The organism is Rhodococcus sp. P14 (assembly GCF_000256505.1).
GTDB classification, from domain to species: Bacteria; Actinomycetota; Actinomycetes; order Mycobacteriales; family Mycobacteriaceae; genus Rhodococcus; species Rhodococcus ruber.
Map to the genome: position 1 here is coordinate 1 of NZ_AJFC01000125.1, position 41,709 is coordinate 41,709.

Here is a 41,709-nt window from a genome sequence, read left to right on the forward strand (position 1 = left end):
GACAACAGCGCGGTGACGGTGTGCTTCATCAGCTCGGTGGCTTCGGCGACCGGCAGGCCGAGCACGTCGCGCAGCGCCACCCACGATCCCCAGGTGCTCGCCACCGCCACGGACCGCACCAGCCGGCCCCGGTGCGACGGGTCGAGCGCGGTCAGCTCCGCCGCGAACAGCGCGTCGACCTCTTCGACCACCCGGGCGATGTGCCGCAACTTGTTTCGCCGGATCCGTTCGGACTGCGGCGCTCTCATCGCGGACGAGCGCGCGAACGGCGCCATCAGTTCGAGCAGTTCGGCGCGCTGCCGGCAGAACGCGTCGATCCGCTCGCCGAGCGGCAGGTCGACGGGGACCGGGGCGAACGCGGAGTCCTGTCGCCGCAGCAACTCCGCCCCGGTCTCCGCGAACAGCGTCTCCAGATCGTTGAAGTTCGCCCACAGCGCCCGGAGCGAGACCCCGGCCCGGGCGGCGATCTGCGCCCCCGTCGGTTTCAGCTCCCCGGCCTCGATCAGGGCGATGTGTGCCTCTATCACTGCGTGGCGGGTCCGTTCGGCCCGCGCGACGCGTCCGTCGGTGACGGTCACGTGTCTCTCCTCCCGTGTCGCCGACCGGCTCCTCCCAACCGGTGCGGCGAACCCAATTGTGCCAGGGCCTGTGTCACCGAGGAGCGCGGCGCCGCGCGGGGAGCGGTTCAGTCGGGATCGAGAACGGGGGTGCGGGCCGTGGCCCGGACGATCGCGTCGCACAGCGCGCGAGTGGCACGGGCGCCGGCATCCCGGGCGAGGAGGGATCCGGGGAACGCGCCGCGGTGGCAGTGCAGTTCGACGGGCACGCCGGCCTGCAGGAGCCGTCGGGCGTAGTCGGTTGCCGCGTCCCGGAAGGGGCCGTGCTCGTCGACGGCGAGGTAGGTCGACGGCAGTCCGGTCAGGTCGATCCGGTGCGCGGGCCCGGACTGCTCGGTGGCCTCCCGGCCGCCGAGGTGGTGCCGCCGGTCCCGGGTGGCGTCGAGGTCGTCCCGTCCGGCGGCACCGTCGCGCACGGAGCCGGTCCGGTCGTCGAGTCCGGGTTCGAGCAGGGCCTGCAGCGCGATGTGCGGGCCGTCCTCGTCCCGTGCCCGCAGGGCGACGGCCGCGGCGAGGGCGCCGCCTGCGGCGTCGCCGAGGACGACGATGCGGTCCGGATCCATGTCCAGGCAGGCCGCGCCGGAGGCAACCCACTCGAGGACCGCGTAGCAGTCGTCCGCCGCAGAAGGAGGGTCCTCGGGCGCGAGCCGGTAGTCGACGGAGACGACGATCGCGCCGGTCGCGCGGGCGACGGCGGCGGCGAAGGCCTCGTCGGGGGCGGCGCTGCCGGGGCCCGACCCGCGGCCGGGGATCTCGAGCACGACGGGCCGCGCCGCGGGGTTGCCGTCCGGGCAGGTGTCGGGCGTGTGTATCCGCACGGGCACCTCGGGGTCGCCGAGCGCGCCGGGAACGAGCCATTCCTCGACGGTGACACCGGTGGTGTGGGGGGCCGCGAGGACCGGGTCGGGGAAGGGTGTCGCGTCGGCCGGTACGGGGTCGACGTCGGGCGAGTCCGGCATGAGCTCGGGCATGGCGACACGATAGTGGAACCTGCAGCCCGAGTGCAGATACCTGTCCCGGGTACCGGGACCGCACGGCGCGGCCCGGACCGCGGTCACCCGGAGAGCAGACCCTTGGCGATGTGCGTCACCTGGATCTCGTTGCTGCCCGCGTAGATCATCAGCGACTTCGCGTCCCGCGCGAGCTGCTCGACGCGGTACTCGGCCATGTAGCCGTTGCCGCCGAAGAGCTGCACCGCCTCCATCGCGACCTCGGTGGCCGCACGCGAGGAGTACAGCTTCATCGCCGACGCCTCGGCGAGAGCGACGGGCTTACCGGCCTCGGCACGCTCGATGGCGCTGAACACCATGTTGCGGACGTTGATGCGGGCGATCTCCATCTCGGCGAGCTTGAGCTGGATCAGCTGGAACTGCGCGATCTCGCGGCCCCACAGGGTGCGGCTGCGCGCGTAGTCCTTGCACAGGCGCAGGCACTCCTCGATGATGCCGAGGGCCAGGTAGGCGATGCCGATCCGCTCGGCGGCGAACGACTCCCGCGCGCTCTCCTTGCCGTCGCTGCGGCCACCCTCCTCGGTCTCACCGAGCAGCCGGTCGCGCGTGAGGCGCACGTTGTCGAAGAACAGCTCGCCGGTGGGTGAGGAGTTCATGCCCATCTTCTTGAACGGCGGACTCTGGGTGAGCCCCTCCATGCCCTTCTCGAGCACGAAGGCCAGCACCTTGCGGTCGCGCCGGTCGACGCTCGGGTCACCCTCGTCGAGCTTGGCGTACACGACGACGACGTCGGCGTAGGGACCGTTGGTGATGAACGTCTTCTGCCCGTTGAGGATGTAGTCCTCGCCGTCGCGCCGGACCGTGGACTTCATCCCCCCGAAGGCGTCCGACCCGGAGTCGGGTTCGGTGATGGCCCAGGCGCCGACCTTCTCGAACGTCACGAGTTCGGGCAGCCACCGCTTCTTTTGGGCGAGGGTGCCGCGGCTGCGGATGGTGCCGGCGGTGAGGCCGAGGCTGACGCCCATCGAGGCGACGAGCCCGAGGCTGACGCCGGCGATCTCGCTGTTGAGCAGGGCCGCCATGCCGCCCGAGCCCATGCCGCCACCCGACTTTGCCGACGGCACCTCACCGGCCTCCTCCCGGGCGAGGGCCTTGTTCAGGCCGTCGCGGGCGAGCTCGTCGATGCCGAAGGTGGCGAACATCTTGCGGATGATGTCGTAGGGCGGCAGCTCACCGCTCTCGAGCCGATCCACGTGCGGGCGGATCTCCTTGTCGATGAATCCGCGCAGGGCGTCACGGAACATGAGATCGGTGTCGGACCACTCGTACATGAACGAAATATAGAACACGTTCTCGAAAAGGTACACAGGCCGGCGCGGCGCGATCGTGACGTCGGACATATTTAGCCTGCTATTAGTTAACGCACTATCTAAATGTCTAGACTCCGAGGTGCCACTCCCGTACGAAAGGCCCGAGAGAATGCACACCCGCCCCGGACCGTTCCAATGGCTCGCCTACGCCTTCGGCCGTCCCCTCCCGGCCTCGATGCGCGAATGGGTGCGCAACGACCTGGTCGGCGACCACGCCGTCGCCCGCCACATGATCCGCAGCCAGATCCCGTTCCTCCCGCTGTACGCCGCCTTCCTGCTGCTACCCGGCCCGGTGTGGCTGCGCCTGTCGACGATGGGGCTCGGCGTCGCGCTCGCCCTGTTCTTCTCCGCCGCCTACATGGCACAGAACCGTCGTCGCCGGCTCGAGCGCAACGGCCTGCCGGGCGACCTCGAGAACCCCCGGCGCGTCCGGCAGCGCGACGCCGAGAAGGCCGCCTACGAGGCGATGCATTCCGCGATGCGCGCCGGCTGACGGCCCCGACGCACGGCCGTCCGGGTACCGGGCTGCAGGAGCCGTTCCGGATCTGCTCGCCGATCCGGAATCCGCTCGCGCCGCGGCGGGGGCGAATTCCGGTTCGGCGCAGGAATTTCCGTGGACCCCGAGGGCGGTGAGTCCCTCAGTCCTTCGGTGTCAACAGGTAGACCGGGATCTCCCGCTCGGTGCGCCGGGCGTACAGCTCGTAATTGGGCCACACCTGCACCAGCACCCCCCAGTGCACGTCGCGCTCGACGCCGCGCGCGCGGCGCGGCACGACCACGGTGTCCTCCCCCCGGTAGGTCACCAGTGCCTCGTCGGCGGCCTCGAGGTTGTGCGCCCAGCCCGGCAGTTCGGGCATCCCCCAGTTGCTTCCGGCGACGAGCCAGCCGTCGTCGCGCGGGGCGCACAGCAGGGGGGTGCGGCGCTCCACCCCGCTCTTGCGGCCGCGGACCGTGAGCACCAGTTCCGGCAGCCCGGCGAGCGTCAACAGCGTGACCCGGCCGGACGTCACCCGCTGGAGGGTGTGGTCGACGGTGACGATCTGCGGGGTGAACCGCGGCAGCCACGGTTGCCGGCCGAGCTGCACCGCGACGGGACGCAGCGGGTTCACGGCGCCGCCCATCCGGCCAGGACCGTCCGCACGGCGGTCACCACCGCGAGCGGCTGGTCGATCATCGGATGGTGCCCCGCGGCGGGCAGTTCGGCCACGAGCGCACCCGGACCGAACTGCGGCCGCATGCGACCGAGCAGATCGAGGGCGACGATCCCGTTCTCGGAACGGAAATAGGCGACGCGGCACTTCGCCTCGAAGCTCTCGAGGCTGGTGCGCCGGTCCTTCGTCATCCGCAGGGCGTCGAACTTCCAGCTCCAGCCGCCGGGCACCTGCCGCATGGACTGACGGGCGATGTGCTCGAGCACGTACGGCTCGGCGGTGTCCTGCGGCGGGACGAGCCGGAAACGGGCCATCGCCTCCTCCGCCGTCGGATACACCTTCGTGCCGCTGCGCTCGCGGGCCACCTGAGCGCGCATCTCGATCTCCTCGGGCGTCAGGTCCCGGATCGGCGAGTCGAGGATCATCACCCCGTCCAGCCGGTCGCCGTACAGGTGAGAGGCCACGAAGGACACGATCCCGCCCATGCTGTGCCCGACCAGGACCGGCGCTCCGGCGATCCCACCCGCCTGCGCCGCCGCGAGCACCTCGCGCGCCCACGTCTCGAGGGAGTAGTGCTCGCGGTGGTCGCTGTCCCCGTGCCCGCTCATGTCCAGCGCGACGACGCGCCGGCCCTGGGCGAGCTGGGGTGCGACGTGATCCCACCAGCACGAGTGCGCCATCCCGCCGTGCACCAGCACGATGCCGGGGCGGCCCTCCTCACCCCACGCGCGATACGCGATCGAGGCGCCGTCGACCTCGACGCTGCCCGTTTCCACCGGCGCGGACAGGGCCTCGACGAACCACTTCGGCGCCGAATCGTTGTCGATGCTCATTACCTGAATCTACTGCGTGGCGTGGCCCCGGTCACCAGGCGGGCCATCAGTTCGAGGCGCGGTTCCTCCTGCTCGGGTTGCGGGTGCACCACCGCCGCGACGGCCTCCCCGTCGAGCAGGTGCACCAGCGTGAACAGCAGCGTGTCGAACTCCGCCGGTTCGAATCGCGAGGCGATCGGCAGGGTGCGCCCGAATTCGGCGATCCGGCCGTGGTACCGCTGTGCCATGGGGGCCAGGCGTTCGCGCAGCGCGGGGTCGGTGCGCGCCGCGCCGAGCAGTTCGTACCAGGCGGCGTTGATCGGGGCACGGCACGCGGCCCGCAGCAGGCGCAGGCACTCGCGGACCGATTCGGGGCTTTCGTCGGGCCCGCCGAGTTGCGTCAACCCCAGCCGGAAGTTCGCGAACTGCCGTTCGCGGACGGCGTCGGCGGCCGCGATCATCAGGTCGAGCCGGGTCGGGAAGTGCCGGAACACCCCTCCGGAGGACACCCCCGAGCGGCGGCACACCTCCCCGATGGTGGTGGCCGTGTAACCCAGCTCGCCCAGCGACGCGACGGTCGCGTCGAGGATCCGTTCGATCGTCGCCGTGCGCCGCTGCTGCTGGGTGCGGCGCGACGGTGCCGCGGTCCCGGTCACGGCGCCGCGCTGCCGGCCGGGGCGGTGGCGGGCGGAACGGTGGCGGGCGGAACGGCGGCGGGCGGAGCGGCGGCGGGCGGAGCGGCGGCGGGCGGAGCGGGGCGTCGCGCCGGCACGGGTCCGCGCGCGTCGGTGCCCGCGCGCAGGAACCGGCCGGCGCCGACGGTGGCGCCGTACCCGGGGACGAACTCGCCCGCGCGGAACACCACGCGACCGGCCACCGCGGTCGCGGTGACGGCGGCGTCGTTGCGGTTGACCATGCGGCTCAGCCCGCCGAACTCGGGCATGGGCGCCTCGTGGTAGGCGTCGGTGTCCTGGTTCAGCCCGGCCGGGTCGACGACCACGAGGTCCGCCCGGTCGCCGACGCGCAGGTGCCCGGCGTCGATGCCGTAGAAGTCGCCGAGTTCGCCGGTGAGCTTGTGGATCGCCGACTCCAAGGGCATGACGGGCTTGCCGCGCCGTGCGTATTCGTGGATGCGGCGCAGCATGCAGATGCCGTAGTTGTAGAACGCCATGTTGCGCAGGTGCGCACCGGCGTCGGAGAAGCCCACGGTCACGCCGGGCTGCCGGAGCAGCCGATTGGCCACCTCGGGCCGGTCGTTGGCGATCACCGTGTGCCAGCGGAACTTCCGTCCGTGCTCGACGACGAGGTCCAGGAAGGTGTCCACCGGATGCACGGCGCGGTCGCGGGCCACGTCGCCGATCGAGCGACCGACGAGCGACGCGTCGGGGCACCCGACGATGGTGGTGTCGTCGAAGTCGCGGTGCCACACGCGCGGCGAGAACTTCTTGTCGAAGTCCTGCCGGAACCAGCGCCGGTACGCCTCGTCGCGCAGCAGTTCGTTGCGGGCGACCTCCTCCTTCAGGTGCAGCGCGGCGCGCCCCGAACCGAACTCCTCGAACACGACGAGGTCGATCCCGTCGGAGTACACCTCGAACGTGGTGGGCAGGTGCTGCCAGCGGAACGCGCCGCGCCCGATCCGGTTGGCGGCGAAGGCGATCGGACCGAAGATGCGGTGCACCCAGCGCTCGGCCTTGGTGTCGGCGGCGGCGAGCACGGCCGCCTTCATCGGCTTGCGGCCCACACCCGTGGTGGCGAGGGCGAAGAAGGCCACGTCGTACTTGGTGTTGAGGTTCGGCACAGCCTGCAGGACGCGGCCGCGGCGGCGCAGGATGCGGTGGATCCGGCGGAATTCGGACCACGACGCGTGGGTCGAGGGCAGGGTGCGGGAGCGGTAGCGATCGCCGTCGAGCTTGTCCCAGGGATTCGTCATGGTGGACACGCCCAGGAAGCCGGCGTCGAGGGCGTCCTCGACGCCGGCCTCGATCGCGGCGAGTTCGGCCCGGCTCGGCCGGCTCGAGGGATCGGTGGAGCGGCCCAGGCCCAGGACGGCCGCCCGCACGTCGGAGTGCCCGATGAACGCGGCGACGTTCGGGCCGAGCGGCAGGGCGTCCAGCGCGGCGACGTACTCCCGGGGCGACGACCAGGTCCGGCCCTGTTCGAGTGCCGTCAGGACGTGCTCGCGGGGCAGCGCCTCGACCCGGCTGAACAGGTCCGCGGCGTCGAGCGGCGGCACGAACACCGTCGAGAGCGAGCAGTTGCCCATGAGGACGGTGGTGACGCCGTGCCGCACCGATTCCGGCAGGCCGGGCGAGACGAGCACCTCGGCGTCGTAGTGCGTGTGCGGGTCCACGAAGCCGGGCATTACCCAGCGGCCGGCCGCCTCGATCACCTCGGTGCCCGGTCCGACGGGCAGTGGGTCGGCGCTCGCCGTCGCCACCACCCCGTCCTTGATGCCCAGGTCGCGGACCACGCCGGGGGCGCCGGTGCCGTCGAACCACAGTCCGCCGCGGACGACCAGGTCGAACTCGGTGGGCGCCGGTGTCGTGTTCATGTGATCTCCCTCACGTCGATGCACGAAGCATAGACAGAAAGAGGACGACCGCTCTCTATTTTCGGGCAACCCGGGGTGCGGACCGGCGCGGGACAGCGCCGCGAATAGAGTGCGGCCATGCCCGCGTTCCCGGCGGTTCCCGCCACCCCCGCCCTCCTCGTCGACCGTGACGTCCTCGACCGCAACATCGCGCGGATGGCCGACGCGGCACGTACCCGCGGGGTGGCCCTGCGCCCCCACGCGAAGACCCACAAGTGCGTCGAGATCGCCCGGCGTCAGCTCGCCGCCGGCGCCGTCGGGCTCACCGTCGCGACGGTCTCCGAGGCCGAGGTCTTCGCCGATGCCGGCTTCCGCGACCTGTTCGTCGCGTATCCGCTGTGGACGGATGCCGCGCGCGGTGCCCGGCTGCGCGCGCTCGCCGCGGAGGTCCGGCTGACCGTGGGCGTGGACTCGGCGGAGGGCGCGCGGGCCCTCGCCGAGCACGCCCGGCCGGGCCTGACCGTGCTCGTCGAGGTCGACAGCGGTCATCACCGCACCGGCGTCGCGCCGGAGCGGGCCGGGTCGGTCGCCGTCGCGGCGGCGTCCGTCGGGCTCGAGGTGCGCGGCGTGTTCACCTTTCCGGGGCACTCGTACGGCCCGGGACGGCCGGCGGTCGCGGCGACGGACGAGGCGGCAGCGCTGAGCCGGGCGGTGGCGGCCCTGGAGGCCACCGGGCACGACGCCGAGGTGATCAGCGGCGGCTCGACCCCCACCGCTCACCTCGACGTGCCGGCCGCCACCGAACTGCGCCCGGGCGTGTACGTCTTCGGCGACGCCCAGCAGCTCGAACTGGGCACGATCGACGAGGACGCGATCGCGCTGACCGCGTTGGCGACGGTGGTGTCGGCGCGTGACGACACCGTCGTGCTGGACGCCGGCAGCAAGGTGCTCGGCGCCGACCGCGCCCCGTGGGCGACGGGCTACGGCCGCATCCTCGGCGCCCCGGACGCGCGCATCGTCGCGCTGTCCGAACACCACGCCACCGTGCTGTGGCCGGACGACTCCGACCGCCCCACCCTCGGCACACGCCTCCGGGTGATCCCCAACCATGTGTGCTCCACGGTCAACCTCGCCGACGACCTGACTGTCGTCGCCGGGGACACGGCGGTCGACCGGTGGGCAGTCGCCGCGCGGGGCCGCAACACGTAGCACGCAGGCGGCTCCGCCGCCGGTGTGCCTTTTGGGCTGCTAGGGCAACCCAAAGGGCACACCGCCGGGTAGGGCGGCTCCGATCGCGTCGGCGGCGGCCGCCGCCCGCGATTCCGGCAACCGCGCATACCCGCACACGAGGCCGCTCGGACCGCCGGGGCCGGCGCTGTACCTGCTGAGGGGTGCGGTCTCCACACCGAGCCGTCGCGCTGCGGCGGCGATCGCGACGTCGTCGACACCCTCCGGAAACCGGAGCACCACATGCAGACCCGCTTCGATGCCGGTCACCGACACCCCGGACCGTTCGAGACCATGAAGCGCACCGACGAACGCCGCCCGACGGGCGCGGTAGGTGCGGGACGCACGCGCCAGATGCCGAGACAGCGCCCCCGACTCGATCAGCCGGGCCAGCGCGGACGCGGCGACCGAGCCGGCCACCTCCCCGCTCTCGGCCACGGCCGCCGCGATGCGCGAGCGCAACGGGGCCGGTGGGATCAGCCACGCGAGCCGCAGATCCGGCGACAGGATCTTCGAGGCCGTCCCCACGTAGGCGACGCACTCGCGGCCGCCGTCGATGCTGCGCAGCGCCGGCAGGGCCGACACGTCGTACCGGAACTCCCCGTCGTAGTCGTCCTCGACGACGATCGTTCCGCTCTCGGCGGCACGGGCAACGAGCCGGGCGCGGTGGGACACGGGCATGCGCGCCCCCAACGGATACTGATGTGCGGGCGTGCAGTACACCGCGGCGTCCGTGTCCCGCAGCAGGTCGGGATCCAGACCGTCCTCCCCCACCGGGACCGGACGCGGCCGGGCGCCCTCACCGACGAGCGCCCGTCGCGCACGGAGGTATCCCGGATCCTCGAACGCGACGTCGCGGTCTCGCAGCCGCGCCGCGATTGCGAGGACCCGCACCGCGGCGGCGACGCCCGGCAGCACGACGATCTCGTCCGCCCCGCAGGCGAGGCCCCGCGTCCGCCGGAGATGGTCGGCCAGCGCCCGGCGCAGATCCGGATGAGCCTCCGGATCCGCGACGCCGAGGGCCCGCGGCGCCGCGGCGGCCGCCCGCCACGCGCGACGCCACTCCGGTTCCGAGATCAGCGCCGGATCCGGGATCCCCGGCCGCAGGTCCAGTGCGGGCGCGCGCCGCACCGGATCCGGCTCCGTCGCCGCCGCGGGCACGACGGGATGGGATGCGGCGTGCGCCCGCGCCGCGACGTCGGCACCGGGCGCGACGCGCGTGCCCGAACCCGCCCGCGCCACAGCGAATCCCGAGGCACACAGCTCGTCGTAGGCGTCGACGACGCACCCGCGGGACACCCCGAGCTCGGCGGCCAGCACGCGGGTCGACGGCAGCGGATCGCCGACCCGGATGCGGCCGTACCGGATCTGGTCGACGACGGCCTCGGCGAGGCGCTGCCGGAGGGGCGCGTCGGTGTCGGGCAGTTCGAAGGCCGGATGGACCGGGGGCGCGACACGGGGCACGGCGCCACGATACTGGTCCTGGACTGTGCGCGCTTTGTGGACCTGTTCAGTGGACCGGATAACCGACAGACTCACCGGCATGGAGAACATCAGGCGCTATCCCGAACGGGCCCGCACCCGACGGGCCGACCTCGACGCGGTGCTGGACGCGGCCGTCACCTGCACCTTCGCGACCGTCGTCGACGGCCTGCCGTGGGTGGTACCGATGCTGTACGCGCGCGACGGCGACCGGATCCTGCTGCACGGCTCCACCGGCGCGGGCGCACTGCGCCTGGCCGCATCCGGTGCGCCGGTGGCCGTGTGCGTCTCGCTCCTCGACGGTGTCGTCGTCGCGCAGGATCTGTTCCACTCGTCCGCGAACTTCCGATCCGCCGTCGTCCGGGGCGAAGTCACGGCCCTGCCCGCGGAGGAGTCCGCCGCCGCCCTGGATGCCCTGTCGGACGGCCTCATTCCGGGGCGCAGCACCGAGACCCGGGCACACACCAGGAAGGAACTGGCGGCCACCGCCACCCTGGTCCTGCCCATCCGCGCCGGACAGTGGACGGTCAAGATCCGCGACGCACCCCCGTCCGCGCCCGACGTGAGCGACGGCTCGTGGGCGGGTGTGGTCCCGTTGCGGACGGTCGCGGACCGTCCGGTCGCCGCGCCGTGGGTCGCGGACGACGTACCGGTTCCCGAGTCCGTCCGCAGGCTGGTGGACCGTTACGCCACGAGCACGGCAATGGTCTCGGCGACGAGCGCCGGCTTCTCGGCGCCCTCGGCCTCGACGGCGTAGGTGACGGTGAGGTTCGCGCCCTTCGCGGTGCGCTCGAGCGAGGTGAATTTCGCGGTCGCCCGCACCTTCGATCCCACCGGAACCGGCGACGGGAATCGAACCTTGTTGGCACCGTAGTTGATCCGCATCTTCAGTCCCTCGGCGGCGAAGATCTGCGATCCGAGGACGGGCAGGAGCGAGAGGGTGAGGTAGCCGTGGGCGATGGTCGTGCCGAACGGTCCGTCCTTCGCGCGCTCGGGGTCGACGTGGATCCACTGGTGGTCCCCCGTCGCCTCGGCGAACAGGTTCACCCGCTCCTGGGTGATCTCGAGCCACTCGCTGTGGCCGAGATCCTCGCCGACGGCCGCCTCGATCTCGTCGATTCCGTGGAAGGTGCGCATGATTCGTTTCTCCTGGGTCAGGGCCGCTGCGGACGGTGTCCGGCGCGACGGAGGGTGACGCGATACGTGTAGTGCTCGGGCAGAAAGTAACTGACGGACAGCTCGGCGGGTTCGCCCAGATCGTTCGAGTACAGCCGGTCCACCCGCAGCAGGGGATGCCCCGCGGTGCAGTTCAGCTCGCGCGCAACCTCGTCCGTGGCCCGCGCGACGGTGATCGTCTGTGCCGCCTCGACGATGGGATGCTCGAGGTGCGGTTCGAGCAGACCCATCACAGTGTTCCGGCTCGACGCCCCGGCCGCGAGCTCCGGGGCATCGAGCACGTGCGCGGCCACGTGATCGGGCAGGTACACGGTGGTCAGCGCGAACGGGATCCCGTCGTGCACGCGGCGCAGCGCCACCGAATGCACCAGATCGGTGTCCAGTCGCAGCCGGCTCGCGGCCTCGATGTGCACGCCGCGTCTCAGTGGCGCGACGATCTCCATCGTGGTGTCGGCGGCGAGGTCGAGCAGGTCCTCGATGGAGCCGAGCTGGCGCCGGTAGCGCCGCCCGCCCTCGTCGGCGAATGTGCCGCGGCCGGGCACCCGGTAGACGACGCCGTCGGCGACGAGGTCCTGGAACGCCCGCCGCACCGTCTGCCGGCTCAGTCCGTAGCGCTGCGCGAGTTCGGCCTCGGTGGGCAGCCGCACGCCGCCGCGGTACTCGCCGGCGTCGACGGCCTCGCGCAGCCGTCGCGACAGCTGCGCGTACGCCGGTTCCGTGTCGCGTTCGCCCATGACGATCACGGATCCTAGTGACGGGCGGTCACAGGCCGCCGCGGGCCACCAGTTGGGACGCGATGACGCCCTTCTGGATCTCGTTGGTGCCCTCGCCGACGATCATCAGCGGGGCGTCGCGGAAGTAGCGTTCGACGTCGTACTCGGTGGAGTAGCCGTAGCCGCCGTGGATGCGCACCGCGTTCAGCGCGATCTCCATCGCGATCTCCGAGCAGTACAGCTTGGCCATGCCGGCCTCCATGTCGCACCGCTCGCCACTGTCGAAGCGCTCGGCCGCGTAGCGGGTCAGCTGCCGTGCCGCGGTGAGCTTGGTGGCCATCTCCGCCAGGTAGTTGCCGATCGACTGGTGCTTCCAGATGGGCTGGCCGAAGCTCTCGCGCTGCTGCGCGTAGGCCAGGGAGTCCTCGAGCGCGGCCGCGGCGACGCCGAGGGCGCGGCACGCGACCTGGATGCGGCCGGTCTCGAGGCCCTTCATCATCTGCCCGAAACCCCGGCCGGGCTCGCTGCCGAGGATCGCCGTCGCCGGGGCGCGGTAGCCGTCGAAGCTCAGCTCACAGGACTCGACGCCCTTGTAGCCGAGCTTGGGCAGATCCCGCGAGACGGTCAGGCCGGGCCCGTGCTCGACCAGGACGATGGAGATGCCCTTGTGCCGGGGGGTGGCGGCCGGGTCGGTCTTGCACAGCAGCGCGATCAGCCCGGCGCGACGGGCGTTGGTGATCCACGTCTTGGCGCCAGTGATCACCAGGTCGTCGCCGTCCCGGCGGGCGGTGGTGGTCATCGCCTGCAGGTCCGAGCCGCCGCCCGGCTCGGTCAGCGCCATCGTCGCGCGCACCTCACCGGTCGCGAGCTTCGGCAGCCAACGCTGCTTCTGCTCCTCGGTGCCGAACAGCACCAGCAGCTTGGCGACGACGGTGTGCCCGCCCATCGCCCCGGCCAGACTCATCCAGCCGCGGGCGAGTTCCTCGGTGACCTGCGCGTAGCACGGCATCGACACCGGCATCCCGCCGTACTCCTCCGGCACGGCCAGCCCGTAGATCCCGATCTGCTTCATCTGCTCGATCCACTTCTCGGGGTACTCGCCTGAGTGCTCGACCTCCTGCACCGACGGCTTGACCTCCCGGTCGATGAACTCGCGCACCGTCTTGACCAGGTAGGTCTCTTCGTCGCTCAGGTAGCTCACGGAAAAATCCTCGAATCGACACGGGACCTGCGATCCCACCCGTCATTTGTACGGCCATTTTTCGTGGCGCACCCGGCCGTGTCAACACCATCCGGTCGCACGACACCCCTCGAACCGCCTATACGTCGACCCTGCCGTCGCCTATAGGTCCGCTCCGGGTAGCGCCGGACCGGACAATGGCCGTACATTTAGCGCGTTCCCGACCGCCCCACAGCAGAGGTTGATCCGTGACTCTCGCCCAGCCCCGCCGCCGGCGAGCCGTGCTCGTCGCCCCCGGCTCCGACGACCGCAAGGCCGGCAAGGCTCTGGCCTCCCCGGCCGACGAGGTGGTTCTCGACCTCGAGGACGCCGTCGCCACCGGCCACAAGGACACCGCCCGCGACCTCGTCGCCGACCTGGTGTCCACGCACGGCACCGGTCGCACGATCGCGGTGCGTGTCAACGGTCCCGGCACGCCGTGGTTCGCCGACGACCTGCGCGCCTGCGCCGCCCTCGGATCGGCCCTGTCGTCGGTGGTGGTGCCCAAGGTCGAGGGCCCGGCCGACCTCGCCGAGACCGACCGGATCCTCACGGCGGCAGGCGATACCGACCTGGCCGTGCAGGCGCTGATCGAGACGCCGGCCGGGGTGACCCGCCTCGACGAGATCGTCACCGGCCCGCGACTGGCCGCGGTGATCCTCGGTTACGCCGACCTCGGCGCCGCGCTCGGCCGCACCCGCACCGCCGCCCCCGAGCACTGGCTGTACGTGCAGGACCGGATCCTGCACGCCGCCCGCGCCGCGGGCGTGCAGGCGATCGACGGCCCGTTCCTCGGCATCACCGACGACGATCGGTTCCGTCACGCCGCCCGCTGGACCGCCGACCTCGGCTTCGACGGCAAATGGGTCATCCACCCTGCCCAGATCGACTCGGCCGCAGCGGCCTTCACCCCGAACGACGAGCAGGCCGAGCAGGCGCGGCGGGTGCTGGCCGCCCTGGCCGAGGCCGAGGCCCGCGGCGCGGGCGCCGCCCAGCTCGACGGACAGATGCTCGACGAGGCGGTCGCCGTCGCCGCCCGCCGCACCCTCGCCCTGATCGGAGAGAACTGAGATGACCACCGCGAACGCCGCCACCGAGGTCGGCGGCCCCTACTTCGACGAGCTGACCGTCGGCCAGGTCTTCGACACCGCCCCCGCGGTCACGATCACCGACGGCCTCGCCGCCGCCCACCAGGCGATCCTCGGCGACCGGCTGCGCCTGCCCCTCGATGCGCACCTGTCGGCGGCCGTCGCCGGTGGGCCCGTCGCGCACGCCGGGCTCGTCACCGATCTCGCGATCGGCCAGTCCACCCTGGTCACCCACCACGTCAAGGCCAACCTGTTCTACCGCGGCCTGCGCTTCCACCGCTTCCCGCACCTCGGTGACACGCTCTACACGACCACCGAAGTGGTTGGTCTGAAGGAGAATTCGGTCAAGCCCGGCCGCAAACCCACCGGCCTGGCGGCGCTGCGGATGAACACCGTCGACCAGAACGGACGGACCGTCCTCGACTTCTACCGGTGCGCGATGCTGCCGCTGAACGAAAACCCCGATCCCGAACGCGTCGTGGCCGCCGACGACCTGTCCGCGATCGGCCCGCAGGAGCCGCCGCGGTGGTCCGCGCCCGCAGACTGGGATCTCGCCGCCTACCGGACACGGGTTCCAGGAACGCATTTCGATCCGTCGCTGGCCGGTGCGGTGCTGCGGTCGAGCGGCGACGTCGTGACCAGCGCACCCGAGCTGGCGCGGCTGACCCTCAACATCGCCGCCACCCACCACGACGAACGTGTCGGTGCCGCAGGACGACTGGTGTACGGGGGTCACACCATCGGTCTCGCCCTGGCCCAGGCCACCCGGGCGCTGCCGAACCTCGTCACCGTCCTCGGCTGGCACTCGTGCGACCACACCGGCCCGGTCCACGAGGGCGACACCCTCACCAGCGACCTGCACGTCGAGTCCGCCCACCCCCTCGACAGCGGAGGGGGCGTCCTCGAACTGCGCTCGATCGTCCACGCCCACCGCGGCACCGACGCGCCGGCAGCCGTGCTGGACTGGCGCTTCACCGCACTCATGGCCTGACCCCGGAACCGACATGACTTCTCCTGCCCCGGCACCGGACCCCATCGTCGCCCCCGACGCACCCGACTGGCGTCTGCACGCCCGCTGCCGGTTCATCGGACCGGACACCTTCTACGCCCCCGAGGGCGAGACCCTGGGCGAGCGGCAACGCCGGGAACGAGCGGCCCGGGACATCTGCGCACCCTGCCCCGTTCGTATCGCGTGCCGCGACCATGCCGTGAAGAACAAGGAACAGCACGGAATCTGGGGCGGACTCACCGAGAGGGAACGCCGCGGACTGCGGTACGTCCGCTGGCTGCCGGACCGTGCTACGTCGGCGGCCGGCTGACCCTACCCGCGGTCGCTCACTCCCCCCGGCGTGGCGATCTCGTCGCAGGTCCCATTCGAGCGCCCACGGCGTGTGCGTCCGCGCTGCATGACGAGGTCGTTCAGGTAGGGCGCGATCTTCGCCTCCTGCGCCTTCTCTCGACTACACAGTCGAGCGATCTGTTCGACCGACGACGACCTTCCAGTCCCGTGGACGGTCAGTCCGATCGCGGGTATGAACCATCCGGGCAGCGCACCGCCCAGGTGGGCAGGCTCAACGCGCGACCGACGCGCGCAACCGGCGCGCGATGCCGGGCAGGAGCGTCACCGTCGCCCACAGCGCGACCGCGGCGACAACGGCAGTGGCCGTGTCGCCGAACGTGGCGGTGCCGAGCTCGTATCCGCGCAGGGCATCGGTGGCGTGGGCGACCGGGTTGAGCGTCGCGGCGGCCTGCATCCAACCCGGCATGGTCTCGAGCGGGGCGAACGCGCTCGAGACGAACATCAGCGGCATCATCACCATCATCCCGGCGAACTGCACCACATCGGGACGGCGGAGCCGGTCACCGATGAGCCCGAACAGGGCACTCATCGCCGCGGCCAGCACGGCGAGCACGACGATGCCGGCCAGGGCGTCGACGACGGTGCCATGGAACTCGAACCCGAGTACGACGGCGGCGACACCGAGGAGCGCGGCCCGGGCGAGGGTGAACGCGGCTTCGTTGAGCGTGCGCGCCACACCGGGCAGCGCCGCCCGCATGGGAAGCGCGGCGAAGCGGTCGTGCAGGCCGTTGGTGTGATCGATCGCCGCGGACACCCCCGCGTTGGTGCCGGCCATCACGGTGGAGACTGCCAGCATGGCGGGGGTGAGGAAGTCGATGTAGCTGACCCCGGGAGGGAAACCGGGTCCGGCCGCCACACTGCGGAACACCTGACTGAACAGGACCAACATCGCCATCGGCATCGTCAGCGAGAACATCAGCAACTGCGGGACGCGGGCACTGGTGCGCAGATTGCGGACCACAAGGGCCGCGAGCTGGTCTGCGGCGGGTGACCGCCCGGATCGGGTGGTGAGCATGGCGTTCATGGGGTGGCTCCGTCGTGGGCGAGGTGGGTGAAGACGTCGTCGAGGCTGGGCGAGGCGACATCGAGGTCGCTGACGTCGACGCGGTCCCGGGCGAGCTGGGCGACGAGTTCGGCAGCGGTCATCGCGTCGCCGACGGTGAGCGAGACACGGACCCGACCGCCGTCGACGGGATTCTCGGTCTCGGGCCCGAACGGCAGGCCGCCGAGCTGGTGCGTGGGAATCGTGGCGGTCACCACCTTGCCGCCGACAATCCGCTTCAGCTCGGCGGGCGTACCGCGGGCGGCGACCCGCCCCCGGTTGAGCACGACAATGTGGTCGGCAAGCCGGTCGGCCTCTTCGAGGTACTGGGTCGTGAGCACGACGGTGGTGCCGTTGGTGGTGAGTTCGTCGACGACGTCCCACAGCGCGCTGCGGGCGATGGGATCCAGGCCGGTGGTCGGCTCGTCGAGGAACAGTACCGACGGAGATCCGACCAGGCTGGCGGCCAGGTCGACCCGACGTCGTGACCCACCGGAGAGTTCACCGACCCGCCGCGACGCGAGGTCGAGCAACCCGAGCCGGTCGATCAGAGTGTCGGCCCGAGCCCGTGTCCGGCCGCGCAGACCGGCGAGGCGGCCTATCAGTTCCAAATTCTCTCGGGCAGTGAGGAACTCGTCGAGTCCGGCATACTGGCCGGTGACTCCGATCCGGCGGCGCACGTCCATCGCGTCGGTGACGACGTCGAGGCCCTCGACCAGCGCCCGGCCGACGGTCGGCCGCACCAGCGTGGTGAGCACGCGAATCAAGGTCGTCTTACCGGCGCCGTTGTGGCCGAGCACGCCGAGCGTCGTGCCCGCCCGCACCTCGAGGTCGAGGCCGTCGAGCGCCCACGTCTTGTCGTAGGCGACGTGGAGATCGTCCACTACTACTGCAGGGGCGTTCATCTCACGCCTCCGAACCGGTGCCGGGCACGTGCACTGCCGGCGCGCTCCGGCGTCGCCGGCCCGGACGTCGGGGCACCCCCGCAAGGAGGGGTGGTGCGTCGGTGTCGTCGGCGTCGAGCGCGATGTGGACACGGATGGTCGTCATCTGAGGGTCCTTCCGAGACGGCGCTTCCCTGGGTTGGGAAGTCGACATCTCTGACGAGCGACTCGCGATTTGGACGCATCACACCGACAGCGACCGCTCGAGCGCGGCCCGGAAGAACCGAACGAATGGACGTGAGGGGGAGCCCCGTCGGCCAGCCATAAACGACGCATCTCCCAGCGCAGTCACTGGCGCGGAACTACTTTTGAAGCCTCGGAGCCGCCGCCGGATTCGCCTGAGAGCCGACGAGAGGACCGGCCGCGCCCGGCTCAGGCGCCGAGACCGTGCGCGAGCCGCTGCACCCGTTCGCGCGCCGCGTCCAGGCTTGCCGTGGAGCGCTCGGTCATCGGCTCCAGTGCCGGAATACGTCCCGCCAGGGTGTATTCGGCGGTCACGACCGTGACGTCCATGCCCAGCGACGTGCCGAGCACCTGCTGCAGCGGCGGCACGGTGTGGTCGAGCCCCTCGTCCGGGTCGCCGGGGCCGTAGGCCAGCCCGCGGCTCGAGATCACGACGACGGGCGTGCCCGCGAACGGCTGGTCCGGGGTGTCGAACGGCACGGTGGTGCCGAGTACGTGGATGTGGTCGATCCACGCCTTCAGCGTCGACGGGAGCGACCAGTTGTGCATCGGGGCACCGATCACGACGGCATCGGCGCTCCGGACCTCGGCGATCAGCTCCGTCTGCAAGGCCTCCGCCGCGGGATCGACGGAGGCGCCGGGTGCCCGCAGGCGTGGCGCGTAGTGCAGTTCCGCGTCCCCGAGATGCGGGACCGGGTCTCGGTGCAGGTCCCGTTGGATCACGGTGTGGCCGGGTCCGCGCCGGCGCCACGTGTCGGCGAAGAGACGGGTCAGCTCGCGGGAGACGGACATCTCGAGGTTCGCGGACGAATCGAGCTGCAACAGCTGGGGCACGTCGGGCTCCTTCGGGTTCGAGTACTGCACCTGTGGATCACTGCGCCGGTGGATCACTGCGCCGGGTCGATGACCGTGCCGGGTCGGCTACCGGCTATTGCACGATGCCGGCGGCACGCAGCCCGGCGATCTGCTCGTCGGTGAGGCCGAGATCGGTGAGCACCGCGTCGGTGTGCTGGCCCAGCGCCGGGACCGCCCCCATGCGCATCTCCACGTCGGAGAACGTCATGGGCGGCAGCACGGCCCGCACCGGGCCCGCCTCGGTGCCCACCTCCCGCCAGCGGTTCCGTTCCTCGAGCTGCGGGTGCTCGATCAGATCCTTCATCTCGTTCAGCCGGGCGGCGGGTACCCCCGCGGCGGCGAGCCGTTTGTCGAGTTCGGCGGTCTCGAAGCGGCGCGTGTGCTCGGCGACGACCGCGTCGGTCTCGGCGCGGTGCTGCACCCGCAGGATGTTCGTCGCGAACTTCGGGTGCCCGGCGAGATCCGGGCGGCCGAACACCTCGGTGACCAGCGCCCGCCAGCCGCGGTCGTTCTGCACGCCGATGAGGATCTTCCCGTCGACGGTCGGGTACGCGTCGTAGGGCGCGATCGACGCGTGGCTCAGACCCATCCGCTGGACCTGCGTGTCCTGATACATCTGCAGGTACATCGGGTGGCCGAGCCACTCGACGGTCGCATCGAACATCGACACGTCGATCGTCGCACCCGCTCCGGTGCGCTCGCGCCGGAACAGCGCCGCCTGGATCGACGTGAGCGCGTACATGCCGGCGGCGATATCGGAGGTCGGGATGCCGGTCTTCGTGGCGGTCTCCGGGGTGCCGGTGATCGAGCACAGCCCGGTCTCGGCCTGGACCAGCATGTCGTAGGCCTTGCGCTCGCGCAGCGGGCCCTCGGTGCCGTAACCGGTCATGTTCACCACGATCAGCTCGGGCCGCGCGCGCCGCAGCTCGTCGGCGCCGAGCCCGAGCCGCGCCGCCGCGCCGGGCGCGAAGTTCTGGAGCACCACGTCGGCGTCGTCGACGAGGCGACGCACCGTGGCGATGCCCTCGGCGGCCTTGAGGTCGATGCAGATCGACTCCTTGCCGCGGTTGAGCCACACGAAGTGCGACGCCAGCCCGTGGACGGCGGCGTCGTAGTTGCGGGCGAAGTCGCCCTCCCCGATGCGTTCGATCTTGATGACGCGGGCGCCGAGATCGGCGAGGTGGCGGGTCGCGATGGGGGCGGCGACCGCCTGCTCGAGGCTGACGACGGTGATGCCCGCCAGCGGCAGGCCCGTCGATGCCTCGCTTCTCGGCTCGCTGTGCTCGCTCATCGCGTGTGTGCCTTCCTGTCTTCGTATGCCGTCGCGGCCTCTCCCCGGGCACGGCAGCGCCACCGTCGCACATCGTCCTCCGGCGCGCCGTGGTCGATCAGCCACGCCTCCGGCCCGCCGGGATGCGCGACGAGGCGTTCCACGATCGGAGTGATCGCCTCGGCGGGCGCGCGGAACAGTTCCGACGGTACCGCCCGGCCACCACCCGGGGACGAGCCGCCCACGCGCAGACCGACGGCCTCCCAGCGACGGTACAGACGGGGCATGTTCGTGTCGGTGGCCACGTAGTCGTCGACGACGGCCTGCGGTTCCACCCCCGCAGCGAGCAGCAGGACGGCGACGGCGAGGCCGGTGCGGTCCTTGCCGGCGGTGCAGTGCACGAGGACCGGGCCCGCGGCCCGCGCGACGACCGGCACGAGCCCGGCGAACAGCGGCGCGGCCACGTCGACCACGCGGCCGTAGAGTTCGGCGAGGCCGAGGCCGGTGCGCCCGCCCGGCGCGGCGTCCGCGTGCAGCGACAGCCGGTGCACGTGCGTGCCGTCCGGCCAGGTGTATGTGCGGTGGCCGCGCTCGGCGTCGGAGCGCAGGTCGACGACCGTCGTGGGGGGCCGCTCGGCGAGGAGTCCGCGAACCACGTCGCCGGTGTAGCAGGCATCGCCGCGGTACAGCACACCGGCGGCGGTGCGGCCGCCGTCGGTCAGCGCCAGCCCACCGAGGTCCCGCAGGTTCACCGGCCCGGGTCCGGACTGCTCTTCGTCCTGCACGTGCACCCCTTCTCGTTCGTCCGGGACCCCGTGCCCCGTCGCCCCACAGTCGATACCCGACCGGCGGTCCCTGTCCAGCGGGGTCCCGGTACGGACTACTCCGGCCGGCCGTCGGTGATCAGCGGCCAGAGCCCCCGGGAACCGGCCTCGACGGCCGCCGCGGTGAGCCTGTCGTCCCAGAACCGGACGGAGCCGAATTCCCGGCGCCACGACAGCAGCCGGTTCGCGTGCCGGTGCAGCTCGTGCTCCATGGTGAAGCCGATCGCGCCGAGACTCTGGTGGGCGTTGCGCACCACCACCGACGCGGCGTGCCCCGCACAGGACTTCGCGGCGGCGATCGCGAATCCCGCTTCGTCGCTGCAGAATCCGGAATCCTCGGCGATCGTCACGGCGGCCTGCGCGGCGGCGCGGGCGAGCGCCCCCTCGGCGGCGATGTCCGACACCAGGTGCTGCACCGCCTGGAACTTGGCGAGCGGACGGCCGAACTGGACGCGGGCGGTGGTGTGGCCGACCACCAGGTCGAGCACCCGCTCCATCGCGCCGCTCATCGCCAGCGCCCGGGCGAGCGCGCCCCGGCGCAGGAACTCCTCCGCGGTGCCGTCCGGCACCTCGGCACCGGGGAGCGCGGCGACGTCGACGCGGATGTGGTCGCGCGGCTCGGACGCGACGTCGACCGCCTCGGTGACCTCGACGTCGGCGCGGGCGACGTCGGCGACCCGCCACGTGCCGTCCGCCTCCCACAGCACGACGACGGCGTCGACGTCGCGGGCCCACGGCACGTGCCGGGCCGAGCCGTCGGCGGTCAGCACGGCGGCGGTGCGTGCCGCCGCCGGATCGGTCACCGCGCGCTCGCAGCCGGACAGCTGCAGCAGCCAGCCGGCGAGGAGGTCGTTCTCGGCAACCGGCACCGCCGCGGCACCGGCGCCCGCGGCGCCGAGCAGGTAGGCGGCTTCGGCCCAGCCCGCCTCACTGCCCCCGTCCGCCTCCGGACCGGTGAGCCGGGCGAGACCGAGTTCGGCCAGGGTCGACCACAGTTCGCGGTCGAGACGCAGCGGCCCGTCGAGGCGGTGATCGTCGCCGCGGCGCTCACCGAAGAGCTGTTCGAGCATCTGCGCGAGTTCGCGCATCTCGACGTCGTTGCCAGTAGTCGCGTTACTCATCAGCGCATCCCCAATCCCCGCGCGATGACCCCGCGCAGAATCTCACTCGTGCCGCCTCGGAGGGTGAATCCGGGACGCTGCATGACGCCGGCTCGGACCAGTTCGGCGAACCTCTCCCCGGCGGTGTCGCTCTCGTCGGCCAGTTCGTCGGCGAGGTCGGCGATGTCGCCCTCGGTCTGGGTGCCGAGCACCTTGACCACCGACGCGGCGACCTCCGCGTTCTCGTGCCGCTGCAGTGCCTCGGACACCCCGCGGGACATGTGGTGCAGGCCGAAGATCCGGCCGACGAACGCGCCGATGCGGGGGTCGGCCGGCAGACGGCCGGCGCCGGCCTCGTCCACCGCCCCGGCGAGCACCCCGAACGTGGACATGAAGCGTTCCGGGCCGCTGCGCTCGTAGCCGAGTTCGGAGGTGACCTGCGCCCAGCCGTCGCCGACGGTGCCGAGCACGAGGTCGTCGGGCACGAACACGTCGTCGAGGACGACCTCGTTGAAGTGGTGCTCACCGGACATCGACAGCACGGGCCGGATCTCCACGCCGGGCGAGTCCAGCAGGACGATGAACTGGCTCAGTCCGGCGTGCCGGTGCGCCGGGTCGAGCGGCGCGGAGCGGGCCAGCGCGAAGAAGGCGTCGGCGTGGTGGGCGCCGGAGGTCCACAGCTTGGTGCCGGTGATGCGCCAGCCGCCGTCGACCTCCACGGCCCTGGTCTTCACGCTCGCCAGGTCGGATCCGGACTCGGGTTCGCTCATGCCGATGGCCCAGCAGATCTCGCCGCGGGCGATGCCGGGCAGGAACCGCCGTTTCTGCTCCTCGGTGCCGTACTTGAGCAGCGACGGCGCCGCCTGCCGGTCCGCGACCCACTGGGCGGCGACCGGTGCGCCGACCGCGAGGAGTTCCTCGGTGACGACGAAACGCTCCATGAAGGTGCGGCCGTGCCCGCCGTACTCGGTGGGGATGGTCATGCCGACCCAGCCGCGGGCGGCGAGGGCCTTGGTGAAGTCGGTGTTCCAGCGGGCGAGCCAGGTGTCCACGCCGGGGGTGAACACGCCTGCGTCGATCTGCTCGCGCAGGAAGGCGCGCACCTCGGCTCGCAACGCGGCGAGGCTCGGGTCGGGGGCACCGGCGGACGGCACCAGTGATGTACGCATCGTCGTCTTCTTCCGTGAGGGGGTCAGGGTCGCGGTTGCAGCAGCAGCAGGGCCAGGTCGCCGTACCGGGCCGCGATGTCGGCGGGGGTGTCCGGACCGTCCGGGTCGTACCAGTTCGCGATCGAGGTCGTCATCGCCAGGATCGAGCGGCGGCAGTCCTCCGGGTACGGGGTGGTGAACGCTCCGGATTTCACGCCGTCCTCGATGATGCTGCCCAGCAACTCGTTTCCGGAACGTCGCCGCTGCTCGTAGACCGCCGCGTTCTCCGGTTCCAGGTTGCGGACCTCGGTGCCGATCATCAGGCTCTGCTCCTGGCAGGTGGTGCGGAACCGGACGAGGGCGATCACCAGGGCCCGCAGTCGCTCCACCGGGTCGTCCCCGACACGCGAGAGTTCCTCGTCGCACATCGCGTCGAAGGCGTTGACGCCGTCGATCAGGATGGCCAGCAGCAGGTCCTGCTTGTTCTTGTAGTGGTAGTACAGCGCGGACAGGCTGACGCCGGCCTCCTGGGCGATCGTCCGGATCGACGAGGCCCCGTATCCGTTGCGGACGAACTCGCGACGGGCCGCCTCGATGAACACCCGTTGCCGCTCCGAGGGGACGACGGTGTCTCCCTGTCGTGCATAGGTGCCCCGCCGGACGCTCATCGGTCACCTCCGGCGGTCACGGGGCGCAGCGCCCCCTTGACGAGCTTGCCGGTGGGCGTCCGGGGCAGCGCAGCGACGAAGTCGACGCTGCGCGAGCACTTGTACCCGGCGATGCGGTCGCGGCAGTAGGCGATCAACTCGGCGGCGAGCGCCTCGTCGCCGGCAACGCCCACCGCCGGCTGGACGACCGCCCGGACCGATTCGCCCATCTCGGCGTCGGGCACGCCGATCACCGCGACGTCGAACACCTTGGGGTGCAAGGCGAGTGCGTTCTCGATCTCCTGCGGGTAGATGTTGACCCCGCCGGAGATGATGGTGAACATGGCCCGGTCGGTGAGGAAGAGGTAGCCGTCCTCGTCGAGATATCCGATGTCCCCGGTCGTCGCCCAGGTGGGGTGGAGCGGGTGGCGCGACTCGGCCGTCTTCTCCGGATCGTTGTGGTACTCGAAGCTGTACCCGGGACGTTCGAAGTAGATCGACCCGATCTGCCCGGGCGGCAACTCCGTTCCGTCCTCGGCGCAGATGCGGGCACGGCTGGGGTGGCCGTGACCGGTGCGGCCCACGGTGCCGGGTTTGCGGAGCCACTCCTGCGGCGAGACGAGGGTGCTGCCGACGGATTCGGTGGACGAGTAGTACTCGTAGATCCGCTCACCCCACCAGTCGATCATGGCGCGCTTGACCTCGACCGGGCACGGCGCGGCCGAGTGGATGGCCACCCGCATCGCGGACAGATCGTAGCGGCCGCGGGCCCGTTCGGACAGCTTCAGCAACCGGACGAAATGCGTGGGCACCCACTGACTGTGGGTGACGCGGTGGCGCTCGAGGTCGGCGAGGCAGGTCTCGGCGTCGAACCTGCCCGCGACGATCGCGGTGCCCCCGAGGGCCTGCGCCGCGGCCCCGAACCGCAGCGGCGCAGCATGGTAGATCGGCGCCGGGGAGTAGTACACGCAACCGTCGTCGAAGCCGAAACTCTGCAGCAGCCCGACCGCGTTGGAGGCCGCCTGCTCACCGACCTGCACTCCGCTGAGCGCGGGCTTGATCCCCTTCGGCCGGCCGGTCGTGCCCGACGAGTAGAGCATGTCCGTGCCGCCGGGCTGGTCGGCCGGCGGGGTGGTGCTCATCGCGGCGATCTCGGCTTCGTATCCGAGGTGTCCGGGTATGTCGCCGCCGAATGCCAAGCGGTGCCGCACCTTCGGTGTGTCGTCGGCAACGGCGACGGCCAGGTCGGCGAGCGGCGCGGAGACCACGAGGGCGGTGGCGTCGCAGTCGTCGACGATGTAGGCGACCTCGGAGGGGGCGAGATGCGTGTTGACGAACGTCACGTACATTCCGGAACATACTGCCGCCCAGTACAGTTCGAATGCGGTGGCGTCGTTGACCGACAGCACCGCGAGGTGGTCCCCGAGGCCGAGGCCGTGGGCGCGGAGCCAGTGTGCGAACTGCACCGAACGGTCCTCGAGCTCACGGTAGCTCACCACACGGCCGGTGGCGGCCTCGATCGCCGCCGGCTTGTCCGGGGTGACCGACGCGTAGCGTCCGGGATACATCCGAGCTCCTTCCACCTGCCCTGGCAGTACGGTTACAGGCCGAGGTCCTTGGCAATGATCGTCTTCATGACTTCGCTGGTGCCGCCGTAGATCCGGCTGACGCGGGTGTCGGCGTAGAGACGGGCGATCGGATACTCGGTGATGTAGCCGTACCCGCCGTGCAGCTGCAGGCACCTGTCGATCACGCGACCGGCGACCTCGGTGCAGAACAGCTTCGCCCGGGCGGCGTCGGCGACCGACAGCTCGCCCCGGTCGAGCAGCTCGAGGCAGTGGTCGGCGAAGACCCGCGCCGCCTGCACCTCGGCGGAACATTCCGCGAGAACGAACTTGGTGTTCTGGAAGGAGGCCACCGCCTTGCCGAACACCGTGCGGTCCCGGGTGTACGCGAGGGCATGCTCGATCGCGGCCGCGGCCTGGCCCACCTGGTTCAACGCGATGCTCAGACGTTCCTGGGGCAGGTTGTGGGCGAGATAGCCGAAGGCCTTGCCCTCCTCGCCGAGGAGATTCTCCACCGGCACCTTCACGTCCTGGTACGACAGCTCGGCGGTGTCCTGCTGGTGCAGACCGAGCTTGTCGAGCTTGCGGCCGACGGAGAACCCCTCGGCGTCGGTGGGGACGCAGAGGATCGACAGTCCGGCGCGACGGTCCTCCGGGTCGAACGGGGCGGTGCGGCACACGGTGAGGACCAGGTCGGCGGTGACGCCGCCGGTGATGAACGTCTTCGCGCCGTTGACGACGTAGTGCGAGCCGTCGGCGGACAGCGTGGCCGTGGTGGCGATGTTGGCCAGGTCTGAGCCGGTGCCGGGCTCGGTCATCGCGACGGCGGTCATCATCCGCCCGGACGCGAAGTCCGGCAACCAGCGCTTCCGCTGCTCGTCGGTGCCGTATTCGAGCAGGTACGGCAGGATCAGGCAGGAGTGCACGGTGTAGGAGCCGAAGGACACCCCGGCCCGCGCCACTTCCTCGAACACGATGGCGTTGTACTTGAAGCTCGCCTCGCCGCCACCGCCGAACTCCTCGGGCACCTGGATGCCGAGGATGCCGAGTTCACCGAGGCGGTGGAAGAACTCGCGCGGGGGCCGGCCCAGCTCGTCCCACTCCTCGCGATGCGGCAGCACCTCTCGCGCGATGAAATCGCGCACCATGGACCGGAATTCGTCGTGCTCCCGGCTGAAGATCGTCCGCTCCACGGCCGTATTCCCTTCGTTGCGTGCGGCGACCCGCGAGGGCGCGGCGGTCAGTTCCCGGTGAAGTTCCCGCCGCGGCGTTCGAGGAACGCCGAGAGGGCCTCGCCGTGGTCGGCGGTGTGGTGCGAGAGGGCCTGGAACGCCGCCGAGAGCTCGAGGATGCTGTCGAGATCCTGGCGCTGCCCCTCGCGCATCAGCTTCTTGGTCATGCGCAGTGCGTGCGGCGGGTTCGAGGCGACGCGGGCGGCGAGCTCACCGGCCGCGGCGAGCAGCTGATCGGGTTCGACGACCCGGGAGACCATGCCCCACTCGAGCGCGGTGGCGGCGTCGACGCGGTCGCCGGTGAAGGCCATCTCCGCGGCCCGCGCCGCACCGATGGCGCGGGGCAGCAGCCAGGCGCCGCCGTCGCCGGGGATGATGCCGAGCTTGACGAAGCTCTCGGCGAAGAACGCGGTGTTCGAGGCGATCCGCATGTCGCACATCATGGCCAGGTCGCAGCCGGCGCCGACCGCGGGACCGTTGACGGCGGCGATGATCGGCACCTCGCAGTGGTAGATCGCCTTGGGCAGCCGTTGGATTCCGCGACGGTAGCCCTCCCGCAGCTGATGCGGGGCGCCCCCGAACATCCCCGTACGGTCGGCCATGTCCTTGACGTTGCCGCCGGCCGAGAACGCGCTCCCGGCGCCGGTGAGGATCACCACGCGGGTCTCGTAGTCCGCGTTCGCCTCGTCCACGAGCTGCACCAGCCGCTCGACGACGTCGTCGCCGGAGATCGGATTGCGCGCCTCGGGCAGGTTGATCGTCCACGTCGTGACGTGGCCTTCGCGGCTGGAGAGTACGACGTCCTCGGGTGCGCTCATGCGGAGGTCCTTTCGGCCGACGGAACGGCAGGCAGCAGATTAGGTCGAACGATCGTTCAAATTACTGTGCCGAGGACCCGTTGTAAAGAGGGGGACGCCGCGACGGCCGGGCCGGCCGCGCTCACGCGAAGTCGAACAGGGGTGGGAGCACGCACACCACCAGCGCCGCCCAGATCCCGAAGACCGGCAGGTAGCGGGTCTGCCAGCGTTCGACGGAGCCGAAACCGCGGCGGCCACGGACGAACCCGAACAGGAGCCGAGCCGACCAGGTGAGACCGACCAGCAGAACCAGGTTCATCCCGAGTGCGGCCACCTTGTTCGGAGTGAAGCCGAACTCCGCGATTCGCGTGAGCATGGCGGTCAGCATGAGCACGTCGACCACGAGCGCAAGGACGACGAGGACGAGTTGCAGGCGGTCGAACAGGTCGGGCGGCAGATGCGGCTCGCGGGCGGAGACCGCGTACAGCAACAGGCCCAGGACGACGACGAGGATGAGGTCCATCAGGATCAACAGATTCCGGTCGACGTCGACGACGCTTCCCGTCGTCGCGAGGGCCGCGAGCAACACCAGCAGCATGACGATCGTGACGGGGGTGAACACGCGGGTGAGGACGGGCGCGATGTTCTCCACCACGTTCTGCTTCGCCTCGACCAGCCAGGCGGCGACGACGACCGCGCCCGCCGCGCCGAACGGCAGCACCCACTCCTCGACGACCCACTCGGCATCCGTGCCGAGCGCATCGAACGCGCCGATCGTCAGACCCACCAGCACACCCCCGCCGAGGGCGAGAAGGGTGAGATAGACGACCCATTCGCCGGTGAACCGGATGAAGTCCATCCGGCGCCGGTCGGACCGCCACTCGCCACCGACGTAGGCGAGACCGACGACGAACCACAACACGATCGGGGTGTGGATCGCGACGATCACCTCGGTCGAACCGCTCGGGACGAAGGGGTATCCGTTAGTCACGGCCGCCGCCAGCGCGAACGGCACCAGCAGCGCCACGGCGCCGCGGGGCGACATCCGGCGCTTCCACGCGAAGTAGGCGGCGAGGAACGGGAGCACGAGCAGGCCGAGGTTGCGCGCGACGACGCCCTCGTCCAGGGTCGCCAGTCCCGCCTTCAGTGCGACGGCGCCGCCGACGGCGAGCGCGAGAACGACGAGCAACTCACGCCTGGGCCGGGGACCGCTGCCGTCCGCGGCGACGGACGTCAGGACGAGTTGCTTCCAGAGCCGATCGGAATGCTCGCGCGCGAACTCCCGGGAGATGTCGTCCACGCTGCCCATGCGCTTGACCGCGACCAGGAAAGCCTCGTCGGCCGCCAGACCCGCGGCGGACAGATCCGAGATCTGGTCCCGCAGATGATCTTCCATCTCGTCGGCGTCGGCGGTGGAGATCACGCGACGCCGTTCGACGTAACCTCGCCATCGGCCGATCTGCGTCTCCAACGCGGCGTCCATCACGACCACCCGGGGGCCGCGGGCATCTCCGCGCAGCGCCAGACCTGGTCGAGCGCGTCCGCGACCACGTCCCACTGGCTGCGCCGTTCGGCGAGCGCGCTCCGTCCCGCGTCGGTGATCGCGTAGTGCTTGCGTCGTCGTCCGGTGTCGGAACTCCCCCACGATGCCGACACGTATCCGGACCGTTCCAGCCGGTGCAGCAGGGGGTAGAGCATTCCGTCGGTCCACTGGATCCGTCCGCCGGACAGGTCCTTGACGCGTTTGAGGATGGCGTAGCCGTAGGAATCGCCCTCGGCGAGGATTCCGAGCACGAGCGGGGTCGCCGACGCGGCCACGAGGTCCTTCTCGATGTACATAGGTCTCCTATGCCTAGGTCTGCTAGGCATGAACCTAGCAGACCTAGGCATAGGCCGGTCGGTCTTCGGCTGCGGACTGCGCGTCCGAAACGCCCGTCGCACGCTCTGCACAGCGCGGGGAGGGCGCCGGGGTCCGGCGCCCTCCCCGCGGTGGGCCTGCGTTGCTCCGTACTGCCGTGTACCACCCGGTCGGCAGGCGGCTCCGGTGACGCGGTCAGCCCTTCTTCGGCTCCGCCTCCACCTCGTCGTCGTCGGCGAAGACCAACCGGCCGTCGTCCAGCGCGACGGCCCAACGGCGCACCGGCGCCCAGTCCCGTCCGAGTTGCTCGCCGGCCTGGGCAGCCTCGCTGGCATAGTCCTCGACCACTACACCGGGTGCACGGCCCTTCTCGTCGCCGCGGCGCACCACCACCCGCGAGCCGACGGTGAGCCCGCCGCGACCTGCGTCTCCCGAGTTGTCACTCATAACAAATGATCATGACAGCTAATGCGCCCACGGACACCCCAACGGCGGTTCGGCGCCCTCCGTGTCGGCTTCGGCACGTCCTCACGGCCCGACTCACTCGACGATCGGGAAGAGGGAGTCGCCGTCCTCGGGACTGCCGTCGATCTGCCCTCGATCGACGCGCGAGTCCTCGACGATGACACCCTCGACCACCTCGGCGTGCTTCCCACCGCCGCCCGCGACGGCGGCGTCCCCGTCGACCACCTCGTCGACGACATCCTCGGTCAGTTCGTCGTCGGGCATGGCCGCGACCGGCCGTTCGAGCGGCTCCGCGGGTGCCACGTCGGGCTCCTCCTCCGCGAGGCGCTGGTCCAGCGACTCGCCCTCCTGTTCCTCCCGCTGCGTGGTGCCGAATCGGTCGGCACCGCTCCAGCCCTCCGGCGGGTCCACGACCTCGTCACCGTCGTCGTTGCGGACTTCGTCGGAGTCGAGGCCCTCGCTGGGGCTGAGGGTGTCGCCGGGGCCGTCTTCGATACTCATGACTGTGACGTACCCGAGCCGGCGAACGCGGAAACGCGCAGGTTTACCGGGGTCGGAGGCCGGATATGCCGGGGAGACGACCACAGCGAGGGAGTCTTCCCATGGACGAGAACGACCTCTTCCAGCACATCGAGGAACTGGTGGACGAGGAGAAGGCGCTGCGTTCGAAGTCGAGCGGCGACGGCATGAGCGATCAGGACCGGCAGCGCCTGCGCGCCGTCGAGGAACGCCTCGACCAGTGCTGGGACCTGCTCCGGCAACGCCGCGCGAAAGCCGAGTTCGGCAACGACCCGGACGAGGCGGAGGCGCGGCCGGTCGGGGAGGTCGAGTCCTACCGCCAGTGAGGACCTCGTGACCGGGACCGCGAGGAGGACGGCGTGAGGTTCGAAAGCGTGCGGCTCAGAGCATCGAAAACTCTTGCTGCAGTGGCCCTCTCGCTCGGACTGGTCACCTCGTGCGGCGACACCCCGCCGGGCCCGGCGCCGACCACCGGCGTGCCCGCGTCGTCACCGGCACCGGTGACGGCGACGACGGCTGGGAGCACCCCCGTGCCGAACACCTCGTCGACCACAGCGACCGGGGACACCGCTCCACCGACCGACGCGTCCTTTCCCGGCGAGAACCTGACCCCGGAGGAGGCCGGGGAACTTCAGCGTGCGGTCGACGAGGGCAGCCGGCCGTGGCGGCTGGATCCGTCCCTGGTCGCGCAGGCGTTCGTGGCGGACCGGTTCGGCTGGAGCGACACCGAGGCGCGCACGGCCGACCCGCACACCGTGGAGGTGACCGACCGGACGGACGGCAGCATCGTGGTGCTTCAGCTACGCCAGCCCGTCCGCGAGGGGGCCGACGGCATCTGGGTCGTCACGGGCGGCGTCCGGATCGACTGAGGAACCCGCGTCGGAATCATGCCTGCGCCGCGGTCCGCCGCACGAGGTCGACGATCGCGACGGGAGCATCCGACTGCGGCGCGTGCCCGGCCCACGGCAGCGGCACGAACCGCGCCCCGGGAATCAGTGGGACGTACCGCACCGTCTGCGCGGATGCGACGACGTCGAGCACGCCCTGCGCGAGGGTGACGGGGCACGAGATGCGGTCGAGACCCGTCGGCACGTCCGCCAGCACGGCATTCCACAGCATCGACCAGTAACCTTCCGATTCCGCGAAACCCCCCTTCACGGACAGAGATTCAGCCTTCGAGGTGCGCCACGGCAGGGCCCGCAGCCCGGCGGTGAGCGCAGTGCGCCCGACGGCGCTGTCCGACATCCGCTCGATCAACGGGCTGCGTGCCTTGTTGACGATCCGCGCGACGGCCATGAGCAGTCCCTGGAACGCCCGCTCCGGCGGCAACCCGAGACCGGACGGGGACAGCGCCACCACCGACCTGGCGCGTCCGCGCCGCGCCAGGTCCAACGCCAGACGGCCGCCGAGGGAGTTGCCCAGGACGTGCACCCGATCCAGCCCGTGGGCGTCGAGGTCCGCCGCGACGGCAGCGCCGAGAGACTCGACGGTGGGACGGGTCGGCAGCATCGGCGACGATCCGTGGCCGGGAAGGTCCACGGCCAGGACGTCGAAGTGCTCGGCGAGGCGCGGAACGAGTTCGGCGAAGTCGTCGCGAGTAGCGCCGATCCCGTGCAGGAGAAGCAGCGGCTCGCCGGAACCGGCACGTCGACAGGCCAATCGAGGAGTGTGCATCGTGCCCATCCTGCCCGGACCGGGAGGGTGCGGCCACCCGGACGCCCGGGGACCCGGCCCCGTCACACCGGCTCGAGCAGCTCCGGACGGTTGTTGCGGGGGTTGTTGACCTCGGTGCTGACCTCGTACGGATGCAGGTGAGGTTCCGGTACCGAGGCGACCAGCGCGTCGACGTCGTCGCGGTCGGTGAGGGCCGGGTCGAGCCACACGTCGTGGAAGGACGACGGGAGCACCAGCGGACACCGCTCGTGGATCTGCCCGGCCGCATCGGTGGCCTCCGTCGTCAGCACGGTGACGGTCCACAGCCACTTGTCGGGATGGTCGTCGGGCAGGTCCGGATCGGGCCACAGCTCGTACAGTCCCGCCATCGCGAGCACGCCGTCGCCGTGCAGGAAGTACGGGATCTTGGTGCCGTCCTCGCGCTTCTGCCACTCGAAGTACCCGTCGGCCGGCAGGATGCACCGTCGCCGCGAGGCGGCGGCCTTGAACGACGGCTTCTCGGTGATCGTCTCGCAGCGGGCGTTGATCATCCGGTTGCCGATCTTCGGGTCCTTCGCCCACGACGGCACGAGCCCCCACCGGGCGGACCGGAGCTGCCGCACCGCCTCCGCGCCGGGCTCGCCCTTCGGGGCGCGCTCGAGCACCACCCGCACGGTCTGCGTCGGCGCGACGTTGTACGACGGGGGCAGCGGCTCGCCCACCGTCTCCACCACGTCGAACAGGGAGCGCAGTTCCTGATCGGTGACCGTGCTCGCATACCGACCGCACATGGGCACTCACCTTCCGTCGTCGGGCCTCGACCGGTCGGTTCCCATGGTGCCGCACCGCACCGACACGCGTGTGACGCCGGTCATCGGCGGGGGCCGTCCGGCCGGGACGCCGGACCGGGCGCGCTAGCCTGGGTGCCGGGACCGGTCGCGAATCCGGCGACGACGTCGCGGACAGCCGTGGTCTCCCCGGACGTGCGGGCTCCTCGGTCCGGCACGCAGTCTGTCCCCCATCGGATTGGAGTACACCGTGGTCGCCCTCGCCTATGTCATCGCCGGGTCCGAAGCCACCGGCGGCGCAGGGCTGCAGGCGGATCTGAAGACGTTTCAGGAGCTGGGCGTCTACGGCGTCGGCACCACGACCTGCATCGTCTCCTTCGACCCCCGCAACAATTGGTCGCACCGCTTCGTCCCGATCGCGCCCGAGGTCGTCGCGGACCAGATCGAGGCGGCCACCGCGGCCCACGACCTCGACGTCGTCAAGATCGGCATGCTCGGCACCCCCGCCACGATCGACGTAGTGGCCGAAGGTCTGCGTGGCCGGTCGTGGCGGCACGTCGTTCTGGACCCGGTGCTGATCTGCAAGGGTCAGGAACCCGGGGCGGCGCTCGACACCGACAACGCGCTGCGTGAGTCCGTGCTTCCCCTGGCCACGGTGGTCACCCCCAACCTGTTCGAGGCCCGCACCCTGGCGGGGATGGACCGCATCGACACCGTCGACGACCTCGTCGAGGCCGCTCGCCGCATCCATGCCCTGGGCCCGCGGTACGTCCTGGCCAAGGGCGGCGTCGAACTCGCCGGTGACGATGCCGTCGACGTGCTCTTCGACGGCGAGCAGGTCACCGTCCTCGCCGCGCCGAAGGTCGGCCGGGAACGGGTGTCGGGTGCCGGCTGCACTCTCGCCGCGGCCGTGACCGCCGAACTCGCCAAGGGCGCCGACGTGCCGGCCGCCGTCGCGCTCGCGAAGGACTTCGTCACCGCCGGTATCGAGGGCCGGGTCGGGGCGCACACCCCGTTCGACACGGTGTGGCAGGGCGCGTACGCGGCGTCGCGCTCCGCGTAGGGCCCCCTCTCCGCCGGCGGGCCGGATTCGCCTACCGGAGTGCAGATCCGGACGTCGACAACCGTCGGGACGGTTGTCGATGTCGGGAACCGGAGCGCGTAGCCCGGTATCGCGATGCGCGGGTGCGCCCGGCGCCTATCGTGGACGGGCATCCGTCCGCTCGCCGAGAGGATCTTCGATGACCACGACCCGGTCCGCGCTCGTCACCGGCGGCACCGGCGGTCTCGGTGCCGCCGTCACGACGCATCTGCTCGAGGCGGGCTGGCGGGTCGTGGTCCCCTGGGTGGCTCGTACCGAACTCGGGCGGCTCGGGGACCATCCGAGTCTGCATCTCGTGGAGGCGGACGTGTCGGACGACGCGCAGCTGCGGCAGGCCGTCGCGCTCGCGGCCGCCGACGACTCCGCGCCGCTGTTCGGCGTGGTGAATCTGGTGGGCGGGTTCACCTCGGGCTCCCGGGTACACGAGACGCCCGTCGAGGTCCTCGACGCCCAGCTGGATCTGAACCTGCGTACCGCCTACGCCGTGACCCGCGCGGCGCTGCCGCACCTGTTCGCGGGCGGCGGCGGGTCGGTGGTCTGCATGTCCACCGCGGCGACGAAACGGCCGTTCGCCGGGGGTGCCGCGTACGTCGCGTCGAAGGCTGCCGTGACCGCACTGGCCGAGACCCTGGCCGTCGAGTACGCCGGCGACGGTGTCCGGGTCAACGCGCTGCTGCCCGTCGTCATCGACACACCCGCGAACCGGGCGGCGATGCCCGACGCGGACCGGCGCTCGTGGTCGCGGCCGGCCGAGGTCGCGCGGGTGATCCGGTTCCTGCTCTCCGACGACGGCGCCGCCGTCACCGGGGCTTCGATCCCCGTCACCCACGTGGGCTGACGCGCCGGACACACCACGCCCCGCCCGGGCCGGCTGGAACCGAGCGAACGGACCATGCCGCCGGCGTGCGGAGCTGGGCGATGGGTCCGCACGCTCCGCGGCCCGGCGCCTCCGTGTCAGGCGGGTAGCTCGAGCCCCTGTTCGGCGGCGCGGCGCGCCACCTCCTCGGGGAAGACGTTGCGCAGCAGGTACAGGTCCCGGCCGATGACCCAGCCGGGGGCGAGGGCGGTGGCGTAGCGCTCGAAGTAGCCGAGCTGCTTGCCGAACAGCACCAGTTCCTCCGGGCTGGCGATCCCCCACTGCTTGCCGAGCCGGATCAGCGCGACGATGAGGTCGCTGAGCCGCAGCTGTCCCAGGTCGCGCCCGAGGATCGGAGCGAGCGCCTGCGCCACCTGGCGGCCGATCTCGGCGTCGTCGGCGTCGAGCCCGCTGGTGTAGCCGAGTGCGCGGATGCCGCGCGCCACACGGGCGAAGTCCCCGTCGATGGCGGTCGCGCGGAACAGGTCGCGCAGGATGGCGCGCCAGTGCTCGGGCAGCTCACCGACGATGCCGAAGTCCAGGAAGGCGAGACGGCCGTCGTCGAGCAGCCACAGGTTGCCGGCGTGCACGTCGCCGTGGAACGGTCCGTGCAGGACGACCGATTCGATCCATACCTTCACCCCGCGGCGGATGAGCAGACTGGTGTCGATCGCCGAGTCGGCGGGCACCCGGTCCATGGGCACACCGCGGAGCCGTTCCATGCAGATCACGCGCGGACCGCAGTAGTCCCAGTACACCTGCGGCGTGGTGACGGTCGTGTTGTCCCCGAACGCGCCGATGCACTCCCGGAATCGGCTCTGCCGGTCCGCTTCGACCGCGCTGTTGAGTTCGGTCATCGTGGACGAGTGCAGGTCGCGGATGATGGCGGTGGCGTTGGCGATGCGGAAGAACTCGAACGCCTGCAGCAGACGCGCGCCGACGTAGGCCGCCCGCAGGTCGACGAGCATGCGGTGGGCGATGCCGGGCCGCTGCACCTTCACGACCGCTTCCCGGCCGTCGTGCAAGACGCACGCATGCACCTGGCCGACGGACGCGGCGGCCAGCGGGACGTCGTCGAACCGGGCGAACAGTTCGCCGACGGGATGGCCGAGATCCTCCTCGATCACGGCGCGGGCCCGGTCCGCGGGCACGGGTGCGACGTCGTCGAGGCAGCGCAGGCACGCGTCGGCCAGCGGCCTGGGGAACACCCCGGACGACGACGCCATGAGCTGGCCGAGCTTGACGAATGTGGGACCGAGGATCTCGAACGCATCGACGGTGCCCTCGGCAGCGGCATCGGCGGGGCCGCGGCCGTCGGGCCGCAGCGGCCAGGCGAGCAGTTTCAGCAGGACGCTGACGAGGAGCACCACACCGATGACGACCGTGCGACCGGCCTCGCGCAGGCCGAAACGCTCGAGCGGGGGCATGTCGACATGCAGCGCCGACGCGGGCGGTCCCCCGGCGTACGGGCCTGTCGGTCGGGGCGCGATGTCGGGCACGGGTCACCTTCGTCCTTCTGCCTGCCGGCGGGGCTGTCGGCCGGGGCAGTTACTGGACGGTACCCGGAGTGCACAGATAGTTCGAGACCCTGTTTCCTGTCGGCCCCCGGGACTACGCTCACGCTCGTAACTGCACTTCGGCAGCGACGGGCAGGCGGGGGTACGACATGACGGAGCAGGTTCTCGACTCGCAGGACGACTTTCTGACGCTGGCCGGTCCGTACCGGCGGGAGCTGCTGGCGCACTGTTACCGGATGAGCGGCTCGATCCACGACGCGGAGGACCTCGTGCAGGAGACGTACCTGCGCGCCTGGCGCGGCTACGCGAACTTCGGGGGCCGCTCGTCGCTGCGGACGTGGCTGCACCGCATCGCGACCAACGTGTGCCTGACCGCGCTCGAGGGCAGGTCGCGCCGGCCGCTGCCGACGGGGCTGGGGGCGCCGAGCTCGGATCCGGCCGACGACCTCGTCGAGCGCGGGGAGGTGCCGTGGCTCGAGCCGATTCCCGGCGGGTCCTTCGGCGACGACGGCCGGCCGGACGATCCGACGGACCCGGCGGCGATCGTGACCTCGCGGGAGTCCATCCGCCTGGCGTTCGTCGCGGCGCTGCAGCATCTGTCGGCGCGGCAACGGGCAGTGCTGCTGCTGCGGGACGTCCTGCAGTGGCGGGCGACCGAGGTGGCCGCCGCGCTGGACACCTCGACGGCCGCGGTGAACAGTCTGCTCCAGCGGGCCCGCGCGCAGCTGGAGCAGGCGCAGGTGACGAAGGACGATCTGGTCGAGCCGGAGAGTCCGGAGGCCCAGGCGCTGGTGCGGCGCTGGGTCGAGGGGTTCGAGAAGTACGACATCGATTCGATCGTCGAGATGCTCACCCAGGAGGCGGTGTGGGAGATGCCGCCGTTCGAGGGCTGGTACCGCGGCGCCGAGGCGATCGGAAACCTCATCCGGACGCATTGCCCGGCGAGCGGTCCCGGCGACCAGGTTCTGCTGCCCACGGTGGCGAACGGGCAGCCCGCCCTCGGCCTCTACATGCGAGGCGAGGACGGGCAGCACCATCCGTTCCAGCTGCAGGTGCTCGACGTCGTGGGTGACCGGGTCGTGCATGTGACCGTGTTCTTCGACACCGATCTGTTCGCCCTGTTCGGACTACCCGAGCACCCCTGACGCCGGCCGCTACGCCTGCGCGGACGTCTCGGCCTGCGGTCCCATCGCGGCGGCCGCGGCCTGGACGTCCATCCACATGACCTCCCAGACGTGCCCGTCGAGGTCGCGGAAGGCCCGGCCGTACATGAAGTCGGTCTTCATCTCCTCCGACCCGGCGGTGATCCAGTCGCTGCCACCGGCGGCGAGCGCGGCATCGACGAGGCGGTCGACGTCGTCGCGGCTCTCGGCGGACACGCTCAGGAGCACCTCGCGGGCCGTGGCGGTGTCGCAGATGTCGCCGGTGATGAAGTCGCGGAAGCGCGCCTCCTCGAGGAGCATGACGTAGGTCTGGTCGTTGATCTCGAGGCAGGCGGTGTTGTCGTCGCAGAACATCTCGTTGAAGGTGAAGCCGAGAGCATCGAAGAACGTGCGGGCGGCAGCCACGTCCTTGACGGACAGGTTGGCGAAGAGCATGCGGGACATCTTCAACTCCTTGTGTGTGAGCGGACGGCCGGCACCTCGTGTGAGGTGTCGAGAAGGTAGACCGTCCGGCTCCGGAAAACTCATCGCGCCGGACGGGATCGCCGAAACCCCGGCACGCATCGGAGCGAGAAACTATGCTCGGCGCCCGGTGCTCCGCGCGCCGAGGTGATGGACCATACCCCTGCGGGTATGTATCCTGGCCTCACCCGGCCGACGGAGACGATCGGCCGCCACCGACACCGCGTCCCTCCTCCCTCCCCCCGAAGGCGGGACGTGGCGCCGGGCGTCACACGCCCGGCGCGGACCCCCTGCCCTCCCTCCCCTCGGGCAGGGGGTTTCGTCGTCTCTCGGGTCCGCCTGCACACCGCTCGGAGCGCAGGAACAAATCCCCCGGCCCGTCGGTTAGAGTAGTTGCATAGTCAACTACATGCCGAAGGAGCCCGCCATGCCCGCGGTGACCGTAGACAACATCCTCACCCTGCCCCGCATCCCGGCCCCCGCACCCGACGCGACCGCCCGTCCGGTCCTCGGCGTGCGGACCGCTCCCGTCGGATACGAGGGCGAGGGCTTCCCGGTGCGCCGGGCATTCGCAGGCATCGACCAGCGCTTCCTCGACCCGTTCATCCACATGGACCAGATGGGCGAGGTGCAGTACGCCCCCGGCGAACCCAAGGGCACCCCGTGGCACCCGCACCGTGGATTCGAGACCGTCACCTACATGATCGACGGGATCCTCGAACACAAGGACTCCAACGGCGGGGGCGGCACCATCGGCGGGGGCGACACCCAGTGGATGACCGCGGGCTCGGGGATCCTGCACATCGAGGCGCCGCCGGAACACGTCGTCGCCAGCGGCGGCCTCTTCCACGGCGTGCAGTTGTGGGTGAACCTGCCCCGGAACCACAAGATGGCGCAGCCGCGATACCAGGACATCGCCGGCAGCCACGTAGCCCTGGCCTCCTCGCCCGACGGCGGCGCCCTCGTCCGCGTCGTCGCCGGTGAGATCGGCGGTGTCCGCGGCCCGGGCGTGACCCACACCCCGATCGCCCTCGCACACCTGACCGTCGCGCCGGGCGCGTCGGTGACCCTGCCCTGGCATCGCGAGTACAACGCGCTCGGCTACGTGCTCGCCGGGGACGGCACCGTCGGCGCCGAGCACGCCCCCATCCGGGCGGGACAGACCGCCGTGTTCGGCCCGGACGGCGACAGCGTCACGTTCACCGCCGACCGCACCCAGGACTCGCGCACCGCGTCCCTCGAGGTGTTCCTGCTCGGCGGACGGCCGATCCGCGAGCCCGTCGCGATGTACGGGCCGTTCGTGATGAACACCAAGGCCGAGATCATCCAGGCGTTCGAGGACTTCCAGGCGGGACGTCTCGGGACCATCCCGGCCGGGCACGAACAGCTGCCCTGACGCTGCGCCGACGCGCTCGTACCCTGAACCCGCCGCACCTCACCGAGGAGAATCCATGACCGACGCCACGACTCTCGACATCCGGCGCGCCGAGGACCGGCTGACGACGAACATCTCCTGGCTCGACTCGAAGCACTCGTTCTCGTTCGGCCACCACTACGACCCGGACAACACGCACCACGGGCTGCTGCTGGTCAACAACGACGACACGGTCCTGCCCGGTCAGGGCTTCGACACGCATCCGCACCGCGACATGGAGATCGTGACCTGGGTGCTGCGCGGCAGCCTCGTGCACCAGGACTCGATCGGGCACTCGGGCGTCATCTATCCGGGCCTGGCACAGCGGATGAGCGCCGGAACGGGCATCCTGCACTCGGAGAAGAACGACTCCTGGCGGTTGCCCGGCGCCACCGGCGTGCACGCCGCGGAGCACGCCGAGCCGGTCCGCTTCGTCCAGATGTGGGTGGTGCCGGACGAATCGGGCATCACCCCCGGTTACGAGCAACTCGAGATCGACGACGAGCTCATGCGCGGCGGCCTGGTGCCCGTCGCCACCGGCATCCCCGAGCACCGCGATCACGCCGCCATCCGCATCCACAACAAGTACGCCGGGTTGTCGGTCGCCCGCCTGCAGCCGGGCCGGCCGGTCGTCCTGCCCGATGCCCCCTACCTGCACCTCTTCGTCGCCCAGGGCACAGCCGAGCTCGAAGGCACCGGAATCCTGCGGGAGGGCGACGCCGTGCGGCTGACCGGCTCCGGCGGACAGCGGGTCCACACCGACACGGCCGCGGAAATCCTCGTGTGGGAGATGCACGCCCGCATCGGCTGACCGGGGTGGGCGCAACGCCCGGCCCCGGCCTCGGTACCGTGACCGAGCGAACCCTCGCTCCGCTCGACCTCAGGATGTCGCCGTGACCGTCACCGCCCCCGAAACCGATCGTCTCAACGCCTTCATGGGCATCGACACCGTGAGCGGGGAGCCGGGCACGGTGTCGTTCCGCCAGCCGCTGGGCGCCCGATTCGTCGACCACCGTGGCCGCACCACCGTCGGATCCGTCGGCGTGTTCACCGACGTCCTTCTCGGCGCCGCCCCGCACCTCGTGTGGCGCGGGCAGGGCCGCGACACCCGGTCCGTCCTGAGCCAGCTCAGCGCCTCGACCGCGAATCCGATGCCGGCCCGGGGGGCTCTGCACGGCACCGGCCGCGCCGTCCACGTGGACGACGCCACCGCGTTGAGCACCGCGCAGATCTGCGACGACGCAGGCGATCTGGTGATCCAGCTGACGGGACGGTCGATGGTCGTGGATCGTCCCGCCGTGTTCGACGCGTTCGCGGACGCGTCCGGACTGGTCCGGCCCGCCCCCGAACCCTGGACGGACCCTTCGGAACTCGCCGAGCGCACCGGCCTCGACACGGTCTCCGGCATCGCCGCCGGAACCGTGGCCCGGGGCCCGCTCGCCGGGCTGCTCGATCTGCGCGTCGGCGCCGTCGAGAAGGGACGCGTCGCCGCGGTCGTACCACCCGCGGAATGGATGGCCAATCCGATGGGCGCCGTGCAGGGTGGGGTCCTGGTCTCCGTCGCCGGCACCGTCGCCGAACTCGCGGCGCAGACCCTCACCGCTGCCGGACAGGAGTACCGGTTGCTGAACCTGACGCTCGACTACCTGCGCTCCCCCGCGGCACCCGGCCCCGACCTTCTCGTCGATGCCCGGGTCACCCGGGCCGGCCGACGGCTCGCCTCGATCGACACGCATCTCACCGCACCCGACGGCGCGGTCCTGGTCCGGGCCCAGGCGAGCGTGCAGCTGCTGGCGCCCTGACGACGGCTCACGAGCGCGGCCGGACGGAGGACCGGTGACGGAACGGGCGTCGGCCGTCAGGCCGCCCGCCGTGCGACGACGACGCCCGCGGCCCCGAGCCGCGGGAACCGCATGTCCGAGATGGGGGTGACACTGCCGAGGCGGTTGGTGACGAAGGCGATGGACAAGCCCGTCTCCGGATCGGCGAACGCGCCGGAGCCGCCGAAGCCGAAGTGACCGATCGACTGCAGCGGCTGTTCCCGCAGGGCGACCCAGCCCGGGTGGTAGCCCAGCCGCCAGTTGGGGCGGATACCGAGCACGTAGTCGCGGCGCCGGGTCTGCACCTCGAGGACCTGCTCGAGGGTTTCCGCCTTCAGCAGCCGCGCTCCGTCGAGTTCGCCGCCGTTCGCCAGCGCCCCGTACATCCGGGCCAGCGCGCGGGCGGTGAAGACCCCGTTCCATCCCGGCATCACCGCGTCGTGCGCGGCGGGGCTGCGGGCCAGCTCGTCGAAGCCTTCGGCCATGCCCGCCTCGGCGACGCCACGCAACCCGGGCAGCCGCGACAGCACGGTGCCGGTGACCGCCCACGGCGCGGGGGTCGGGTTCAGCCGGGGGAAGACCCGGGCGATGCGGTGCCGCTCGTCCTGCGGCACGTGGAACCAGAATTCGCGCAGACCGAGCGGGCCGGCGATCTCCTGCTCGACCAGTTCGGTGAAGGACAGGCCGGTCACCCGGATGGCGATCTCGGCGACGAGGTTGCCGTAGGTGACGGCGTGATAGCCGGGGCCGGCGAGCCGCCGCGGATCCGGTGCGGCGGGCGCCCGCGCGG

46 protein-coding genes are annotated in these 41,709 nt (G+C 71.3%); 14 read left to right on the plus strand and 32 right to left on the minus strand.

Going from position 1 to position 41,709, the window contains the following annotated elements; genetic code table 11:
• The 3 genes from OEY_RS0109030 to OEY_RS0109040 all read right to left on the minus strand — a co-directional run.
• A partial coding sequence (locus OEY_RS0109030) for a TetR/AcrR family transcriptional regulator (RefSeq protein WP_010593560.1) occupies positions 1-578 on the minus strand: 578 nt, incomplete at its 3' end.
• 107 nt (positions 579-685) lie between these two features.
• Complete coding sequence (locus OEY_RS0109035) at positions 686-1,588, minus strand: alpha/beta hydrolase fold domain-containing protein (protein ID WP_010593561.1); 903 nt, start codon at positions 1,586-1,588, stop codon at positions 686-688.
• Between the two features lie 83 nt (positions 1,589-1,671).
• Positions 1,672-2,898 (minus strand): acyl-CoA dehydrogenase family protein, encoded by a 1,227-nt coding sequence (locus tag OEY_RS0109040; RefSeq protein WP_010593562.1) that lies wholly within the window; start codon positions 2,896-2,898, stop codon positions 1,672-1,674.
• A gap of 148 nt (positions 2,899-3,046) precedes the next feature.
• Between OEY_RS0109040 and OEY_RS0109045 the strand changes: the two genes are divergently transcribed.
• Positions 3,047-3,430, plus strand: coding sequence for a DUF5313 family protein (locus OEY_RS0109045; RefSeq protein ID WP_010593563.1), 384 nt, complete (start codon positions 3,047-3,049; stop codon positions 3,428-3,430).
• A 145-nt stretch (positions 3,431-3,575) separates the two neighbouring features.
• Here the strand turns inward: OEY_RS0109045 and OEY_RS0109050 are convergent, their stop codons facing one another.
• From OEY_RS0109050 to OEY_RS0109065, 4 genes are read right to left on the minus strand one after another with little or no spacing between them, the layout of a single operon-like run.
• Complete coding sequence (locus OEY_RS0109050; RefSeq protein ID WP_010593564.1) at positions 3,576-4,058, minus strand: nitroreductase/quinone reductase family protein; 483 nt, start codon at positions 4,056-4,058, stop codon at positions 3,576-3,578.
• A complete protein-coding gene (locus OEY_RS0109055; RefSeq protein ID WP_010593565.1) occupies positions 4,043-4,921 on the minus strand; it encodes an alpha/beta fold hydrolase in 879 nt (292 codons plus the stop codon). Before OEY_RS0109055 ends, OEY_RS0109050 begins: the two co-directional genes overlap by 16 nt.
• Positions 4,921-5,556, minus strand: a complete 636-nt coding sequence (locus OEY_RS0109060; RefSeq protein WP_010593566.1) for a TetR/AcrR family transcriptional regulator — start codon at positions 5,554-5,556, stop codon at positions 4,921-4,923. The genes OEY_RS0109055 and OEY_RS0109060 overlap by 1 nt, the downstream gene beginning before the upstream one ends.
• Positions 5,553-7,451 (minus strand): N-acyl-D-amino-acid deacylase family protein, encoded by a 1,899-nt coding sequence (locus OEY_RS0109065; RefSeq protein WP_010593567.1) that lies wholly within the window; start codon positions 7,449-7,451, stop codon positions 5,553-5,555. The genes OEY_RS0109060 and OEY_RS0109065 overlap by 4 nt, the downstream gene beginning before the upstream one ends.
• 117 nt (positions 7,452-7,568) lie before the next feature.
• On the opposite strand from OEY_RS0109065, the gene OEY_RS0109070 reads away from it, so the two are divergent.
• Positions 7,569-8,639 (plus strand): alanine racemase, encoded by a 1,071-nt coding sequence (locus OEY_RS0109070; protein ID WP_010593568.1) that lies wholly within the window; start codon positions 7,569-7,571, stop codon positions 8,637-8,639.
• Positions 8,640-8,678: 39 nt separating this feature from the next.
• On the opposite strand, the gene pdxR is transcribed toward OEY_RS0109070, so the two are convergent.
• Positions 8,679-10,121 (minus strand): MocR-like pyridoxine biosynthesis transcription factor PdxR, encoded by a 1,443-nt coding sequence (gene pdxR / locus OEY_RS0109075; RefSeq protein ID WP_010593569.1) that lies wholly within the window; start codon positions 10,119-10,121, stop codon positions 8,679-8,681.
• A 79-nt stretch (positions 10,122-10,200) separates the two neighbouring features.
• On the opposite strand from pdxR, the gene OEY_RS0109080 reads away from it, so the two are divergent.
• Entirely contained in the window at positions 10,201-10,896 is a 696-nt protein-coding gene (locus OEY_RS0109080; protein ID WP_010593570.1) for a pyridoxamine 5'-phosphate oxidase family protein, read from the plus strand.
• Here the strand turns inward: OEY_RS0109080 and OEY_RS0109085 are convergent.
• The 3 genes from OEY_RS0109085 to OEY_RS0109095 are packed head-to-tail and all read right to left on the minus strand — an operon-like array spanning position 10,824 to position 13,229.
• The gene (locus tag OEY_RS0109085; RefSeq protein WP_010593571.1) at positions 10,824-11,276 is read right to left on the minus strand and encodes a MaoC family dehydratase; all 453 of its coding nucleotides are present in this window, start codon (positions 11,274-11,276) and stop codon (positions 10,824-10,826) included. The genes OEY_RS0109080 and OEY_RS0109085 overlap by 73 nt on opposite strands.
• Before the next feature lie 17 nt (positions 11,277-11,293).
• Positions 11,294-12,049, minus strand: a complete 756-nt coding sequence (locus OEY_RS0109090; protein ID WP_040274957.1) for a GntR family transcriptional regulator — start codon at positions 12,047-12,049, stop codon at positions 11,294-11,296.
• A 28-nt stretch (positions 12,050-12,077) separates the two neighbouring features.
• Positions 12,078-13,229, minus strand: a complete 1,152-nt coding sequence (locus tag OEY_RS0109095; RefSeq protein ID WP_010593573.1) for an acyl-CoA dehydrogenase family protein — start codon at positions 13,227-13,229, stop codon at positions 12,078-12,080.
• Positions 13,230-13,489: 260 nt separating this feature from the next.
• On the opposite strand from OEY_RS0109095, the gene OEY_RS0109100 reads away from it, so the two are divergent.
• Genes OEY_RS0109100 through OEY_RS0109110 form a run of 3 tightly spaced genes read left to right on the plus strand, consistent with a single transcriptional unit; the run spans position 13,490 to position 15,654 of the window.
• On the plus strand, positions 13,490-14,317 hold the full coding sequence (locus OEY_RS0109100; RefSeq protein ID WP_010593574.1) for an HpcH/HpaI aldolase/citrate lyase family protein: 828 nt from the start codon (positions 13,490-13,492) through the stop codon (positions 14,315-14,317).
• A gap of 1 nt (position 14,318) precedes the next feature.
• Positions 14,319-15,326, plus strand: a complete 1,008-nt coding sequence (locus tag OEY_RS0109105) for a MaoC family dehydratase (RefSeq protein WP_010593575.1) — start codon at positions 14,319-14,321, stop codon at positions 15,324-15,326.
• Between the two features lie 13 nt (positions 15,327-15,339).
• Positions 15,340-15,654, plus strand: coding sequence for a WhiB family transcriptional regulator (locus OEY_RS0109110; RefSeq protein WP_010593576.1), 315 nt, complete (start codon positions 15,340-15,342; stop codon positions 15,652-15,654).
• Positions 15,655-15,906: 252 nt separating this feature from the next.
• Here the strand turns inward: OEY_RS0109110 and OEY_RS0109115 are convergent, their stop codons facing one another.
• The 16 genes from OEY_RS0109115 to OEY_RS0109190 form a co-directional block, all read right to left on the minus strand.
• On the minus strand, positions 15,907-16,719 hold the full coding sequence (locus OEY_RS0109115) for an ABC transporter permease (protein ID WP_010593577.1): 813 nt from the start codon (positions 16,717-16,719) through the stop codon (positions 15,907-15,909).
• Positions 16,716-17,642: an ATP-binding cassette domain-containing protein gene (locus tag OEY_RS0109120; protein ID WP_029539967.1), complete on the minus strand. Its 927-nt coding sequence runs from the start codon at positions 17,640-17,642 to the stop codon at positions 16,716-16,718. Before OEY_RS0109120 ends, OEY_RS0109115 begins: the two co-directional genes overlap by 4 nt.
• Position 17,643: 1 nt before the next feature.
• On the minus strand, positions 17,644-17,787 hold the full coding sequence (locus OEY_RS30820) for a hypothetical protein (RefSeq protein WP_017681953.1): 144 nt from the start codon (positions 17,785-17,787) through the stop codon (positions 17,644-17,646).
• 266 nt (positions 17,788-18,053) lie between these two features.
• On the minus strand, positions 18,054-18,698 hold the full coding sequence (locus OEY_RS0109130) for an FMN-dependent NADH-azoreductase (protein ID WP_029539968.1): 645 nt from the start codon (positions 18,696-18,698) through the stop codon (positions 18,054-18,056).
• Between the two features lie 94 nt (positions 18,699-18,792).
• A complete protein-coding gene (locus OEY_RS0109135; protein WP_010593580.1) occupies positions 18,793-20,010 on the minus strand; it encodes a CaiB/BaiF CoA transferase family protein in 1,218 nt (405 codons plus the stop codon).
• Complete coding sequence (locus OEY_RS0109140; RefSeq protein WP_010593581.1) at positions 20,007-20,780, minus strand: tyrosine-protein phosphatase; 774 nt, start codon at positions 20,778-20,780, stop codon at positions 20,007-20,009. Before OEY_RS0109140 ends, OEY_RS0109135 begins: the two co-directional genes overlap by 4 nt.
• An 89-nt stretch (positions 20,781-20,869) precedes the next feature.
• Positions 20,870-21,934, minus strand: a complete 1,065-nt coding sequence (locus OEY_RS0109145) for an acyl-CoA dehydrogenase (protein WP_010593582.1) — start codon at positions 21,932-21,934, stop codon at positions 20,870-20,872.
• Entirely contained in the window at positions 21,934-23,082 is a 1,149-nt protein-coding gene (locus tag OEY_RS0109150; RefSeq protein ID WP_029539969.1) for an acyl-CoA dehydrogenase family protein, read from the minus strand. The genes OEY_RS0109145 and OEY_RS0109150 overlap by 1 nt, the downstream gene beginning before the upstream one ends.
• 23 nt (positions 23,083-23,105) lie before the next feature.
• The gene (locus OEY_RS0109155) at positions 23,106-23,729 is read right to left on the minus strand and encodes a TetR/AcrR family transcriptional regulator (RefSeq protein ID WP_010593584.1); all 624 of its coding nucleotides are present in this window, start codon (positions 23,727-23,729) and stop codon (positions 23,106-23,108) included.
• The gene (locus OEY_RS0109160) at positions 23,726-25,276 is read right to left on the minus strand and encodes an acyl-CoA synthetase (protein WP_010593585.1); all 1,551 of its coding nucleotides are present in this window, start codon (positions 25,274-25,276) and stop codon (positions 23,726-23,728) included. The genes OEY_RS0109155 and OEY_RS0109160 overlap by 4 nt, the downstream gene beginning before the upstream one ends.
• 32 nt (positions 25,277-25,308) lie before the next feature.
• Positions 25,309-26,466 (minus strand): acyl-CoA dehydrogenase family protein, encoded by a 1,158-nt coding sequence (locus OEY_RS0109165; protein ID WP_010593586.1) that lies wholly within the window; start codon positions 26,464-26,466, stop codon positions 25,309-25,311.
• Between the two features lie 47 nt (positions 26,467-26,513).
• Entirely contained in the window at positions 26,514-27,323 is an 810-nt protein-coding gene (locus OEY_RS0109170) for a crotonase/enoyl-CoA hydratase family protein (protein WP_010593587.1), read from the minus strand.
• Between the two features lie 121 nt (positions 27,324-27,444).
• Positions 27,445-28,785 (minus strand): permease prefix domain 1-containing protein, encoded by a 1,341-nt coding sequence (locus tag OEY_RS0109175; RefSeq protein WP_040274952.1) that lies wholly within the window; start codon positions 28,783-28,785, stop codon positions 27,445-27,447.
• Positions 28,785-29,141: a PadR family transcriptional regulator gene (locus tag OEY_RS0109180; RefSeq protein ID WP_010593589.1), complete on the minus strand. Its 357-nt coding sequence runs from the start codon at positions 29,139-29,141 to the stop codon at positions 28,785-28,787. The genes OEY_RS0109175 and OEY_RS0109180 overlap by 1 nt, the downstream gene beginning before the upstream one ends.
• Positions 29,142-29,355: 214 nt before the next feature.
• Positions 29,356-29,607, minus strand: coding sequence for a hypothetical protein (locus OEY_RS0109185; RefSeq protein ID WP_010593590.1), 252 nt, complete (start codon positions 29,605-29,607; stop codon positions 29,356-29,358).
• Between the two features lie 93 nt (positions 29,608-29,700).
• Positions 29,701-30,126 (minus strand): hypothetical protein, encoded by a 426-nt coding sequence (locus tag OEY_RS0109190; protein ID WP_010593591.1) that lies wholly within the window; start codon positions 30,124-30,126, stop codon positions 29,701-29,703.
• 101 nt (positions 30,127-30,227) lie between these two features.
• On the opposite strand from OEY_RS0109190, the gene OEY_RS0109195 reads away from it, so the two are divergent.
• Together OEY_RS0109195 and OEY_RS0109200 are read left to right on the plus strand one after the other, a co-directional pair.
• Entirely contained in the window at positions 30,228-30,470 is a 243-nt protein-coding gene (locus OEY_RS0109195) for a DUF2630 family protein (protein WP_010593592.1), read from the plus strand.
• 33 nt (positions 30,471-30,503) lie between these two features.
• A complete protein-coding gene (locus OEY_RS0109200; protein ID WP_228287118.1) occupies positions 30,504-31,013 on the plus strand; it encodes an acyl transferase in 510 nt (169 codons plus the stop codon).
• A 16-nt stretch (positions 31,014-31,029) separates the two neighbouring features.
• Here the strand turns inward: OEY_RS0109200 and OEY_RS0109205 are convergent, their stop codons facing one another.
• Positions 31,030-31,803 carry an alpha/beta fold hydrolase gene (locus tag OEY_RS0109205; RefSeq protein WP_010593594.1) on the minus strand — a complete coding sequence of 258 codons (774 nt, stop codon included), beginning with the start codon at positions 31,801-31,803 and terminating at the stop codon, positions 31,030-31,032.
• Between the two features lie 77 nt (positions 31,804-31,880).
• The gene (locus OEY_RS0109210) at positions 31,881-32,588 is read right to left on the minus strand and encodes an SOS response-associated peptidase (protein WP_010593595.1); all 708 of its coding nucleotides are present in this window, start codon (positions 32,586-32,588) and stop codon (positions 31,881-31,883) included.
• A 247-nt stretch (positions 32,589-32,835) separates the two neighbouring features.
• Here OEY_RS0109210 and thiD point away from each other — a divergent pair, with 247 nt between their 5' ends.
• Both thiD and OEY_RS0109225 read left to right on the plus strand, forming a co-directional pair.
• Entirely contained in the window at positions 32,836-33,648 is an 813-nt protein-coding gene (gene thiD, locus OEY_RS0109220; RefSeq protein ID WP_010593596.1) for a bifunctional hydroxymethylpyrimidine kinase/phosphomethylpyrimidine kinase, read from the plus strand.
• A 178-nt stretch (positions 33,649-33,826) separates the two neighbouring features.
• Positions 33,827-34,525 (plus strand): SDR family NAD(P)-dependent oxidoreductase, encoded by a 699-nt coding sequence (locus tag OEY_RS0109225; protein ID WP_010593597.1) that lies wholly within the window; start codon positions 33,827-33,829, stop codon positions 34,523-34,525.
• Positions 34,526-34,641: 116 nt separating this feature from the next.
• Here the strand turns inward: OEY_RS0109225 and OEY_RS0109230 are convergent, their stop codons facing one another.
• The gene (locus OEY_RS0109230; RefSeq protein WP_010593598.1) at positions 34,642-36,042 is read right to left on the minus strand and encodes an ABC1 kinase family protein; all 1,401 of its coding nucleotides are present in this window, start codon (positions 36,040-36,042) and stop codon (positions 34,642-34,644) included.
• Between the two features lie 167 nt (positions 36,043-36,209).
• On the opposite strand from OEY_RS0109230, the gene OEY_RS0109235 reads away from it, so the two are divergent.
• On the plus strand, positions 36,210-37,205 hold the full coding sequence (locus tag OEY_RS0109235; protein ID WP_010593599.1) for a sigma-70 family RNA polymerase sigma factor: 996 nt from the start codon (positions 36,210-36,212) through the stop codon (positions 37,203-37,205).
• Positions 37,206-37,214: 9 nt separating this feature from the next.
• Here OEY_RS0109235 and OEY_RS0109240 read toward each other — a convergent pair whose 3' ends face one another.
• Entirely contained in the window at positions 37,215-37,667 is a 453-nt protein-coding gene (locus OEY_RS0109240; RefSeq protein ID WP_010593600.1) for a VOC family protein, read from the minus strand.
• A gap of 445 nt (positions 37,668-38,112) precedes the next feature.
• Here OEY_RS0109240 and OEY_RS0109245 point away from each other — a divergent pair, with 445 nt between their 5' ends.
• From OEY_RS0109245 to OEY_RS0109255, 3 genes are all read left to right on the plus strand, one after another.
• Positions 38,113-39,081: a pirin family protein gene (locus OEY_RS0109245; RefSeq protein ID WP_010593601.1), complete on the plus strand. Its 969-nt coding sequence runs from the start codon at positions 38,113-38,115 to the stop codon at positions 39,079-39,081.
• A 55-nt stretch (positions 39,082-39,136) separates the two neighbouring features.
• A complete protein-coding gene (locus tag OEY_RS0109250) occupies positions 39,137-39,910 on the plus strand; it encodes a pirin family protein (RefSeq protein ID WP_010593602.1) in 774 nt (257 codons plus the stop codon).
• Positions 39,911-39,992: 82 nt separating this feature from the next.
• Positions 39,993-40,901 carry a PaaI family thioesterase gene (locus OEY_RS0109255; protein WP_010593603.1) on the plus strand — a complete coding sequence of 303 codons (909 nt, stop codon included), beginning with the start codon at positions 39,993-39,995 and terminating at the stop codon, positions 40,899-40,901.
• 56 nt (positions 40,902-40,957) lie between these two features.
• On the opposite strand, the gene OEY_RS0109260 is transcribed toward OEY_RS0109255, so the two are convergent.
• Positions 40,958-41,709 (minus strand): serine hydrolase domain-containing protein (locus OEY_RS0109260; protein ID WP_010593604.1); only part of this gene is annotated, 752 nt, incomplete at its 5' end.

Coding starts and splice junctions, on each gene's coding strand:
- OEY_RS0109035 (WP_010593561.1), bottom strand. CDS start 1,588: ATGCCCGAGCTCATGCCGGACTCGCCCGACGTCGACCCCGTACCGGCC.
- OEY_RS0109040 (WP_010593562.1), bottom strand. CDS start 2,898: ATGTACGAGTGGTCCGACACCGATCTCATGTTCCGTGACGCCCTGCGC.
- OEY_RS0109045 (WP_010593563.1), top strand. CDS start 3,047: ATGCACACCCGCCCCGGACCGTTCCAATGGCTCGCCTACGCCTTCGGC.
- OEY_RS0109050 (WP_010593564.1), bottom strand. CDS start 4,058: ATGGGCGGCGCCGTGAACCCGCTGCGTCCCGTCGCGGTGCAGCTCGGC.
- OEY_RS0109055 (WP_010593565.1), bottom strand. CDS start 4,921: ATGAGCATCGACAACGATTCGGCGCCGAAGTGGTTCGTCGAGGCCCTG.
- OEY_RS0109065 (WP_010593567.1), bottom strand. CDS start 7,451: ATGAACACGACACCGGCGCCCACCGAGTTCGACCTGGTCGTCCGCGGC.
- OEY_RS0109070 (WP_010593568.1), top strand. CDS start 7,569: ATGCCCGCGTTCCCGGCGGTTCCCGCCACCCCCGCCCTCCTCGTCGAC.
- OEY_RS0109080 (WP_010593570.1), top strand. CDS start 10,201: ATGGAGAACATCAGGCGCTATCCCGAACGGGCCCGCACCCGACGGGCC.
- OEY_RS0109085 (WP_010593571.1), bottom strand. CDS start 11,276: ATGCGCACCTTCCACGGAATCGACGAGATCGAGGCGGCCGTCGGCGAG.
- OEY_RS0109090 (WP_040274957.1), bottom strand. CDS start 12,049: ATGGGCGAACGCGACACGGAACCGGCGTACGCGCAGCTGTCGCGACGG.
- OEY_RS0109105 (WP_010593575.1), top strand. CDS start 14,319: ATGACCACCGCGAACGCCGCCACCGAGGTCGGCGGCCCCTACTTCGAC.
- OEY_RS0109110 (WP_010593576.1), top strand. CDS start 15,340: ATGACTTCTCCTGCCCCGGCACCGGACCCCATCGTCGCCCCCGACGCA.
- OEY_RS0109115 (WP_010593577.1), bottom strand. CDS start 16,719: ATGAACGCCATGCTCACCACCCGATCCGGGCGGTCACCCGCCGCAGAC.
- OEY_RS0109120 (WP_029539967.1), bottom strand. CDS start 17,642: ATGAACGCCCCTGCAGTAGTAGTGGACGATCTCCACGTCGCCTACGAC.
- OEY_RS30820 (WP_017681953.1), bottom strand. CDS start 17,787: ATGACGACCATCCGTGTCCACATCGCGCTCGACGCCGACGACACCGAC.
- OEY_RS0109135 (WP_010593580.1), bottom strand. CDS start 20,010: ATGAGCGAGCACAGCGAGCCGAGAAGCGAGGCATCGACGGGCCTGCCG.
- OEY_RS0109145 (WP_010593582.1), bottom strand. CDS start 21,934: ATGAGTAACGCGACTACTGGCAACGACGTCGAGATGCGCGAACTCGCG.
- OEY_RS0109150 (WP_029539969.1), bottom strand. CDS start 23,082: ATGCGTACATCACTGGTGCCGTCCGCCGGTGCCCCCGACCCGAGCCTC.
- OEY_RS0109155 (WP_010593584.1), bottom strand. CDS start 23,729: ATGAGCGTCCGGCGGGGCACCTATGCACGACAGGGAGACACCGTCGTC.
- OEY_RS0109160 (WP_010593585.1), bottom strand. CDS start 25,276: ATGTATCCCGGACGCTACGCGTCGGTCACCCCGGACAAGCCGGCGGCG.
- OEY_RS0109170 (WP_010593587.1), bottom strand. CDS start 27,323: ATGAGCGCACCCGAGGACGTCGTACTCTCCAGCCGCGAAGGCCACGTC.
- OEY_RS0109175 (WP_040274952.1), bottom strand. CDS start 28,785: ATGGACGCCGCGTTGGAGACGCAGATCGGCCGATGGCGAGGTTACGTC.
- OEY_RS0109180 (WP_010593589.1), bottom strand. CDS start 29,141: ATGTACATCGAGAAGGACCTCGTGGCCGCGTCGGCGACCCCGCTCGTG.
- OEY_RS0109185 (WP_010593590.1), bottom strand. CDS start 29,607: ATGAGTGACAACTCGGGAGACGCAGGTCGCGGCGGGCTCACCGTCGGC.
- OEY_RS0109190 (WP_010593591.1), bottom strand. CDS start 30,126: ATGAGTATCGAAGACGGCCCCGGCGACACCCTCAGCCCCAGCGAGGGC.
- OEY_RS0109195 (WP_010593592.1), top strand. CDS start 30,228: ATGGACGAGAACGACCTCTTCCAGCACATCGAGGAACTGGTGGACGAG.
- OEY_RS0109210 (WP_010593595.1), bottom strand. CDS start 32,588: ATGTGCGGTCGGTATGCGAGCACGGTCACCGATCAGGAACTGCGCTCC.
- OEY_RS0109225 (WP_010593597.1), top strand. CDS start 33,827: ATGACCACGACCCGGTCCGCGCTCGTCACCGGCGGCACCGGCGGTCTC.
- OEY_RS0109235 (WP_010593599.1), top strand. CDS start 36,210: ATGACGGAGCAGGTTCTCGACTCGCAGGACGACTTTCTGACGCTGGCC.
- OEY_RS0109240 (WP_010593600.1), bottom strand. CDS start 37,667: ATGTCCCGCATGCTCTTCGCCAACCTGTCCGTCAAGGACGTGGCTGCC.
- OEY_RS0109245 (WP_010593601.1), top strand. CDS start 38,113: ATGCCCGCGGTGACCGTAGACAACATCCTCACCCTGCCCCGCATCCCG.
- OEY_RS0109250 (WP_010593602.1), top strand. CDS start 39,137: ATGACCGACGCCACGACTCTCGACATCCGGCGCGCCGAGGACCGGCTG.